Here is a 55,323-nt window from a genome sequence, read left to right as displayed (position 1 = left end):
GGCGCGGGTCTCTTTGCCAAAGCCGCGCAGATGCGCGATCAGGGCATGGAGCGGGCCGCCTTTGGCCGCAGGGGTGGGGGTCATTGCATCCATCTCGCTTACCTCGGTTCTTGCACGTAGGCAGTGGTTGCGATCATCGCGGCCTGTCCGCCGTCTTGGGTGGCCAGATCCTTGCCCAGACCCGAAAGCGGGAAGACGGGGTCGAATTTGACACAGGCGCGCAGGACCATTGTGGTGTTGGCACCGCCAGCGCGGAAGTTACGCACGGGCGAGACCTCTTCGGCCTTGTCGGTGCAATCGGTATCTCCGGGCATGGCGGAATAGTTGCGCATATCCACCGGCAGCATCTCAAGCTTGAGGTTGGTCATGCAGTCGGGGATGAAGCCCGCATAGGTGCATACGCTCTCTTTGAGGTCGCCATGCGAGGGGGCAAAGGTCGGCCCGATCCGCAGGTCACGCACCGCCATGTCCAACCCGCGCTCCAGCAAAGAGTGGCGGAAGTTGATCATGCCGATCTCGACACCGGAGAGGAGCATGAAGACGAACATTGGAAACATGATTGCGAATTCCAGCGTCGCGGTCCCGTCCTCTTGCCGGCGCAGGCGCCGAAGGGATTTTTTGACGATACGGATCATTGTGTCAGTCTCAACTGGTTAATCTGGCGGGCGATCGATTTGAACGCTTCTTCGATCTCGATGCCTTCCACACGGAAGAAGTGGCTCGGCGAGGAGGCGCAGTTTTCCATCACGTCGGCGCCATTGTTGCTGACTTCGAAGCCGATGGACCAGATCACGATGCCTTTGGCCTTGGCGGCGTCACAGATATTGTCGAGCAGCGCATCGCCTTGGGATTTGACGTATTTGGTGTAATACCAGCTGCTCGAATTGCGCACACGGGCGGCCTGCAGGTAGTAGTTAAAGTTGTAACGGTCCCAGTGCACATAGTCGCTGTCGCTGTCATAGGCCCAATTGGCGATCCGTTGGGTCGAAGAGTTTTCCCCGTCGGTCATCAAGATGATGGTTTTGAGGGTCTCGACATCCGAATAGGATTTCGGGCGGCCCGAGAATATGGGGTCGGCTTTGCCCGCAGAGGCAAGGCTCGACACGATGCCCTGTGTCGAAGGGTCAAGCAAGGCAACGCCCCATTTCATCCCTTGGTAGATCGCGGTGCCGGAAATCGGGCGCAGGGAGTCGATCTTGTTCTTGAGCGCGGCATTGTCCTGGCTGAACGCGGTCACGGTGTTTTGCGGACGCGGGCTGAGATCTTGGACGTGGCGGCTGTCTTGGCTCAGCGGGCAAACCGCATCTTGCAGATCCTGATCGCGGCCACCGTAGTAGTTCCACTCGAAATGCTGCATCTGGTCATAGCGATAAGAGCTGCTGATCGTGGTGGTGCTGAAATCGCTGTCGCGCATTTCGACGCAATGGCTGAAATCATGGCGGTGGTTGGTGTTCGGCAGACGGTCAAAGATCTCCTCGCCCAAGTTCACATGCTCCGAATAGGGCACGATGCTGAGCGAGATACGGTCCTCGTTCTCTTCGCGGATCACCGTATCGACAAAGGTTTTGGCCGCTTCGCGCAGGTTCTGGATACGGCTGTTTTCCTTCATGGAGCCGGAGATATCGAGCACCATCGAGATTTCCACATGGCCGATCTTTTCCTCGGCCTCGCCGTAAGCGGGGGCTTCAAAGGTATCGACGCCGATCATGTGGATGAATTGGGTTTTTACGCGGGCTGTGGCGTGGGCGGACACCGTGCGGTAATTGATCCCCTGATCGACATTGATATTGGTCAGGAATTGCTCCATCCCCGATTTACGGAAGTAATCGGTGACCACATCGGCCGGTTCAAGCTCTTGATCAAGGTCCGCCGCGGCCAGAACAGCGCGGTCAAGCGTGTGCTGCAAACGGGTGCGGTTCATCTCGAAGGCCATCAGGTCGACCCCGATGCCCCCGACGATCATCATCGCCAGAAAGATATAAACTGCCAAAGCCACCATTGTGCCGTCTTCTTCGCGCACAAAGTGTTTCAGGAAAGCCTTGTCGTCGATGCGGTCTGCGTCACCCAACGCGCGCCGTTTCTTGATTGCCCCGAAAGCTGTCAGTTTCATTTCAATGCCCTTTACTCGTTTCGCGCCGCTCTGGGATTCTCCCTCAAAAGACGCTTTTCGCACCCTCAACTTATGCTCAACCACTATGGCAAGAATGGGGCGCGCGCGTGCCCAAACCGAGGGGTTTATAAGCAATTGCAGTGACATTGCGCGGCGCGGGGCGGCGATTGTTTCGGCGGGCGAAACGATGGGCGGCGCGGGGCGGCTTGGGGGCGTGATCTGCCTCAAATCGGCCCTAGGGTCAGCCGCCATAAGGTGATTCGTGTTCAAAAAGACAGGTAAGGATGAATCAAAGGTTAATGCGGGCGGGGGTATCGCGCGAAAGATGGCCCGCGCCTTTTGCCCCGATCGGGCGCTGGGCGGGCCTGCGCGTTTGTGCGGGGCTGCGGGGTTGACCTGCGGGGCGGGGCGTTTGCGGGTCTGCGCGGTCTGCGCGACGCTTTCTTGCAGTGGTTAACCTTACAGTGACCAGTTTGCGCCTTAAGTGATGCAATGCGCCACCATACCCCGTGCGGGGGGATGCGGGCGCGGTCCGGCGTGGTCCGGCCTTAAGAGGAGAACGGCGATGAGCCAAACAGTCGAGACCCAAAACAGCGCGGCCAGCGAGCCGAGTTTTCGCGAGAGCGTGGATTTGATGTTCAACCGCGCCGTGGCGCTGATGGACCTGCCGCCAGGTCTGGAGGAGAAAATCCGCGTCTGCAACGCCACCTATACGGTGCGTTTCGGCGTGCGCCTGCGCGGCAAGATCCAGACCTTTACCGGCTATCGCTCGGTGCATTCCGATCACATGGAGCCGGTCAAGGGCGGCATTCGCTATGCGCTCAGCGTGCATCAGGACGAGGTCGAGGCGCTGGCGGCGCTGATGACCTATAAATGCGCCTTGGTCGAGGCGCCCTTTGGCGGCTCCAAAGGCGGGCTGTGCATCGATCCGCGCGAATATGACGAGCACGAGCTTGAACAGGTCACGCGCCGCTTTGCCTATGAGCTGGCCAAACGCGACCTGATCCATCCGTCGCAAAACGTGCCCGCCCCCGATATGGGCACGGGCGAGCGCGAGATGGCGTGGATCGCCGATCAATATGCGCGCATGAACACCACAGATATCAACGCCAAGGCCTGCGTCACCGGCAAGCCGCTCAATGCGGGCGGCATCGCGGGGCGGGTCGAGGCCACGGGGCGCGGGGTGCAATATGCGTTGCGCGAATTCTTCCGCCACCCCGAAGACATCGCCGCCGCGCATCTGTCCGGCACGCTGGGCGATCAGCGCATCATCGTGCAGGGTCTTGGCAATGTGGGCTATCACGCGGCCAAATTCCTCTCCGAAGAGGACGGGGCCAAGATCATCGGCATCATCGAACATGACGGCGCCTTGCATGACCCCGAGGGGATCAATGTCGAGGCGGTGCGCGACTGGATCGTCACACATGGCGGCGTGGCCGGATATCCCCATGCCGCCCATGCCAAACAAAGCGCCGAGGTTCTGGAGGAGGCCTGCGATATCCTCATCCCTGCCGCGCTCGAAGCGGTGATCAACCTCGGCAATGCCGAGCGCATCAAGGCCAAGCTGATCATCGAGGCCGCCAACGGGCCGGTGACCGCAGGGGCCGATGACATCCTGCGCAAAAAGGGCGTGGTGATCATTCCCGATATGTATGCCAATGCGGGCGGGGTGACGGTTTCCTATTTCGAATGGGTCAAGAACCTGTCGCATATCCGCTTTGGCCGCATGCAGCGGCGCCAAGAAGAGGCGCGCCACCAATTGGTGATCGACGAGCTCGAGCAGCTCTCCGAGGCCATGGGCGGCAAATGGTCGGTCTCGGACGGGTTTCGCGAGAAATACCTGCGCGGCGCGGATGAGCTGGAGCTGGTGCGCTCGGGTCTCGATGACACGATGCGCATCGCCTATCAGGCCATGCGCAAGGTCTGGCACGAGCGCGAGGATGTCGAGGACCTGCGCACGGCGGCCTATCTGGTGGCGATCGAAAAGGTTGCGGCCTCTTACCGCGCCAAAGGGCTTTGAGCATCGCCGCGCGCGCCGCGCGGTTATCCACAAGAACCTGCCCGCCCGCGTGCCGCTTAGGGCGCGCGGGCGGCGCTGGGCTCTAGACTCTGGGCGCGGGCGGGCCAATATAGGGCCATGAGCCTACCACCGGGATTCTTGGACGAGTTGCGCAGCCGAACCTCGCTTAGTCAGGTTGTCGGGCGCAAAGTCATGTGGGATGCGCGCAAATCCAATCAGGGCAAGGGCGACATGTGGGCGCCATGCCCCTTCCACCAAGAAAAATCCGCCTCTTTCCACGTCGATGACCGCAAGGGCTACTATTACTGCTTTGGCTGTCACGCCAAGGGCGATGCGATCTCCTTTGTGCGCGAGACCGAGAATGTCGATTTCATGGAGGCGGTGAAAATCCTCGCGCAGGAATGCGGCCTGCCGATGCCCGCGCGCGATCCGCAGGCCCAGCAAAAGGCCGACCGCAATGCGCAACTGGCCGAGGTGATGGAAATGGCGGTGCAATATTTCCGCCTGCAACTGCGCACCGGCGCGGCGGGGCCTGCGCGTGACTATCTTGTGCGGCGCGGTCTGGATGAGGCGGCGCAAGAGCGCTTTGGCATCGGGTTTGCGCCGGAGGGCTGGCAAAACCTGTGGGACCATCTGCGGGCGAAAAACGTGCCCGAAGAGTTGATCCTCGGGGCCGGATTGGCCAAGGCCAGCACCAAGGGCAAAAAGCCCTATGACACTTTCCGCAACCGCATCATGTTCCCGATCCGCGACGGGCGCGGGCGCGCCATTGCCTTTGGCGGGCGGGCGATGGACCCCAATGACAACGCCAAATATCTCAACTCGCCTGAGACGGCGCTGTTTGACAAGGGCCGCTCGCTTTACAACCAAGGCCCCGCGCGCGAGGCGGCGGGCAAGGGGCAGGCGCTGGTCGTGGCCGAGGGCTATATGGATGTGATTGCCCTGTCCGAGGCGGGGTTCGGCGCGGCGGTGGCGCCTTTGGGCACGGCGGTGACCGAGCATCAACTGGCGCTGTTGTGGCGCATCTCGCCCGAGCCGGTGATCGCGCTCGACGGCGATGCCGCCGGTTTGCGCGCCGCGATGCGGGTGATCGATCTGGCGCTGCCTTTGCTGGAGGCGGGCAAATCCTTGCGCTTTGCGATCATGCCCGAGGGCAAGGACCCCGATGATGTGATCCGCTCCAATGGTGCGGCGGCGATGGGGGAGTTGATCGACGGGGCGGTGCCGATGGTCGATCTGTTGTGGCAGCGCGAGACCGAGGGCAAGAATTTCGACAGTCCCGAGCGCAAGGCGGGGCTCGACAAGGCGCTGCGCGAGAAGATCAAACTGATCCGCGATCCGTCGATCCGCAAACATTACGGCGAGGCGATCAAGGAATTGCGCTGGGCGCTGTTCCGGCCCAATCGCGGGCAGGGCGGCGGCGCGGGGGCGGGCAGCGCCAAACAGGGCGGCGGCACATGGACGCCGCGGCGCGCGGGCGGCGCAGGGCGCGGCAAATGGCAGGCCCCGCCGCAGCCGCCGACCCAAGGCGCAAAGGCCTCGGCCCTCGTGGGGGCCGATCCGAAGGCGCAGGATCATTTGCGTGTCGGGGTGATCTTGGCCAGCCTCATCGCCACGCCGCAGGTGGTCGAGAGCTTCCGCCGCCGCATCGCGCGGATGCAATGCACGGGCGCCGAGCACGGCCCGCTGCGCGATCTGGTGCTGCGCCATGCCGAGGCGGCCTTGCTTGAGGCCGCGCAAGATGAGGTGCATGATGAGGCCGCGCCGCAGGAGGGCCGCCTTGACGGCGCGCGCGAAGACGCAATCGAGGACGCGCCGCCCGTGGTCGTCCCCCCCGCGCCGCAGGCACAGACCCCGCCGCAGGCGCAGATGCCACCGCCGCAGGACGGGTTCGCACCCGACTATGACGCCGCTTTCGGCCCTGCGCCCGATGCGGAAGGCTTTGCCGATGAGGGCGCGCCGATGGAGGAGATGCCCTTTGAGGCAATCCCCGAGGACGCCTATGCGATGGAAGCCGCGATGGATCATCTGGCCCCCGAGGAGCGCGGCGAGGAGGCCGCCGCCGAGAGATTTGCCGCCAGCTTTGAGAGCTATGCTGGCGCCGATGTCGCCGCCAGCGCCGCGCAGGGGGCAGGGCCGCAGAGCGGTGATGTACGGGGCGGTGATGATGGGGGCGGCGCTCACGCGGGCGGCGCTTGGCTGCCGCCGGTTCTGGCCGCCGCGCCGCGCAACCGCGCCGCCGAAATCCTATGCGCAAAGATTTCCCAAGAAATCGGGCGCGGCGCTCTTGAACGGCTGATGGCGCAGCCCCATGTGCGCATCTGCCCGCCGGTGCGCCGTCCGGGCGATCTGGAACGCGCGGAAATGACCTTGGCCGAAGAGCTTGCCAAGCTGGAGGCGCGGCGCGGGTTGGCGGCGGAGGTGCGCGAGGCGGAGGAAGATTTTATCCATGTCGAGGACGAGACGCTGACATGGCGTTTGGCGCAGGCCGCCGAGGCCCATGATCGCGCCGCGCGCAGCCAGCAAGAGGACAAGGCCGAATATGACATGGGCGAGAACGGCGCCCCGATCAACCGCGACGAGCGCAGCGCGCTGGATGCGTTGATGCAAACGATCCGCTTCGAGAAGAAACGCCGCTGAGCGCGGGCCGAGCGCTGCGGGGGCGGGGATGTGGAAGCAAACCGGCAAGAGGCGCCGCTGCCTGCGGCGCGCAAGACAGGCGCCGGTTTTGGGGCTTTTGTGCCTCGCCGCCGGTAAAAAGCGCCCTATTTACCACGGGGCGGGACGATGATGACGATTCGGTAAACAAATCGGGCTAATGGGGACGTGCGAATCACCCTGATCCACGTTATTGATTCGGGTTAAGCGAATCGAATCACCCGCCCGCCAAAGCGCTAGCGCAGGAGCACCCTATGGCCGCCAAAGACAACGACGACGCCAAGACCGACGATCAGGACGCCGAAGGCTCGCTCGATATGAGCCAAGCCGCCGTCAAGAAGATGATCGCGGAGGCGCGCGAAAAAGGCTATATCACTTACGACCAGCTCAATCAGGTTCTGCCCCCCGATCAGGTGAGTTCGGAGCAGATCGAAGATGTGATGTCGATGCTGTCGGAGATGGGCATCAACATCATCGAGGACGAGGACGCCGAGGAAGAAGAGAGCAAATCGACCGCCGTGGTCGATGCCAGTTCGAATCGCGATGTCACCCTGTCCTCGGGCACCTCGGAAAAGCTCGACCGCACGGATGATCCGGTGCGCATGTATCTGCGCGAAATGGGCTCGGTCGAGCTTTTGTCGCGCGAGGGCGAGATCGCGATTGCCAAACGCATCGAGGCGGGCCGCAATACGATGATCCTCGGGCTGTGCGAAAGCCCGCTGACCTTCCAAGCGATCACCATCTGGCGCGACGAACTTTTGTCCGAGGATATCTTGCTGCGCGATGTGATCGATCTGGAGACCACCTTTGGCGACCAGATGGGCGAAGACGACGACGAGGCCCCCGTTGTGGCCAATGTCGGCGCAGCGCCTGCGGCCTCGGAGGGCGAGGAGACCAAGCAAGAGCTGGACGCCGACGGCAATCCGATTGCCGTTGATGACGATGACGACGAGGACGAACAGGCCAATATGAGCCTTGCGGCGATGGAAGCCGCGTTGAAGCCGTCGGTTCTCGAAACGCTCGACCGCATCGCCGAGGACTACATCCACCTGTCCGAAATGCAGGACAGCCGGATTTCCGCGACGCTCAACGAGGACGACAGCTTTAACGACAAGGACGAAGCGACCTATCAAAAGCTGCGCTCCGAGATCGTCGAACTGGTCAACGGGCTGCACCTGCATAACAACCGCATCGAGGCCCTGATCGACCAGCTTTACGGCATCAACCGCCGGATCATGCAGATCGACAGCGCCATGGTGAAATTGGCCGACCAAGCGCGGATCAACCGCCGCGAGTTTGTGGACGAGTATCGCGGCCGCGAGCTTGACCCCACATGGCTTGAGGAAATGGGCGAGAAATCCGGTCGCGGCTGGCAGATGTTCTTTGAACGCTCCTCCGACAAGGTCGAGGAATTGCGCGCCGATATGGCGCAGGTCGGCCAGTATATCGGTTTGGATATCTCCGAATTCCGCCGCATCGTGCAGCAGGTCCAGAAGGGCGAGAAAGAGGCCCGTCAGGCCAAGAAGGAAATGGTCGAGGCCAACCTGCGCCTCGTGATCTCCATCGCCAAGAAATACACCAACCGCGGTTTGCAATTCCTTGATCTCATTCAGGAAGGCAATATCGGCCTGATGAAGGCCGTGGATAAATTCGAATACCGGCGCGGGTATAAATTCTCGACCTATGCGACATGGTGGATCCGTCAGGCGATCACCCGCTCGATCGCCGATCAGGCGCGCACCATCCGTATTCCGGTGCATATGATCGAGACGATCAACAAACTGGTGCGCACCGGCCGCCAGATGCTCCACGAGATCGGCCGCGAACCGACGCCCGAGGAATTGGCCGAAAAGCTGCAAATGCCGCTCGAAAAGGTCCGCAAGGTGATGAAAATCGCCAAGGAGCCGATTTCGCTCGAAACGCCGATTGGCGACGAGGAAGACAGCCAGCTTGGCGATTTCATCGAAGACAAGAACGCGGTTCTGCCGCTGGACAGCGCCATTCAGGAAAACCTCAAGGAAACCACGACGCGGGTCCTGTCCTCGCTCACCCCGCGCGAGGAACGTGTGCTGCGGATGCGCTTCGGCATCGGGATGAACACCGACCACACGCTCGAAGAGGTCGGCCAACAGTTCAGCGTGACGCGCGAGCGGATCCGGCAGATCGAAGCCAAGGCACTTCGCAAGCTCAAACACCCGTCGCGGTCGCGCAAATTGCGCAGTTTCCTCGATCAATAAGCAAAAGCGCCCTGCGGGGCGCTTTTTGTTTTCGGCGGCGCGGCGCGAGGATTGGGGCGCATCGGCGGCGCGCCATATGGTCCATGCGGGCGATGCTGGCTATGCTCTTGCCATAGCGCCCAGATTTGCGCCACACTGTGCCCATGATCCCCCATGCCCCATCGCCTGCGCTCAGCTTGATCGACCGTCTCGGGCAGACCGATTTGGGCCAGCGCGCCGTGATCGTGCATGCCTCCGAGACATGGTTCGCGGCGCTGCGCGAGGACCGGTTCGATTTTTTCACCAAGCTGGCCGCCAAGGCGCGCGCCGAGGGGCATAAGGCGTTTTTGATCCGCGCAGAGCGCAAGGCCTCGCAGCGCCTGCTGGAGCAGCCGCATCTGCATATCCTCATCGGTCCGCACAGCCCGCAAGCCCCGCATATCCTGCACGCGCATCCGCATTACATCTGGGGCTTTTGGATGCTCGACCCGATGGGGGTGCATGGCCGCGCGGCGCAGGCGGGGCGCGTTTTTGACCCCGATGTGATCGACCACCATGCGGCGCGGTATTTTTTCAACGGGGTCAGCGGCTATATGCGGCGCGAGAATGTCAGCAAACTGGCCCAGCCCGCGCCCTCCGCCGCGCCGCTCGATCCGGCCTATGCGGCGATTTTTGCCCAAGATATCGACCATTTCAAACAGCCGCAGCACTATATGTCCGCCGCCGAGATGATCAGCGCAGTGGCCGAGGCCGCCAAGGGGCGCCGCGTCTATCTCAAATTGCATCCGGCGGGGGATGCGGGGCGGGGCGCCGATCTGGCGGCCCATGCGGCGCGCTGCGGCGTGACGCCCAGCACGGCTTCGGTGCATGATCTGATCGCCGCCAGCGACCGCATCGTGACCCAGACCAGCGCCGTGGGGTTCGAGGCCTTGATGCATGAAAAACCGGTGATCCTGTGCGGGCGCACCGATTACCATCACGCCGCTTGGGTGGCCGAGGATCCGGTCGATCTGCCCCGCGCGGTCGAGGCGGCGCCGGTGGCTTTGGCCAGCTTCCCCTATGCCGATTATTTCTACTGGGCTTTGGCGATGCACGGGTTTGAACCGGCCAAGCCGGAGTTCGAGGCGCGGGTCTGGGCGCTGTGCAAGGCGCATATGCCGCGCCTGTGACATTCGGGGCGATGGACCTGCGCGCCGCGGCGGCGTAGAGTTGCACCACGTCTGTATTGCGAGGATGTGCCATGACGCTTTCCCATCTCTCTTCTCGCGCGGTGCGCTTTGCCTTGGCTTGCCTCGTTGCTGTCCCCCCGTTGGCCGCGGCGGCGGGAGATCTTTACCGCGCCCAGAACGGGCTAGACATCACCGCCACGGGCGCGGGTGCCTTTGCCGTAGAGCGCAGCGGCGGCGCAGGCCCGCGCGAGACATGGTGCGCGGCCTCCGACTATGCGGCGCGGCGGCTCGGGGCGCGCGGCGCGGCGCGGCTCTATCTGGCCGAGGGCGCAGGGGCGCGCGGTCCGGTGCATTTTACCCTCACCGCCCCTGCGGATGGCGGCACGCGGTTGGGGCAGGGCGGCAATTATTCGGTGCGCCTCGATCTGGCGGGTTTTCACATGTCGCAAATCCATGCCGAGGCCCTGTGCCGTCTGCGCGAGGATGATCCGCCGTGGATCTTGTGATCTGCTGATCCGGTGATTTTGTGATGCGGCTTGCCCAAAGGGCAGTTTGCGGCGTAATCTGCATTAATTTCGAAGGGCAGAGCATTGTTACAGAACGTATTTTCCATCCAAACTCACGGTCAGGGCCTTTATGAATTCACCCGCGATGTGGCGCGCTGGATCGCCTGCGGCACGCTCAGCGACGGGCTGTTGACGCTTTTTGTGCGCCATACCTCTTGCTCGTTGCTCATTCAGGAGAACGCCGATCCCGAGGTGCAAAGCGATCTGCGCGCCTATTTCGCCCGCCTCGTGCCGCCGACCAGCGATCCGTCGATGTCCTATCTCACCCACACCTATGAGGGTCCCGACGACATGCCCGCCCATATCAAGGCCGCGATGATGCCCGTGTCGGTGTCGATCCCCGTGGCCGACGGGCGGATGCGCCTTGGCACATGGCAGGGGATTTATTTGTTCGAGCATCGCGATGCGCCCCATACCCGCCAGATTGCAGCGCATCTTGCGGGCTGACTTTTGCTCTACCCAAAGGGTGGTGGCTGTCCTATAGTGGCGGTGGACAGGCGGTGGGGCGCCGCTATATCCGCGCGCCCGCACCCCATGATTGCACAGAAGTGACAAGAGGACCCGGCCAATGCGTTGCCCGTTTTGTGGAAATATTGATACCCAAGTCAAAGACAGCCGTCCGGCCGAAGACCATGTTTCGATCCGTCGCCGCCGGTTTTGCCCCGCATGTGGCGGCCGTTTCACGACCTATGAGCGTGTGCAGCTGCGCGATCTGGTGGTTCTCAAAACCAACGGGCGGCGCGAGGATTTCGACCGTGACAAGCTGGAGCGTTCGATCCGCATCGCCTTGCAAAAACGTCCCATCGAACAAGAGCGCATGGACCAGATGATTTCGGGCATCGTGCGCCGTCTGGAAAGCATGGGCGAGACGGATATCCCGTCCAAACTCATCGGCGAGATCGTGATGGAGGCTTTGGCCCGTATCGATACCGTGGCCTATGTGCGCTTTGCCAGCGTCTATAAAAACTTCCAAGCGGCGGATGATTTCGATAAATTCGTCTCGGAATTGCGGCCGAACGTCGAACCCGAAGCGTGAGCCAAACCGATCACCGCTACATGGCGCTTGCCCTTTCTTTGGGGCGGCGCGGGCAGGGGGCGACATGGCCCAATCCTGCGGTCGGCTGTGTGATCGTCAACGCGGGCCGGATCGTCGGGCGCGGCTGGACCGCGGCGGGCGGGCGGCCCCATGCCGAACCTGCCGCCTTGGCCCAAGCAGGTGCGGCAGCGCGCGGCGCGACGGCCTATGTCACGCTGGAGCCTTGCGCCCATACCGGACAAACCCGGCCCTGCGCGCAGGCCCTGATCGATGCGGGCGTGGCGCGGGTTGTGGCGCCGCTCGAAGACGTGGATGCGCGCGTGTCGGGGCAGGGGTTTGCGATGCTGCGCGCGGCGGGCATCGAGGTCACCACTGGCATATTGACCGCCGAGGCCGCCCGCGATCACGCCGGATTTTTCATGACACGCGAGCAAGGCCGCCCCTTGGTCACGCTCAAACTGGCGTCCAGCTTTGACGGGCGCATTGCCACGGCCTCGGGCGAGAGCCAATGGATCACGGGGCCGCAGGCGCGCCGTTTGGTGCATTTGCAACGCGCCAGCCATGATGCGGTTATGGTCGGCGGCGGCACGGCGCGGGCCGATGATCCGACGCTGACGGTGCGCGATCTGGGCGTCGCGCGCCAACCTGTGCGTGTGGTGGTTTCGCGGCGATTGGATATGCCACTGCTGAGCAATCTGGCGCGCACGGCGGGCGAGGTGCCGTTGTGGCTGGTGCATGGGGCCGATGCCGATCCGGCGCTGCGCCAAGCGTGGGAGGGCATGGGCGCAAGGCTCATCGAAGTGCGCGGGGCGGGCCGGATGCTGGATGCGGGCGATATTTTGGCCAAGCTGGGCGCGGCGGGTTTGACGCGGGTGTTTTGCGAGGGCGGCGGCGCTTTGGCCGCCTCGCTCTTGGGGGCCGATCTGGTGGATCAACTGATCGGCTTTACCGCCGGTCTGGCCTTGGGGGCCGAGGGGCGCCCGAGCCTGAGCGCCATGGGCGTCGAGCGTCTTGGCGATGCGCCGCGCTTTAAACTGTGCGAGACGCGGGCCGTGGGCAATGATGTGTTGCACATCTGGCGGCGCGCCGAGCTTTAGCGCCCTAGCGCCACCAATGCGCGCGGCTGGCCATCAGCCCTTGCAGTTTCGACAGCACTCTGAGCGCGGGCCCTGCGGCGCCGGTTTGCCCAGCGGCGAGGCGCTCGGCCACCACTTCGGGCGGGCAGGGGCGGCGCGTGATCGGATCGACATAGCGCGGATAATCGATCAGCGCCGCATGGACCAGCGCCGCAAGGCTCACGGGATTTTGCGCGGGGCTGCGCGCGCGGCGCACCGGCACGGGGCCAAGGTCTGTCGTCAGCCCCCATCCGGCATAAAACGGCGCACCAAGGCAGGTGACCGGCACCGAGCGCATCAAGGCCTCAAACCCCAGCCCAGACGTCATGGTCCAGACCTCATCGACCTGTCCCAACAGGGCGGCGGGATCGCTTTGAGGCAGGGGATGCGCGCCAAGGCGGGCCAGCGCCGCCTCGGGCACCGCACCTTGGCGCAGGCCCGCCTCCACATCGGGGTGGGGTTTATAGAGCAGCACCGCATCGGGGCGGGCGGCGCGCACCGCCTCCAGCAGCGCCAGATTGGTCGCCACATCGCGGGTGCCAAGCCGGATCGAGGCGTCATCCTCGACCTGCCCCGGCACCAGAATGCGCGGGCCCTCGGGCACTCCGTCCAGATCGGGCGCGCGGCGCGTCAGGTTGTATTTGCTCAGCCCCGCTTTGGTGATCTGCGCCATCAAACGTTCGGCGCGCAGGGCCTGATCGGGGCGTAACCTGTCGGCGCGCGCGTGGATCATCCGCTCCAGACGGCTCTCGCGGGTGGGATCGTAATAAAGCCCGAGATCGTCCAAGACCAAAGACAGCGGCGCGGTGAGCGCCGCGCCCAATCCTTTGGAGCGCAAAAAACCGTCCTCAAGATGCCATGCCCCCTCGGGCGCATCTTGCGGCGCGCCCCAGACCATATGCGGGCGGTCCTCATCAAGGGGGGTATCGGTGAAGCGCAGGGGCTTTTGCGCGCCGAAAAACCCTTGCAAGGCGCGCCGTTTCCACAGGCGCATTCCCGATGCGGTCCATCCTTTGCCATCCTCGCGGTGGGCGCGGGTCTCGGCCTCCAGCGCGGCGATGACCTCTTCGATCTGGCAGGCTTTGCCGCGGTAAGGGTCGAACCAATGCGGGTAAAGCATCATCACGGCGGCAAACATCTGCACCCGCGTCAGGCTGCGCGTGCGGCGGGTGAGCGGGTTGGGGTGGCGCTCGTCGCTCAGGCCCCAGCCGCTGTAGAAGGGCTGGCCGAAGACTTGCGGGCGGTGACCGGCCACAATGGCCTCGAACCCCATTTGCGAAGTGACGGTATAGACCGCAATCGCCCCCTCAAGCAGGGCATGAGGGCTGTGGTTTTCGGTGAGGAGCGTGACGCGGCCTTTTGGGTCTTGGGCGTCTTGGGGGCCGAAATATCCGGCGCGGTGGCCTGCGGCGGTTTCGGGGTGGGTCTTGATCACGATGCGCGCGGCGGGGTGATCCTCCATGGCGTAATAGAGCATCTCGCGAAAGCTGTTGGCATCGGCCCCGCCAAGGCGCACCGAGGCATCGCCGCGGGTCTGGTCGATGACCAGAACATAGCCCGCCTCGGGCGCGGGCAGGGCGGGGTCGTTGGCGCTGTATTTGCTCAGATGCGCCTCGCGGATGCGTGCCATGGCGCCGCGCGCCCGCGACAATAGCGCCGCATCATCAAGCGGATCGGTCATCAAAAGATGTTCCAGATCAGAAGGTTGCGCCGCATCAAACATTACGCCGCGGGTGTCGATGGTCAGGCCCAAGGGCGGCTCGCCGCTGCGCCCGGGACGCAAGGAGCGCAAGGGCGCATCCTCGATGCGCACAATCGGCAGGCCGGTTTTTTGTGCCATTGCCTCGCCGCGTTTGGCATAGGGGCTATGGCCCCAAACGCCGATCACATCGCCTTCGCGCGGGCGGGCGGTATAGCCGAAAACCGGCCGGTAACCGGCGCTGCGCAAAATCGCGCGGATGCGCGGGCTGCGGATAAATCCGAGGGTGTAATAAAGCAGCCGCCGGTTGGAGAGACCGGCGGCTGTGTTTTGCGGAGCATCCATCATTTGGGACGACCCACGAGGTTTAGTTGCCCGCGAGCGAGTTGATCGAATTGATCGGGGTAAGCGAGCCGGTGATCGCGCCAATGGTTTTGTTCCACTGGGTGAAGGGCGCTTCGGTCACATAGAGCGTATCGCCGTCGCGGATCACGAAATCGCGGGCCATGAACATGCCGTTGGGTTTGGTCAGGTCCAGCACATAGACAAGGCGCTGCGCCCCGATCAGATCGCTGCGGCCCATCAATTGATTGGCGATCTCCGCAGGCTCGTTGCGCAGAACGAACACGCCGGTGGGATCGGCCGCCGTGGGGACCAAACCGCCGACTTGGGCGATGGCTTCGAGCGCGCTGAGCGTTTGGGTCTCGAAGGTCACGCGGGCCTGACCCGATGTGGCGCCAAGCGCGGTAAAGGCGCGGGTGTCGGCCTCGATCAAGATGCGATCCCCGCCGCGCAGGGCGATGTCGTTTTGCGGATGTTTGTAGAGGTCCTGAAACCAGATCTCGCCGCGTTCCTTGCCGCGGATCACGGTGATCTGTGCGGTTTCGGGCTCAATGGTAATGCCGCCCGCGCGGGCCAGCATTGCCGAAAGCGTGCGGGTGGGGCGCTCGATCGCATAGACGCCTTGGCCGCCGATGGCGCCGACGAGGCTGACGGTCGAACCGTCACCGGCAAGGCGGCGGACCTGCACTTGCGGGCTGGGGGTCTGGCCTTCGAGCTTGGTGGAAATGATCCGGCGGATGGCTTCGGGGGTGTTGCCCGCCGCGCGGATGCGGCCCGCGTAGGGGACGAAAATGAAACCGGCGCCATCGACTTGCACCTCTTCGAGCACCGCCGAGTTTTGCCCTTCGCCGACCAAAAGCCCGTCATCGACGTTTTCCCAAATGGTCAGGCCCAGCGTGTCACCGGGGCGGATGGTGTCCGATCCGATCTGGCCTGCGTTCAAGAAGGCGTTGGAAAAGCCGAGCGCGGGGGTGAACGCGGTGGCGCGGGTCACGCGGTCATTGACCGCCACGACAAAGGCATCGCCTTCCTTTTGCACGGAACCTGCGAAAATCTCGCGTTTATTGGGGCCTACACGCGGCAAACCGCAAGAGGATACGACGGCCAGAGCGGCCACAAGCGCGATGCCACGCGCCCATTTTGTGGAATGGGTTTTCACTGCTCGGGTCTCCTCGACCTGATATTTCTGCCTCATTGCGCCTCGTTTTTCGGGCACTTTGGAGCAAGGCTAGCCCAGCCGATTGCAAAAATCCAGCATTTGCGCGGGGTTGGAGGGCAAAGCTGCGCCAATGTGTGGCCTTAGGGCCGCGCGGGGGGGGCGGACCGCAAGGTGTTGTGGGCGGCGATATGCGCGCCGCTAGATTTGGAAAGGGATCCGGCGCGATTTGGGTGCAGATGGGGCAGGCACAGGTTTGCGGCCCCTATTAAGGCGCGCGCCGCCCGCGGACGGTTCGGCCCTAATTGACCACCCGCAGCGATTGGCGCGGCGCGGCAGAGCCCGACGCCAGCGCGTCATAGGGATCTTCGGCAGAGAGCATCATATCGACCACTTGGCGCATCAATTGCCGCCGCCCGCGCGCCGAATAAAACCCGCCCGCGATCTGGCTGGTTTCCAACAAATAGCGCCGGTAATCGGTATAGGCGCGCCGGTCGGGGCGGCCCGCGCCTGCGAAGAACTCGGGCAGGGGCTGGGTCGAGACAAACTCGGGCTTGGCATAGACCGCATCGCCAAAGGTCTTGAGCGGGATGCCGCGCCACAGGACCTGCTGCGCGGCGGTGGAATTGACGGTGACGGCGGTGCGCGCATCGTTCAAGAGCTGCGCCAGCTTGCCGCCGCGCACCCAATGCACACGGCCCTTGAGACCGTAAGCCTTGGCCAGCCGCTTGACCTCGCGGCGCAGCGGCACGCGGCCATCTTCGAGCGGGTGGGATTTGAACACCAGATGGTGATGGCTCGGCGCGCCTTCGGCAAACCCGCGGATCACCACGTCGAGAAAATCGGTCATGGTGGCAAAGGGCGAATGCATCTGGAACGAGCTGTCATGCTCGAGCTGCAAGAGCGCGAGGTGATAGGGAAAGCCGCCGTTGCGAATGCGGAAGGTGGCGATCATCCGGTCCACGGCCTGCGCAGGCATGAGCAGCAAGCGTTTGATATAAAGCTGGAATTCCTTGCCCACCCCAAGCGCGCGGTGGGGGCGGAAATTGCGGTAATCGCCGTTTCGGAACATCACGAACCAATGATAGAGCGCGCCGTAGAACACATGCTGGCGCATATCGCCCCAGCGCGCGGGCGGCACCGGCGTGTCCATATCGGAGTTTTCGAGCACGCGGCGCATGTCCTCGACGCTCATCTCCATCAGGCGCGAATGCCCGTTCGATCCGCCGCGCTCATAGGTGACCCAATAGGGCCGCATATAGCCCTCTTCGAACACATGCACCGTCAGCCCTGCGGCGCGGGCGCGGGTGACGGCCTGCGCGTGGATCTGCCGTGTGTCGCCGTAAAGCACGATATCGGTGATGCCCTTGTCGGTGCACAGCGCGTCAAAGGTCGCGGGCCATTCCTCTTGGGTGCCGCGAAAGGGGATGTAGGAGGCCGGATGGAACCAAAAGGCGCGATCACCCGCGTTAAAGCCGACGCGCCAGACTTCGGCCCCCGCAAGGCGCAACATCTTGCCCAGCTTGTGGAAAAACGGCCCGTGCGGCCCTTGCAAAAACAGGAATTTGCGCGGCGCCGAGGGGTCGGTCGGCGCGGCGGTGCTGTGCGGTGGATGGTGGCGGCTCTTGCTCATGCCTTGCTCTTATCCCACGGGTCCTTTCGACCTTCTTAGCGGGAAGTTTCGGCAAAATTAAGGCGTCTGTTCCCCCAACGTGCCCTTGGCTTGTAATTACGTTGCGCCCGCGCTACCTCAAAGGCGCAATCGAGGGCGCAGCGCCGAGGAGAAAACCGATGTTCACAGGTATCATCACCGATATCGGCCGTGTGGCCCAATTGGAGCAACGCGGCGATCTGCGCGCGCGGATCGAGACGGGGTATGACACCAAGGGCATCGCGCTTGGGGCCTCGATCGCCTCGGATGGGGTGTGCTTGACGGTGATCGAAACCGGCAAGGATTGGTATGATGCCGAGATCAGCGCCGAAACCGTCGCCAAAACCAATCTGGCCGATTGGACCGTTGGGCGGCGCGTGAACCTCGAACGGGCGCTCAAAGTGGGCGACGAATTGGGCGGGCATATCGTGTCGGGCCATGTGGACGGCGTGGCCGAGATCGTGGGAATGCAAGACGAAGGCGACAGCACCCGCGTCACCTTGCGCGCGCCCGAGCATCTGGCGCGCTTTATCGCGCCCAAAGGCTCGGTGGCGCTCAACGGCACGTCTTTGACGGTCAATGAGGTCGATGGATGCGATTTCGGCATCAACTTCATTCCCCATACCAAAGAGGCGACCACTTGGGGCGATGCCAAAGCGGGGGATCGGATCAACCTCGAAATCGACACGCTCGCCCGCTATGTCGCGCGGCTGCAAGAGTTTTCCTAAGACCGCCAGTCACGGCGCCGTTCTGCAGATTGCGGATGCCTCCGGCGGGGATATTTGAGGAACCGGTAAGTCAAAGCGGCGGCGCTTTGCAGGTTCTGAAAATATCCTCGCCGAAGGCATGAGGTTCTTTTGCGCGGCAAATCGCAAACATATTCATAAATTGTATTGCGTTGCCCTGCGGGCGCTCTATCTTGGGCGGCAACAGGGAGAGAGATCATGGCATTTGGCACACCGAACCGGCGCACACTTTTGAAACTGGCGGCAGCTTTGCCGGCTTTTGCGATGGGGGCGGGGCCGATGCGGGCGGCGGTCTTGGGCGCGCCGCAGGGCGGCAATGCGGGGTATTTCCGCTTCGGTTTGGGCGAGATGAAGTTGACGGTCCTGTCGGACGGGTATTTTGCCTTGCCGACCTCGGGGCTTGGGGTGAATGCGCCGCGCGAGGCGGTGGCCGATTTTTTGGCCCAGCATTACCTTGATCTTGAGCAGGGCTATTCGCATACCAACCATCTGTTTATCGACACGGGCGCGGCGCGGATTTTGGTCGATGTCGGCTCGGGCAGCCGCTGGTTCGGCACCGCGGGGCGGCTTTTGGCGAATATGCAGGCGGCGGGGATCGATCCGGCCAGCATCACCCATGTGGTGATCACCCATGCCCATCCCGATCACATCTGGGGCATTCGCGACGATTTCGACGAGGCGATTTTTCCGGATGCCGAATATATCATGGGTGCGGCCGAGCATGCCTATTGGATGCAGGACGGTTTGGCCAATCGCGTCGCCCCCGAAGCGCAGCAATTCGTCGTCGGGGCGGTCAATTCGATCAATTGCGACGGGGTGGATTGGGTGTTGGCCGAAGAGGGCCATGAGATCGTCTCGGGCGTGCGGATGATCGCGACACCGGGCCATACGCCGGGGCATATGTCCTTGCATGTCGAGAGCGGCGGGCAGCAGTTGATCGCGCTTGGCGATTGTATGACCCATGCGCATCTCAACTTCGCCCATCCCGAATGGTTCAACGGCACCGACAGCGACGGCGATCAAACCGTCGCCACGCGCCGTCGGCTTTTGGATCGCGCGGCGGCGGACCGGATTGCGGTTCTGGGCTATCACTTCCCCTTTCCGGGGGTGGGGCATGTGCGCGCCGAGGCGGGGGCCTATCGCTTCCTGCCTGCGCTATGGCAATTCGACTGATCGCAGCGGCGGCTTTACCCTGACCTTTTGCGGCTCTAGTCTTTGGCGGCGTGCTGCGCTATTTGCCATGCAAGCGCAAAAGAGGGAGCTCCCATGCCCGATACCGTCCCATTCGAAACCCCAGGTCCTGTCGAGGAAAACTGGCGCGATGCGATCTCGCCGATCGAGGAGATCATCGAGGATGCGCGCAACGGGCGCATGTTCATTCTGGTCGATCACGAGGACCGCGAGAACGAAGGCGATCTGGTGATCCCTGCGCAGATGGCGACGCCCGAGGCGATCAATTTCATGGCGACCCACGGGCGCGGGTTGATTTGCCTGACCCTGACCTCAGAGCGGATCGAGGCTTTGGGTCTCGAGCTTATGTCGACCAATAATTCCTCGCGTCACGAGACGGCCTTTACGATTTCCATCGAGGCGCGCGAAGGCGTGTCCACCGGCATTTCCGCCCATGACCGCGCCCGCACCGTGGCGGTGGCGATTGATGCGGGCAAAGGGCCGCAAGACATCGCCACGCCTGGTCATGTGTTTCCTTTGCGGGCCCGCGATGGCGGCGTTTTGGTGCGCGCGGGCCATACCGAGGCGGCCGTCGATGTCAGCCGTTTGGCGGGGCTGAACCCCTCGGGGGTGATTTGCGAGATCATGAATGACGATGGCACCATGTCGCGCCTGCCCGATCTGGTGGGATTTGCGCAAAAACACGGGCTGAAGATCGGCACGATTTCCGATCTGATTGCCTACCGTCGCCGCCACGACAACCTTGTGAAACTGATGCGCGAAGAGCAGGTCACGTCGGAATTCGGCGGGGCGTGGAGCATGCGCGTTTACCGCGATGTCACCCAAGGCACCGAACATGTGGCGATGGTCAAAGGCGATCTGTCGGGCGATGCGCCGGTTCTGGTGCGGATGCATGCGATGGACCCGATGAAGGATATGCTGGGCCTTGAGGGCGCGGGGCGGGCGGGCGAATTTGCCGGTGCGATGCGCGCCGTGGCCAAGGAAGGGCGCGGCGTTGTGGTTTTGTTGCGCGATATGCTGGCCAAGCTCGACGCGGGCGCCGATGCCCATCCGCAGACCCTGCGCCAATACGGGCTGGGCGCGCAAATCCTGTCGCAACTGGGGCTGTCAAAGCTGGAGCTTTTGACCAATTCGCCCAAGCCCAATGTCGTCGGGCTTGACGCTTACGGGCTGGAAATCACCGGCACCCGCAAAATCGAGGAGGCTTAAAATATGGCTGGTGCAGAGCAACATTACATCCTGCCGCGTCCCGCATTCGACAAGCCCGTGAAGCTGTTGATCGTGGTGTCGCCCTATTACAAGGACATCGCCGACAATATGATCGCGGGGGCCAAGGCGGAGATCGAGGCCTGCGGCGCGACCTATGATATCGTCGAAGTGCCGGGCGCCTTGGAAATCCCCACCGCCGTGGGCATCGCCGAACGGATGAGCAATTTCGACGGCTATGTGGCGCTTGGCTGCGTTATTCGCGGCGAGACCACCCATTACGATACCGTCTGCAACGACAGCAGCCGCGCGCTGCAACTTTTGGGGCTTCAGGGGCTGTGCATCGGCAATGGCATCCTGACCGTCGAGACCCGCAAACAGGCCGAAGTGCGCGCCGATCCGGCGGATCAAAATAAGGGCGGCGGCGCGGCCGCTGCGGCCTTGCATCTTGTCGCGCTGGCCCGTAAATGGGGCGCTTCGCGCAAGGGGGTCGGTTTTGTCCCCGCGCAAGATGAATACCAGATCGCAGCCACCAGCAAGGGCAACCCCACCGCATGAGCACCGACGACCCTCTCCAGCCCTCCGCCCATACGGATCGCGGCAGCAACCTGTCCGGCAATGCCAAGCGCAAGATGAGATCCGCCGCGCGGCTCTATGCGGTGCAGGCCCTGTTTCAAATGGAAAGCTCCGGCCAGACGGTCGAACGGGTGATGGTCGAATTCGAAGACCACCGTTTTGGCGCGGTCTATGACGGCGATGAAATGCAAGAGGGCGATCCGCGCCATTTTCGCACCGTGATGCAAGATGCGGTGAATTATCAGGCGGCGATTGACCAATTGACCGACCGCGCCTTGGTGGCCAAATGGCCGATCGCACGGATCGATCCGACCCTGCGGGCGCTGTTTCGCGCGGCGGGGGCGGAATTGACCCAAACGGATACGCCGCCTAAAGTGGTGATCACCGAATATGTCGATGTGGCGCGGGCGTTTTTCCCCGAGGGCAAAGAGAGCAAATTCGTCAACGCGGTGCTCGATCATATGGCGCGCGAGGCCAAGCCCGAGGCCTTCTGACCCGCGAGATCTGGGCGCTATACGCCGCTAAGCGGCGCGAAAACGGGCAGTTTCTCGCCCGTTTTGCTGTTTTGGCGCGGTCAAAGCGCAGGGCGGGCACGGCGGGGCTTGTTATATGCCAATTGCCATATATCATGATCGGGCAGGGCTGTGATGTCCTTGCGATCTGATGTGTCGGAGCACTGCCATGCCCAAGCTTATCCGCCTTTATATCATCCAATGCGCCATCGGTTTCGCCATCGCGGCGGCTTTTGTGGCGATGCTGTTGTGGTTTAATATCGCCAATTTGTGGCATCTCGTCTCGACCAGCCCTTCGGGGCTTTTGGCCGTGGTGATCCTTTGGGTCGCGAACGGGATTGTTTTTGCCGCTGTGCAATTCGCCATTGCGGTGATGCGCCTAACGGAGGACGAGTGCCCGCCGCGCGGCGGAAAACGCCAAAGGGTGGCCGCGCTGCGCCCCGCTTTGGTGCGTGCGCAGGCCCCTTCGCCGCAAGAGCGCCGTGGTCATCACCGCCGCTAAGGCGCTTATATCACACAGATTTTTGAAAAGTGGCGGGCCCGCAAACGCAACCGTCCGGATATCTCATTCCCGAGGACCTGTATGTACAGGTGGGTGCCAGATAAAGAGGCCAGGGCCAAAACAGAGCCAGCTCCCTCGGAATTGCTTAAGGCCACCGGAATGCATCCAATAACGAGAAGGGCAGAACCCGCCGCCTCTTGATGTAGTCCTCAAAGGGGCGTCCGGCAAGGGGCGCCTGCGGTCGGTGCGAAAAAAGCGACAGATTGCAGGGCTTGCATTGGTTCGCGCTTTGTCCAAAATGGATTCCATGAGCGAATTTCTACAACCAGGACAGCTTTTGGCACGTGGCGTTTGTCGCCATCTGCTTAGCTATGACTTTGTTTCTGTGGAAGAATTCGTGCCCGAACGGGGCCGCCGCGTGGATGTGATGGCCGTCGGGCCGAAGGGCGAGATTTGGGTGGTGGAGTGCAAATCCTCGCTGGCCGATTATCAGGCGGATTCGAAGTGGGAGGGCTATTTGCCGTGGTGCGACCGGTTTTTCTGGGCGGTGGATGCGGAGTTTCCGGTCGAAGTTTTGCCCGAAGGCAGCGGATTGATCATCGCCGATGCCTACGGCGCAGAGATCATTCGCATGGGGGCAGAGGACAAATTGCCGCCCGCGCGGCGCAAATCTCTCTCGCTCAAATTCGCCCGCGATGCGGCGCGGCGCTTGCACCGGTTGCGCGATCCGCGCCCCTAAAGCGCGCGATTGCTATTTGATATTGCGCGCGGTGCCTGCGGCGGCGCGGATTTCCTCGGCGATTTCCTCGGCCTCGTCTGGCGTGAAATCCATAGGGATTTCAACGCCTTGCGATTCGACGTAAATCCGGACCATGCCTTGATCGGTCGGCCCGATTTGCAAATTTGCCTCGATATCGACTTCGCTGTTGATCCCCATGGGCGCTCTCCTTTTGCACTGTCTTGGGCTACTCCGACCCAGCGGTTTTTGCAAGGCTTTGGCGCGTCTTGGCGATTTGGGCGGGCGGGCAAAATTAGCCGCAAGGATCGGGCAGATTTCGCGCAGATCAGTCTTGCATTTGCCCGTCGCAGTCGATAAATCCGCCCCAGTGCCGCCTTAGCTCAGTTGGTTAGAGCGCTTGATTGTGGATCAAGAGGTCCCTGGTTCGAGACCAGGAGGTGGTACCATTTCCCCCCATCCGTTCGGTCATGCGCGCCCCATTGGGGGCGGGGTTTTTGGCTGTCTGTAACGCGTCGGTATTTTGTCGGTATTGCGACGGTGCGGTTTGCGGCGCGCCAAAGCGGCGCGAAACCCCGCAAGAGCCTCGGGCGCGCGGCACAAAGCGACCTTAGGGTTTGGCGATCTCGACGGTTTGGCGCAATTGGCCGGTCTTGCTGTCATAGATCAGAATGCGGTCATCATTGCTGACCACCGCGACCCATCCTTTGCCGCGGGTGAAGGCTTCGGCCTCGACGCCGTCCGGCAAAAGCAGTTTTTCCGGCAGCGGCAGGGAATCGGCCGAGAAACGGATGACAATCAGCGCGATGATGACTAGAAGGCCCGCTATCATCGTGCCGGTCAGAACCGTGACCAAGAGGCGCAGAAACCGTAAATTGACCGGATCGACCTCCGGCTGAGGATTGTCACTCATGGGCTCCACGCGCCTTTCTGTTCGTATCAGCGCGGATCCCGCGCCCCGCCTTGATAAGGCGCTTTCGCGCGATGTGCCAGTGGAGGCGTCGTTGTCGCGCACGCGGCTGGCCAAGTTGATCGAAGCGGGGGAGGTGACGCTCAACGGGGCGGTGACCACCGACCCCAAGGCGCGGGTCGAGGAGGGCGATATCGTCGAGATCACCGTGCCCGTGGCCGAAGAGAGCCATATCGGCCCCGAGGAGATTCCGCTTGAGGTGGTTTATGAGGATGTTGATCTGATTGTGATCAACAAACCGGCGGGCATGGTGGTCCATCCCGCCCCGGGCACGCCGACGGGGACATTGGTCAATGCGCTTTTGCATCATTGCGGCGCGGACCTGTCGGGCGTGGGGGGCGAAAAACGCCCCGGGATTGTCCACCGCATCGACAAGGAAACCAGCGGGCTTTTGGTGGTCGCCAAATCCGACCGCGCCCATCACGGGTTGGCCAAGCAATTCGAAAAACACACCGTCGAGCGCTATTACCTCGCGGTGGTTTACGGCACGCCCGATGCCAATGATCCGCGGTTGCGCGGGGTGCGCGGCGTCAGCTTCGAGAGCGGCAATATCATGCGGATCACCACGCAATTGGCGCGCCACAAACATGACCGTCAAAAACAGGCGGTCTATTTCACCGGCGGGCGCCATGCGGTGACCCGCGCGCGCATTGTCGAAACCTTTGGCGCGCCGGTGGTGGCGACCTTGGTGGAATGCTGGCTCGAGACGGGGCGCACCCATCAGATTCGCGTGCATATGGCCCATGCGGGGCATAGTTTGATCGGCGATCCGACCTATGGCAACAAGCGCAAATTGCCCAAGGGCGCTCTGTCGCAGGCGGGGGTCGATGCGATTTCGGGCTTTGCGCGCCAAGCCTTGCATGCGGCGGTTTTGGGGTTCGAACATCCGGTCAGCGGCGAGATGATGCGGTTTGAAGCGGCGCTGCCGCAGGATATGGCCGAATTGATGGATGATCTGCGCCTTCCCTCGAAGTGACGCATTTCCAATGGCTTAGGCGGATTTGTCGCTGTTTCATCCGCGCACGAATGCGTGAAAATGCATGAAATGCCGCGCGGCAGCGACGGAGCCGCGTTATAGTTTCGTTAAACAATCACATCTAAGCGCCTTGAAACCGCGCTTTGTAATACCTAACTCGATGTTACGCCCTTTAACATAAGGGCCCCGACCTTACAGGGGGATATGAACTTGAGTAACTATGCAAATCTGCCGGCCCCGACGCCGGAAGGCGGCTTGAACCGCTATATGCAGGAAATCCGCAAATTCCCGCTCCTTGAGCCGGAAGAGGAATATATGCTGGCCAAGCGTTGGGTCGAAGAGCAAGACACCGAAGCCGCGCATAAGATGGTCACATCGCACCTGCGTCTGGCGGCGAAAATCGCCATGGGCTATCGCGGCTATGGATTGCCGCAGGCCGAGGTGATTTCGGAGGCCAATGTCGGGTTGATGCAGGCGGTCAAACGCTTTGACCCCGAAAAGGGCTTTCGCCTGTCGACCTATGCGATGTGGTGGATCCGCGCCAGCATTCAGGAATTTATCCTGCGTTCGTGGAGCCTTGTGAAAATGGGCACCACCTCGGGGCAGAAGAAGCTGTTCTTCAATCTGCGCAAGGCCAAGGCCAAGATCGGCGCCTTTGAAGAGGGCGATCTGCACCCCGACAATGTGACAAAAATCGCCACCGATCTGGGCGTGACCGAGACCGAGGTGATCTCGATGAACCGGCGGATGTCGGGCGGGGATGCCTCGCTCAACGCGACCGTCGGCTCCGAAGGCGAGGGCACGATGCAATGGCAGGACTGGCTTGAGGATGAGGATGCCGATCAGGCGGGCGATTACGCCGAAAAGGACGAAATGGACACCCGCCGCGAACTTCTGGCCCAAGCGATGGATGTGCTCAACGCGCGCGAGCAGGACATCCTGACCAAGCGCCGCCTTGAGGACAATCCGATGACGCTTGAAGACCTCAGCGGCGTCTATGATGTCAGCCGCGAACGCATCCGCCAGATCGAGGTGCGCGCCTTTGAAAAGCTGCAACTGCGCATGCGCGAATTGGCGAGCGAGAAAGGCCTGATGGAAAGCGCCTGACCTCGGGGCAGGACAAGGGTTGAATAGATCGGCATCGGGGGGCAATGTGGTCCCCGATGCCTTTTTGTTTTGGGGGACGGGCGATGACGGATGATGAAAAACTCGAAGGCCGCATGCACGGCGAACAGATTGAACCCGAGGCGCCCGAGGGGATGCTGATGCGGATCGTCTATGTGATCCTCATCGCCTTCATGATGAGCGTGTCGCAAACGATTTTGGGCGTGGTGACGATCATACAAATCGTGATCATGGCGCTCAACAAGGGCGAGCCGAACGAGAACCTTGCCAGTTTCGGCACCGATCTGGGCGTGTGGATGGCCAAGGCCGTGCGCTATATGACCGCCGACAGCCAAGTGAAGCCTTGGCCTTGGACGGAAATAGACTGAGTGAGATTTGCCGATCTGCTGAGCCGATCAAGGCACTGTTTTTAAATTACAAAGGGCGCTCTTGATGCAAGAGCGCCCTTTGCCGTTATATGGTGGATCACTGCAACCTTGCGCGGATCACGCGTTGCATATTGCCGCCCATGACTTTGCCGATCTGCGCGGGCGTCAATCCGGCCTCAAGCAGCGCATGGGTCAGAGCAGGCAATTCGGAAGTGTCAAAGGCCGTCTCCACCGATCCATCGTAATCCGAGCCGAGCGAGACCCCGTCCTCGCCCACCGCCGCCACCGCCGCGACGATCATCTTGGCGATGCCCGCAGGGGTAATCTCGTCGCAGGCGACCTCGGCCCAATAGCCCATGCCGATCACCCCGCCGCGCGCCGCCACCTCGCGCAGCAGCGCATCGGGCAGGTTGCGTTTGACCTCGCAATGCGAATGCAGCCCCGTATGCGAGACCACCAGCGGAATATCGGTGCGCGCCAGAACATCCTCGATCACATGCTGGCTCGAATGGGCCAGATCAAGGATCAACCCGCGCCGCACCACCTCATCGACCACCTCGCGGCCGAAATCGGTCAGGCCTGCGTTGGATGTGCCATGCAGCGATCCGCCCAATTCGTTGTCAAAGAAATGTTGTAGCCCGATCAGGCGATAACCGGCGGCCTCGAGCCGCGCGAGGTTCTCGATCTTGCCCTCCAAAGGATGCGCGCCCTCGACGCCCAAAAGCGCGCCGACCACCTCTGGGTTGGCGGCGCGGGCGGCGATCAACGCGTCCAGATCGGCCTTGGACCTGATGATCTTGATACGCTCGGGATCGGCATCGCGGAACTCATGCAGGCGCATGGCCTGATCCTCGGCGCGGGCCAGAAGCGAGGTCCATGTTTTGACGGGGCGTAATTGTCCAAAGGACAAAAGTGTAATGTTGTCAAAGGCCTCGGCGGAGTTTTCCTCATAGTTGAGGCCCGCGGGGCTTTTGGTGACGGCGGTGAACACCTGCAGCGCGACGCCGCCTTGGCGCAGGCGCGGAAAATCGACCTGCCCGTATCCGACCTCATTGAGATCGCGCTCCCACAAGAGGCTATCGGCATGCCAGTCGCCGACAAAGAGCGTATCGTGCAGGGCGCGGGCCTCGTCCGAGACGGGGTAGGGGTCATGGGCGATGACATTGTTGGATTTCGCGCCGACATAATCGGCCAGAAAGCCGAAAAAACCGATGGCGCCGACGATGACCAGCGCCAAAACCGCAAGCCCGAGCCGTTTGAGCCATTTCATTTGGGTGTCCTCCCTCTCAAGGTGCAAGGCGAGTAGATGGCAAAACGGGGCCGATGGCCATAGGGCACATCAGCGGTGTTTGATCCGCGCCCAAAGCGGTTTGAGGTCAAGCGCGGCAATAGCGACGCCCAAAGGCAGCATCCAAAACCCCAGAACGGGCAAAAACCCCAATATTCCGCCGATGATCAGCACGATCCCGAGCACCAGCCGCAGCCCCGCAGGGACCGAGCGCCGCACCCGCACCAAGATGCGTGCCAATCGGGCGCGCAGCCCGTGCCCCGCCCCCGATGCGCGGCGCGCTTTACTCTTCCATCGCTTCCAATTCATCAATGAACCCTTCGATCATCGCCAAGCCTTTGTTCCAAAAGGCCGGATCGGAGGCATCAAGGCCGAAGGGGGCAAGCAATTCCTTGTGATGTTTCGACCCGCCCGCTTTGAGCATGTCGAAATATTTTTCTTCGAATCCCTCGGGGCTGTCTTGATAGACGGCATAGAGCGCATTCACCAACCCGTCGCCAAAGGCATAGGCATAGACATAGAAGGGCGAGTGGATGAAATGCGGGATATAGGCCCAAAAGGTCTCGTATCCGTCCATGAAATCAAACACGGGACCGAGGCTTTCGGCCTGCACCGACATCCACAGGGCGTTGATGTCGTCGGGGGTCAATTCGCCCTCGCGCCGCGCCGCGTGCAGCTTGCATTCGAAATCGTAAAAGGCGATCTGGCGCACCACGGTGTTGATCATATCCTCGACCTTACCGGCAAGCATCACCTTGCGCTCGGCAGGGGTTTTGGCCCCGTCGAGCATTTTGCGAAAGGTCAGCATCTCGCCAAAGACCGAAGCCGTTTCGGCCAGTGTCAGCGGGGTGGAGGAGAGCATTTCGCCCTGCTCGGCGGCCAGAACCTGATGCACGCCGTGGCCAAGCTCATGCGCCAAGGTCATGACATCGCGCGGTTTTCCAAGATAGTTGAGCATCACGTAGGGGTGCACATCGGTCACCGTCGGATGGGCAAAGGCCCCCGGCGCCTTGCCCGGTTTCACGCCCGCATCGATCCAGCCTTTCGAGAAGAACGGCGCGGCCAATTCGGCCATGCGCGGATCAAAGGCGCCGTAAGCCTCCATGACGATTTTCTCGGCGGCGGGCCAATCGACGATGCGCGTGTCCTCGACGGGCAGGGGCGCGTTGCGATCCCAAACCTGCATCCGCTCCAGCCCGAGCCATTTCGCCTTGAGCGCATAATAGCGGTGCGACAGGCGCGGATAGGCCTCGACCACCGCATTGCGCAGGGCCTCGACGACCTCGGGTTCGACATCGTTGGACAGGTGGCGCGAGAATTGCGCCGTGGGCATTTTGCGCCAACGGTCGTAGATTTCCTTTTCCTTGGCTTGGGTGTTGTGCACGCGGGCAAAGGTTTTGATATTCTCGCCGAACACGCGGGCCAATTCGCGGCTGGCGGCTTCGCGGCGGTTGCGGTCCGGATCGGTCAGAAGGTTGAGCGTGCCCTCGATATTGAGCGTCTCTTCCTCGCCCTCGACATGGAATTCGAGGCCCGCGATGGTTTCGTCAAACAGCTTTTCCCACGCGTCCCCGACCACGCCCAGATCGTGCAAGAACCGCTCCATTTCGTCGGACAACTGATAGGGGCGCATGGCGCGGCGGCGGTCCAACACGGGGCGATAGCGGCGCAGGCCCTCGCTCGCCGTCATCCATGCCTCATAGGTTTCGGCGCTGATTTCGTTGACCTCAAGCCAGAAGAACACCAAGGCCGAGGAGGCGTTGATGATGCGCTCTTGCATGTCGGACATGAATTTGGCGCGGCCCGCATCGACGGTGTTTTGATAATAGCGCAGCCCCGCAAAGGACATGATCCGCCCCGCGATCGCGTCCATCTTCTCGGACCTCAGGATCGATCCGAGAAAGCCCTCGGCGTCCAGCGCGGCGAGCTTGCCTTCGTAATCGGCGGCAAATGTCGCGGCTTCCTCCTCGAACCACGCCAGATCGCGGGTCAGTTCGGGCGCATCCTCGCCGCTGTAAAGATCGCTCAGATCCCATTCGGGCAATTTGCCAAGCCCGCCCGCGCCGCCGGAGGCATGGGCGTCAAAAATCGGGCGGGGCAAGGTGAGGGGCAGCTGAAACATCGGGTCGTCCTTTTCTTGGTTGGCACAGACATACGCGCTCGGCGGGGCGCTCTCAAGAGGCAGGTGACGCGAGGGCGCGTCGCACCGCGCGCATCGGCCTTGCGGGGGCGGGCCGGATCGGCAAAACATATGCGACACCAAAGAGGAGAGCAGCGATGCGGTTTGTGCGATATGGGGAGAAGGGCGCGGAAAAGCCCGCGGTTTTGGATGCGCAGGGGCGTTTGCGCGATTTGTCGGGGGTGATCGGCGATCTGTCGGGCGCGGTTTTGGGCGATTTGCCGCAGGTCGATCCGCAAAGCCTGCCGCTGGTGGCGGGCAACCCGCGCCTTGGCGTGCCGGTGGCCGGCATCGGAAAGATCATCTGCATCGGGCTGAATTATTCGGATCACGCGGCAGAGGCGGGGATGGCCGAACCGGACGAGCCGATTGTGTTCATGAAGGCCACCTCGGCGCTTTCGGGGCCTTATGATACGGTGCTCTTGCCGCGCGGGTCGCAAAAATCCGATTGGGAGGTCGAATTGGGCGTCGTGATCGGGCGAGAGGCGAAATATGTCAGCAAAGACAATGCGTTGGACTATGTCGCGGGCTATACGATCGTCAATGACCTTTCCGAGCGCGCGTTTCAAATCGAGCGCGGCGGGCAATGGACCAAAGGAAAGAGCTGCGACACCTTCGGCCCTGTCGGCCCGTGGCTGGTGACGCCGGACGAGGCGGGTGATCCGCAAAATCTGGCGATGGAGCTGGATCTCAACGGCGCGGCGGCGCAGCGCGGCAATTCGGCCTCGATGATTTTCACCGTGGCCGAGATCATCGCGCATCTGAGCGAGATGATGCGCCTTGAGCCAGGCGATGTGATCGCCACCGGCACACCGCCGGGTGTGGGGATGGGGATGAAGCCGCCGCGGTTCTTGCGCGAGGGCGACGAGATGGTGTTGCGGATCGAGGGATTGGGCGAGCAGCGCCAGAGCGTGGCGCGCGACGGGTGAGGCCGCAAATTGGCTAAAACCGTAAAGAGAACAGGCGGTTAGACCGCCTGCTTCACCTCGCCGAGCTGCGCATCAAACAGGGCCGTCACCCCGTCGAAAAACGCGGCGCGGGTTTGGGGCACTTCCATCATGATCTCATGTTCGGCCTGCTCGATCATGACCAATTCGCCGCTGTCCCAATCGCCCATCCGCGCGGCGACGCGGTCCTTGTCCACGATGCGCTCGTCCGTGCCCAAATAGGTCACGCAGGGCAGATCAGGCGCGGGTTTCTGGATCAGCCGCGCGCATTCGATCAGCGCCTCATAGAGCCATTTGAGAGACGGCCCGCCAAGGCCGAAGCGTTCGACGGCCTCTGTCTGGCGCACCATATAGTCAAACATATCAGGGTCTTTGGTCAATTTGTTGCCCTCGAAAGGCTCGGCCAAGACATAGCTTTCGGGCTTGGTTCCAGGCGCGAAAAGATGCCCCATGCCCAAAAGCGCGCCGCTCCACGACAGGCTCCATGCGACGGGACGCAGAAAGCCATTGAGACCAATGCCCCACATCGGCGCAGAGAAGGCGGCGGCCTTGACCGGCAGGCCCTCGTAAAGCGCGCGCAGCCCGATGCAGCCGCCCATCGAATGACCGATCAAGAAGAACGGTTCGGGCAAATGCAGCGCGCGGGCGGCGGCGAGGGCGGCCTTCACGTCCTTTTGATAATCGGCAAAATCGCCGACATGGCCGGTCATCGGATTGTCGGTGACGCGGTCGGCCAACCCTTGGCCGCGCCAGTCCACCGCCAAAGTCGCATAGCCGCGCGCGGCAAGATCGCCCGCCGCGCGCCCGTATTTTTCGGCGTATTCCGTGCGCCCCGGAAACAGCAGGACCGTGCCCTTTGCCGCCGCATCGGGCCAGACCGCGATACGGATACGCACCCCGTCGGATGCACGCGCCCAATAGGCCGCGCCGCCCGATGGCCCTTCGGCCAGTTCATCATAAAAGGGTGCGTTTTCCATGTCTTACCTTGCGCTTTCGCCGAAGTTTAGCCGAGGACCGAGCCCAAAGCCATGGCCTTGGACATATCGCCATCGACGCTCAGCTTACCGCTCATAAAGGCGCTGGTGGGGTTGAGATTGCCCGCCATCATGTCTTGGAACGTGTCGGCATCGGCGGTCAATGTGACGTCGGCCTCTTCATCCGATGCGCGTGCGCCCGAGGCGTCGACGACGACCGAACCTTCGCCTTCAATGACGAATTTGGCCGAGCCGTCGAAATCGGCTCCGCTCATTTTCTCGGAGAGTGCGGCCACGGCCGCGGTGATAACATCGCTCATATTTGCGCCTTTCTGTTTGCTTCTTGCCATAGCGGGGCTGACAATCCCTACGCGCTGGCGATAGACTAAAGTTATGGGCGCGGATCGATTCAATTTCAAACCTATCGTGGCGACAATTGTCGCCATAGTCATGATTTCCTTACCTAGCGGCCCCGCGCGGGCGCAGGATGGCGGAAGTTTGCCCAATCCGGCCGCGCCTTCGGGCAGCGAAGAGCGGGCCACGCGGCTCTTGGGCGAGTTGAAGTCGGCCGAGGGCGGCGAGGCCGAGCGGATCGCGCGCGAGCTTTCGCTCGAATGGTCGAAATCGGGATCGCCGGTGATGGATCTTTTGCTCAAACGCGGGCGCGATGCGCTGGAGCGGGGCGATTTTCCCTTGGCATACGAGCATCTTACCGCTTTGACCGATCACGCGCCGCAATTTGCCGAAGGCTGGCATATGCGCGCCATGGTGCTGTATCGGCAGGACCGGTTTGGCATGGCGCTCCATGATCTGGGCCGCGCCTTGAGCCTTGAGCCGCGCCATTATGAGGCGATGATCGGATTGGGCGCGATTTTCGAGCAATTAGAGCGCCCCGCGCAGGCGTTGCAAGCCTATCAGCTTGCCGCCGCGCTCTATCCCGCGCATGAACAGGTGGTCGAAGCCTTGGCGCGGCTGGAGCGGCACGGGGGCGAGACGCTCTGAGCTTCGCCCTTTGACCCTTCGATCCGCCCGCCGACCGACCTCGCCGACCCGACCCCCTCCAAGAAAGAGCCAGACGTGACATCCTACAGCAGCGCGCAACGCGGGATGGACCGGCGGGTGATCGCCGTTCTCGGCCCCACCAATACCGGCAAGACCCATTACGCGATTGAACGGATGCTGGGATATAACAGCGGCATCATCGGCCTGCCGCTGCGGCTTTTGGCGCGCGAGGTCTATGACAAGATCGTCGCCCTGCGCGGCCCCTCGGTGGTGGCTTTGGTGACGGGCGAGGAGCGGATCGTGCCGCCGCGCACGAAATATTGGGTCTGCACCGTCGAGGCGATGCCGCCCGCCATGGGCACGGATTTTCTTGCCGTGGACGAGATACAGCTATGCGCCGATCCCGAGCGCGGCCATGTGTTTACCGAGCGGCTTTTGCAGGCGCGCGGCACCCATGAGACGCTGTTTATGGGCTCGGATACGATGCGCGGGGCGATTGCCGAACTGGTCCCCGAGGCGGAATTCGTGCAGCGCCAGAGGATGAGCGAATTATCCTATGGAGGTTCGAAAAAGATAAGCCGCATGCCCGCTCGCAGCGCGATCGTCGGTTTTTCGGTTGATAATATCTATGCGATTGCCGAATTGCTCAAACGGCAAAAGGGCGGCGCGGCGGTGGTTATGGGCGCGCTCAGCCCGCGCACCCGCAACGCGCAGGTGGAATTATACCAAAACGGCGATGTGGATTTTCTGGTGGCGACGGATGCCATCGGAATGGGGCTCAATCTCGACATCAACCATGTGGCCTTTTCGGCCACGACGAAATTTGACGGGCGGCGGATGCGCCCCTTGGCGCCCAATGAATTGGCGCAGATCGCCGGACGCGCGGGGCGCGGCATGTCGCATGGCACGTTTGGCGTCACCGGCGAGGCGCGCCCGCTGGACGAGGGCACGGCGCAGGCGATCATGGATCACCGCTTTACCCCGATCAAAAAGCTCAACTGGCGCAACACCGATCTGCAATTTGGCACGCCGGAGGCTTTGATCGCCGCGCTGGAGGTGGCGCCGCAAGACGAATGGCTGGTCAAGGCGCGCGAGGCGGACGACCTTATGGCCTTGAAAACGCTCAGCAATGATGCCGAAACCCGCGCGCGGGCCTCGGACGGACCATCGGTGCGATTGCTCTGGGATGTGTGCCGCATCCCCGATTTTCGCGGCATCTCCCACGCCGAACACAGCAGCCTTCTGGAGGCGATCTACGGCTTCTTGCACGAGAAGGGCCGCATTCCCGACGATTGGCTGGCGCGGCAGATCAAGCGAATCGACCGTATGGATGGCGATATCGACACAGTTTCAAAAAGATTGGCCTTTATTCGCACATGGACCTATGTCGCGCAGCGCAAGGGATGGGTAAATGACGAAAGCCATTGGCGCGGGGCGACGCGCGCTGTAGAAGACGCTTTGTCGGATGCGCTGCACGAGCGTTTGACCCAAAGATTTGTGGACCGGCGCACAAGCGTGCTCCTGCGCCGGCTCAAACAGAAGGAGGCCATGTTGGCCGAAGTAAGCAAAGAAGGTGAAGTGACGGTCGAAGGACAATTCGTTGGCCGTCTTGAAGGGTTCCGCTTTTCGCAGGACAAAACCGCGACTGCCGAGGAAGCAAAAACCTTGGGGCAGGCGGCGATGGCCGCCTTGGCGCCGGAGTTCCACCTGCGGGCGGACCGGTTCTATAACGCGCCCGATACCGAGATCGATTTTACCGAGCAAGGCGGCCTGATGTGGGGCAACAGCGCGGTGGGCAAATTGGTCGCGGGCTCCGATCCGCTCAAGCCGCAGGTCAAAGCCTTTGTCGACGAAGAGGCGGGCGAGGACGTGGCCCAGAAGGTCGCGCGCCGTTTGCAGCATTTCATCGACCGCAAGGTGGCGACGCTGTTTGAACCCTTGCTCAATATGTCGCGCGACGAGGCCCTGTCGGGGCTGGCGCGGGGCTTTGCCTTCCAACTGGTCGAAGGCTTTGGCCTGTTGCCGCGCGCCCAAGTGGCCGAAGAGGTCAAGGCATTGGACCAAGACGCGCGGGGCGCTTTGCGCAAACATGGCGTGCGTTTCGGGCAGTTCACCATTTTCATGCCGCTGCTTTTGAAACCCGCGCCGACGCGGCTGCGTTTGGTTTTGTGGTCGCTATTCAAAGGCTTGGAAGAGTTCCCCGAAGCGCCGCCCCCTGGTTTGGTGACGGTGCCGTCCGGAGATGGCGCGCCCGAGGGCTATCATTTGATGGCGGGCTATCGTGCCTCCGGCGCGCGGGCGATCCGCATTGATATGCTGGAGCGTCTGGCCGATATGCTGCGCGCCGAGGACAGCCGCGGCGGGTTTGAGGCCAAGGCGGATATGCTCTCGATCACCGGCATGACGCTGGAGCAATTTGCCGATTTGATGCAAGGGCTTGGCTATCGCGCCGAGAAGGGCGAGCGGGTGAAGGTCAAAGCCGCGCCTGCAGCCGCGGCCGCGCCGCAAGAGACGGCGCAGGACGCCGCGCCCGCGCAAAACCCCGAGTCGCAGGAGGCCGAGACAGCCGAGCCGGCCGAAGCGGTTCCCGCCGATGGCGCCCCTGCTGCGCCTGTGACCGAGGCGGCCGATGTGCCCTCCGAGGAGATTGCACCGCAAGCCGATGCAGCCCAAGCCGCAGATGCGCAGGTGAAAAGCGCCGATGAAGCCCCTGAAATGGAAGTGTTTTATACATTTGCATGGGGCCGCGCACGCGGCGGTGAGCGCGGCGGAGCACGTGGCGGAGAGCGCGGCGGCGAGTCGCGCGGTCGCGGCAAACCCCAAGGCAAGGGGCGTCCGCAAGGCAAGGGCAAACCGCGCGGCAAGGGCGGCCCGAAATCGGGCGGCGACAAGGGCGGCCAGAGCTTTGAGGCGCGCCCGCCCAAGAAGGATAAAATCGATCCTGATAATCCTTTTGCGGCGGCGCTCATGGGGCTGACCAAGAAATAGCTTTGGCCCCAAACAGATGAGCTTTGCGCGCTAGGTGACAGAAAACGCAGGTAAAATACGGGTCGATAAATGGCTCTGGCAGGCGCGGTTTTTCAAAACCCGCTCCTTGTCAGCCAAGACCGTGTCGGGCGGGCATCTGCGGCTGAACGGTCAAAAGGTGCTCAAACCTGCGCAATCTGTCACCTTGGGCGATGTGCTCTTGTTCGCGCAGGGGCGCGATCTGCGCGAGGTCAAGGTCTTGGCGCTTGGCTCGCGGCGCGGACCGGCCCCCGAGGCGCGGCTTTTGTATGAGGACCTCGCCCCGCCCGAGGCGCGCGCGCAGGAGGTTGTTCCATCCGCTCCGCGATATGAGGGAGGCGGGCGCCCGACCAAGCGTGATCGCAGGCAATTTGATCTCAACAAGCCCTAAAGCGACGCGTTTCGCTTGAATGATTGCTGCACCTGCACTAGCTAGGGCGGGCGTTCAAAAGATGGAAGACGAAGATGACCTATGTCGTGATCGACAACTGCATTGCCTGCAAATACACCGACTGCGTCGAAGTATGTCCGGTGGATTGCTTCTATGAGGGTGAAAACATGTTGGTGATCCATCCCGACGAATGCATCGATTGCGGCGTTTGCGAACCCGAATGCCCCGCCGATGCGATCCGTCCGGACACCGAGCCGGATATGGAAAAATGGGTCGAGTTCAACCGCAAATACTCCGAAGCATGGCCGGTTATCATTTCCAAGAAAGACCAGTTGCCCGAAGCCGAGGAGCGCGATGGCGAGACCGGCAAGCTGGAGAAATACTTTAGCGAAGCGCCGGGCGAGGGCGGCTGATTCGCCTCTGCGCCCGATGGGCGGGGCGTTTTACGCCCGCTGGCGGCGCGGATGGTGCCAAATCCCTATGAAATAGGCCGTTTCGGAGGATTTTCGCGCGCCGCGCGCGCGGGTGCTTTCGAAGAGGCGAATTTTGTGATACACTGTTGTTACAAATGATGAACTCTGCCTGCTTTCCCGCCGCATGGTCTGCTCTGCGATGCGGGATCACATCGAGATAAATAATCGTCTGGACGCGGTCATGCCTTTGACCTCGCCCAGCTTTTTGTCGCCTGTGACAGGTGGATTAAAAGGGAAGACCGCATGACCAAATCCAAGAAAAACGAATTCCGTCCCAATGACTTTGTCGTTTATCCCGCGCATGGGGTCGGCCAGATCATGTCGATCGAAGAGCAGGATATCGCCGGAATGACGATGGAGCTTTTCGTGATTTCCTTTGAAAAGGATAAAATGACCCTGCGCGTGCCGACCAATAAGGCGACCGCCATCGGGATGCGCCAATTGTCGAGCCCCGATGTGATCTCGCGCGCGATGACCACGCTCAAGGGCAAGGCCAAGGTCAAACGCGCGATGTGGTCGCGCCGTGCGCAAGAATACGAGCAAAAGATCAACTCGGGCGATTTGATTGCCATCGCCGAAGTGGTGCGCGATTTGCACCGCAACGATGACCAGCGCGAGCAAAGCTATTCCGAGCGCCAGCTTTATGAGGCCGCATTGGAGCGGTTGACCCGCGAAGTGGCGGCGGTGAGCGGCGGCGACGAAGTGGCGGCGGCCAAGCAGGTCGACGAGGTTCTGGTCTCGCGCGCGGCCTAAGGCCTGCGCCCTGTCGGCCCCAAAGGAAGGGTGCCCCATGAAAGGCGCCGCATAAGACATTGCGATAAAATCAAAAAGCCGCGCGGCCCGAGGGGGCGGCGCGGCTTTTCCTTGGCGGGTGTGCCTATGCTATAGCGCCGCGCAAAGGGTGAAGAGCATCGCGATTTCGCCGATCTGCTGCACTGCGCCAAGGGTGTCGCCGGTATGGCCGTTGATCTTGGCGCGGGCGATTTGCATCACCATGAGCGCGGCAAGCGCCGCCACCAGCGCCGCGCCCAATGCCCCGCACAGCAGCGCGGCGGCGAGGCCGATCGCGCCCGCCACTGCGGCGCGCTCGCCGCGCGCGCGGCCCTGCGCATGCGATAGCCCGTCGCGGCGCGCATGGGGCAAAAACGCCATCATCGCGGGCATGGCGGCGCGCGACACCATCGCCGCCGCGATCAGCGGCGCAAAGACCGCGCCTGCGCCGAAAAGCGCCGTCAGCGCCGCCCATCTGGCCGCCAGCGAGAGCACCAAAGCGATCACCCCATAGGTCCCGATATGGCTGTCGCGCATGATCTCGAGGCGGCGCGCCACCTCCCATCCGCCCCAAAACCCGTCCGCCGTATCGGCCAGACCGTCCTCATGCATGGCCCCCGTGGTGACGACAAGCGCCGCCAGCGCCGCCAAAGCCGCCAAAGGCGCGGGCAGGCCGAGCGCCAAGGCCAAAGAGGCCAGCCCCCCCGCGATCAGCGCCGCCGCAAGTCCGGCCAAAGGATAGGCCCAGACCGCCGCCGCGCCGCGCTCGAAATCGGCGCGCCGCGCTACAAAGGGCAGCCGCGTGAGCAGCGCCAGAGCCGTGGCCGCCTCGGTGAGCAGGCGGGCGGCGGGCGGGGCGTCGGGTTTTGGCTCCATTGGGGCGGATTCCTTTCTTGCTCTTGGCGGCGCGTGCGGTAAACACGCGGGCACGCCATTTGTCTACTACGGGGAAGAACATGAGCCTAGAATTCAATTCGCTAGAGGAATTTGCCGCCGCGCTTGCAGCGGCCCCCGCACCGGACGCCTCGGCGCGCAAAGAGGCCGAGGCGCGCAACGGGCAACTCACCAAACCGCCGGGCGCTTTGGGGCGATTGGAGGATCTGGCGATCTGGTATGGCGCATGGCGCGGCACCGGACGCCCCGAGATTGCAAAGCCTCAAGTTATTGTTTTCGCAGGTAATCACGGGGTTGCGGCGCGCGGTGTCTCGGCCTTTCCGCCCGAGGTAACGGTGCAAATGGTCGCCAATTTCGAACAGGGCGGCGCGGCGGTGAACCAGCTGTCCAAGGTCTTTGGCGCGCGGATGGATGTGCATGCGATTGATCTGGACCGGCCCACGGCGGATTTCACCCAAGCGCCAGCGATGAGCGAGGCGGAGACCGTCGCGGCGCTGCGCAGGGGATCGGAGGCCGTCGACGCGCAGAGCGATCTTTTGGTCACCGGCGAGATGGGCATCGGCAATACCACATCGGCGGCGGCGATTGCTTTGGCGCTTTATGGCGGGGCGGCGGGCGATTGGACGGGGCGCGGCACCGGCGTTGATGATGCGGGGCTGGACCTCAAGACGCGGGTGGCCGCCGAGGGCGCGGCGCGCCATGCGGGGGTGCGCGGTCTGGAGGCGCTGCGCTGTCTGGGCGGGCGCGAGATTGCCGCCATGGCGGGGGCGATTGCGCGGGCGCGGGCGCTGCGTATTCCGGTGATTTTGGACGGGTTTATCTGCACCGCGGCGGCGGCCTGCCTTGCGGATGCGGCCCAAGGGGCGCTCGATCACTGCGTCGCGGGCCATGTCAGCGCCGAGGCCGCCCATGGCAAGCTGTTGCAAAAGCTGGGCAAAGAGCCGCTCTTGTCGCTGGGCATGCGGTTGGGCGAAGGCTCTGGCGCGGCCTTGGCCATCGGGGTGATGCAGGGCGCGGTGGCCTGCCATTCGGGCATGGCGACCTTTGCCGAAGCGGGCGTTTCCGAAGGCTAGGCGCGCCGTTTTCGGGCGGGCGCGCCGCGCGGCTTAGGCCGCGTCGGATCCGCCTTCGCGCGCGGCGTAAATCTGCGTCATCAAAGCGGTTTCCAGCTCTTTTTCCAATTCCTTCGCTCGCGCGATATAGGCGGTGTTTTCGCCCGCTGGGATGTTGGGATCATAGAGTTTGGCCAATTCGCGCACCGTCATCCGGTCATGGTGGAAGAAGGTTTTTTCCGCCTCCGAGGCTTCGTAATCGCTCAGCCCGACATTTTCGAGCACATAGCGCCCCGCGCGCAGGCTGCTGTCGAAGGTTTCGCGCACGATGTCATTGGCCCCCGCCTGATAGAGGCGGTAGACGTGGTTGCGGTCGCGCGCCCGCGCGATGATGTGCAAATCGGGGCATTCGCGGCGCGCATAGGTGACCAATTTGGTCACCGCCTCGGGGTTGTCCATCGCCGCGACCAGAACGCGCGCCTCCGACAGCCCCGCCGCATGGAGCAGTTCGGGCCGCGTCGGATCGCCAAAAAAGCCTTTGAAACCAAAGCGGCGCATCAATTCGATGGTCTTCATATCATTGTCGATGACCACGGTTTTGAAACCGCTCGATTGCACCAGACGGTTGACGATTTGCCCGAAACGCCCGATGCCCGCGATGATCACGGGGCCTTGTTCGTTGATCTCGTCCTCATCCTCGGCATGGGCGCTGTCTTGCATCCGGCGGGCCAGAACGTCGTGCAAGATAAACATCAAGGGCGTGGCCAGCATGGACAAGGCAATCACCAGCAAAAGCGGCTCTGCAATCGCGTCGGGCAGCACATTGGTTTGCGTCGAAAAGGAGATCAGCACAAAGCCGAATTCACCCGCCTGCGCGAGGCCCAGCGTAAAGAGCCACAGGTTGCGCCCGCGCAGCTTAAAGGCGCGTCCGAGCGGATAAAGCACCGCGCCCTTGAGCGCGATCAACGCGGCGGTCAGGCCAAAGATCGTCAGCGGATCGCCAAAAAGCACTTTGAAATCAATGCTCGATCCGACGGTGATAAAGAAGAGGCCGAGCAAAAGCCCCTTGAACGGTTCGATATCGCTCTCCAGCTCGTGGCGAAACTCGCTGTTGGCGAGAACCACACCGGCAAGGAAGGTGCCAAGCGCGGGCGACAGGCCCACGGCGGACATCAAAAACGCGATGCCCACAACGATCAAGAGCGCCAAGGCGGTATACATCTCGCGCAGATGTGCGGCGTGGATGAACCGGAACACCGGCCGCGTCAGATAGACCCCCGCAAGCACCACCACGGCCACCGCGCCCAGGGTGACCAAGGTCACCTGCCATCCGGGCAGGCCCTCGACAAAGGAAATCGAATGATGGGCCTCCTCAAGGGTGCGGTGGTTGATCGACCCGTCGGGGTTGATCGTGGCGCTGCGAGGCAAGGCGAGCAGCGGCAAAAGCGCCAGCATCGGGATCACTGCGATATCTTGGGTCAGCAGCACCGAAAAGATCGACCGCCCGCCAGCGGTTTGCATCAACCCCTTTTCCGACAGGGTTTGCAGCACGATCGCCGTCGAGGAGAGCGAGAAAATCATCCCGATCGCCAAGGCGATGCTCAGCGGTTGGCCAAGCGCCATCGCCGCCCCCGTGATCAGCGCCATGGTCGCAAGGATTTGCAAACCGCCCAGCCCCAAAAGCCGGTGGCGCATATCCCAAAGCGCGCGCGGCTCCAGTTCCAGCCCGATGATAAACAGCATCATCACCACGCCGAATTCGGCAAAATGCTGCAGGTCCTGACTTTCGGTGGAGACAAAGCCAAACACCGGCCCGATCAAGATCCCCGCTGCCAGATAGCCCAGCACAGAGCCAAGCCCGAGCCGCGCGGCGATGGGCACCGCGATGACGGCGGCGGCAAGGTAGATCGAGGCTTGGAGCAAGAACCCTTCCATCGCCGGTTACCCGTGCAACATCATGGCGCGCAGCAGCTGCGCGCGGCGGGGCAAAAACGGGCGAGGGGCGGGAGAGCTTGGGCGGGTCATTTGGGTCTTTTCTTGCTTTGTCTGTAGGTAGGGCGCGCGCGCCCCTGTTTCGAGAGAGATGTGGCAGAAAACAATGCCAATTGCGCGACTTTATTTGCCGGGGCGCGTAAATTTATCCGCGAGGCCGCGCCGCGCCTAGCCTTTGGGCATTTGCAGCACCACGTTGCGCCCGCCCTTGGAGTAGCGCAATTCGCGCTCGCCGATGGCCAGCACCCTGCCGCCGTCGATGCGGTCGCCGACCTTGACCTTTTTGATCGACCCGTTGGACAGGCGCACCAAAGCGTTGCGCGCCGAGGGTTTGCCGGAAATCCCGATCAGGTTGATTTTGCGCAGGTTCAGCGCGCCGCGCACCGTGGCCTGTTTGGCAACAGAGGCCGAGGAGGGGATCGCGGGGGCCACCGTGCGCGGCGCGGCGACGGCGGCGGTTTGCACGCGCGCGCCCGTCTGGGCCGCGGCAGGGGCGGCGCGGGCGACGATTTTGGCGATATCCTTGGGGCGCTCTTCGGGACGTTTGGAGATCAGCACAGCCTGTTCGGTGGGCGTATCGCTGCGCTCTTCGTCCTGCTTTTGCTGCGGCAACTCGGGGCGGGCCTTGGGGCGCAAAGCGGCCAGTTCAAGGCGGCTGCGCCCGCCAAGCTGGCTGCGCTCGCTTTGCTCGACCAGATCGTCAGGGCGCGGGCGCGGGCGAAAGGCGGCCAGCCGCGCCAAAGAGGCGGTTTCGGCTTCGGTCGGGGCGGGGGCCTCGGTCAGGCGGCGCGGCAATTGCGGGGGCACGGCGGCGGGTTTGCCGGCGCGCACCAAAACGCCTTCGGCGGTGATGGCCCCTTGCGGCGTGGCGCGCACGAGGCCGCGCGCGTCGAGCGCAAACCGCGTGCCCGCCGCCGCCGGAGAGGCGCGGTTTCCGGGCAAGACATCGCTGAGCGCGGCATCGGGGTCGGGCAGGGCGAGCGCGTCAAACACCGGCACTTTGGGGTCGATGGAGGTGTGGTAAAGCTCGTCGACGCTGTCTGTGGGCGGGGCGCTGATGGGGGCGGGGGGGCGTTGCCAGATGCCGCTGGCGTCATAGGCAGTTTGCGCCTCGGCCTCGCTCATGACGGGGGGCGGCGCGGCGGACGCTTCGGGCGCGGCGGCGGCGGGGGCATCGCTTTGGGTTTGCGGCGCGATCATTTGCGGCGCATCGCGCGGTGCCATCGGCTGGTCGGCAGGCGGCAGGCGCGCCTCGCGCAGCGCCGCTTCGGCCTCGGCCTCCATATCGGTCAGATCGCTTTGCGGGGCCTGCGGCAGGCCCCCCGCCTCGGCGGCCTGTTCTGCGCCGCTTTGGCCGCCGACCAATCCGGCCACGTCTTCGTCAAGAAACAAGGCCGCCCAAGCCGCAATCGCCGCCAAAAACAGCACCAGCGCGCCGGTCAAGATGAGGGCCAGATGTTTGGGCTTGCCGCGGGTGGCGGCGGCGGCGGGCGCGGGGGATGCGGCCGTCTCGCCCAGAGCCGCGCCGCCCAGCCCGATGCTCAACCGGCGCGGGGCGTTTATGGCAATATCGGCCGAAGGGGTGACGGCCAAGGGGCGCGGGGCGGCGCTGCGGCGGGTGGCAAAACGCGCTTCGCTGGTCTCTTGGTCCGGATCAGGGGCGGCGGGGGCTGCGGGCGCCGCTGCGGCGGGGGCTGCGACGGGCGGCGCGGCTGCGGCGGTCTCGGATTGGGGCTGTGCGCTGGCCGATTGCGGCACATCAAGGTGCAAAGGCCCGCGCGCGGCGCGCGGCGTGTCGGTTTGCGAGGCGGGGATCGGAATCGAGGCCGCCGTGGGCCCGACTTGGGCGCGCGAGACGCCCGACAGGCGCGGCGCGGCCGAAAGGCTGTCGCGCGGGGGGGCGTCGCCGCGCGGCTGGCGCACCGAAGAAAAGCTCGGCGCGGGCGGCTCTTTGGCGGCCCGCTCGGCGCCATCGGGGATATCGCCCGAAGAGACGGGGGGCGCTGCGGCGGCAGGGGCGTCTTGGGGGGCGTTACCTTGGGCCTCTTGCGCGGGCATGCCCGCCGGATCGGCGCCTGCCTCGGTGCTGAGGTCGGTGTCTAGGCCGGTAGGCGTGTCGATTTGCGCGTCGGGCTGGCTGTCGGGCTGCGCATCGGGCAGTACCTCGGGCGCTGTATCGGGCTGCGCATCAGGCTGCGGGTCGGATTGGACCTCTGCCGGTGCGGTCTCTTGCGGCTCGGCGCGTGGCTGCGGCTCTGGCTGCGGTTCTGGCTGCGGCTTTGGCGCGGGGGGCGGGGCATTGCCGATGACGCGGATCGGCGAAGTGTCGCGCACAATCGCATCGCCATCCTCAAGCAAGGCCGCCGCCGCGGAGGAGGTGCCGAAAAACGGCTCGCCCAAAAACGCACCTGCGGGGGCGATGGCGACAAAGCTGAGCGCATCGAACCCGTGCATCTGCGCAAAGCTCTCGGCCTCGGCCAAGGTCTCGCGCGCCACGGCGGCGATATGGGCGACCTCGCCCTGCGCCGACCAGTCAAAGGCCAGATCGGCCACCGGATAGGGGGTTTGCCCGTCCAAGGCGGCGCGGGCCAGATCGGCGCGCCGGAACCCTGGCACATCGCCGGTCTCGACGCTCAGATAGCGGATTTGATCGTTGGGAATGACCAGCTTGCAGGTCAGCCGCGCGGCGTCCTCAAAGGCCGGATCAGTGGCCCCGCCTGCGGCCCCGCCTGTGGTCGAGGCCCCATCCGCAGCGAGCGCCAGACCCTGCGCGCGCAAATCGCCAAGCGCCGCGGCCAGATCGGGCACATCCAGCGCCACGGTTTGCCCCACGCGCACCCATCCGGGGAAACTGCGCATCAGCAGTCCGATCCCGTCAAAAGACAGCGTAAGGGCAAAATCGGGTTTCATCGCAGCGGTTCTATCATCCCCATGCCGCCCACGGAAAACAATTGGCGGCTTGTGCGCGATTTTACAGCAGCTTCCCGCCGAGGGGAAGGAAAACACGCCGCCCCCCATGCGGGAAGCGGCGTGAAGAGCGGGCGCTAAGCCCGTATTATGCCGAGGCTTTTGCCAAGGCCTGTTCGAGATCGGCAATCAAATCCTTGGCATCCTCGATGCCGATAGAGATGCGCACCACATCGGGGCCTGCGCCTGCGGCGACCTGTTGCTCGGTCGACAATTGCCGATGGGTGGTCGAGGCCGGATGGATGACAAGGCTGCGCGTATCGCCAAGATTGGCCACATGGGAGAAAATCTCCAAGGCCTCGACGAATTTGACGCAAGCGTCATACCCGCCCTTGAGCGCGATGGTAAACAGCCCGCCGGTGCCCTTGGGAAATAGGGCTTTGGCGCGGTTGTGATAGGGCGAGGAGGGCAGGCCTGCATAGGTGACCTTGGCCACGGCGCCTTGGCCTTCGAGCCATTTGGCCACGGTTTGCGCATTGGTGCAGTGACGCTCCATGCGCAAGGAGAGGGTTTCGATCCCCATCAAGGTGTAATGCGCTGCTTGCGGGTTGAGCGTCATGCCCAGATCGCGCAGGCCAATGGCAATGCCATGGAAGGTAAAGGCCAGCGGGCCGAAGGTTTCATGGAATTTGAGACCGTGATAGGCAGGCTCCGGCTCGCTGAGCGAGGGGAATTTGCCCGAGGCGGACCAATCGAAATTGCCGCTGTCGACCACAACGCCGCCGGTGACGGTGCCATTGCCGGTGAGGTATTTGGTCATCGAATGCACCACAAGCGTGGCGCCCATGGCGATGGGATTGCACAGGTAGGGCGTCGCCGATGTGTTGTCCACGATCAGCGGCAGGCCCGCCGCATCGGCGATTTTCGCCAGCGCGGGGATGTCGCTCACGTAGCCGCCGGGGTTGGCGATGCTTTCGCAAAATACCGCGCGGGTGTCGTCGTCAATCGCCGCTTTGACCGCATCGAGATCTTCGGTATCGACGAATTTGGCGGACCATCCGAAACGGGTGATGGTTTGGGTGAATTGCGTGATCGAGCCGCCGTAGAGCCGTGTCGAGACCACCACATTGCGTCCCGGCGCCATGAGCGGAAACAGCGCCATGATCTGCGCCGCATGGCCCGAGGAACAGCACACCGCGCCGACCCCGCCCTCCAGCGTGGCAATGCGCTCTTGCAAGACGGCGACCGTGGGGTTGGTCAGGCGCGAATAGATATATCCCACCTCTTGCAGGTTGAACAAAGCGGCGGCGTGATCGGCATCGCGAAACACATAGGCCGTGGTCTGGTAAATCGGGGTTTGCCGCGCGCCGGTGGCCGGATCGGGGCGTGCGCCCGCGTGGATTTGCAACGTGTCAAAGCCGTGGGTCATATGTTAGTCCTCCCTATGCCGCGATTTTGCGGTCTTGCGTGTCAGTGGCCATTTGTTTGATGGTCGGGGGGACTGTCGCCAATAAAAGCGAGATTGCCAAGGTGCCAAGCGCGAAACTTACCCCCTTCCACCTTGCGGTGAATGTTGACGACCTTGACGCCGCGCGCGCATTCTACGGCGCGCTGTTGGGCGCAAACGAGGGGCGCAGCACCGAAACTTGGGTGGATTTTGATTTTTTCGGCCATCAGCTAAGCCTGCATCTGGGGCCGGTGATGGCCTCGGCGCCCACGGGGCATGTGGGCGAACACCTTGTGCCGATGCCCCATTACGGCGTGGTTTTGCCGCTGGAGGCATGGCGCGCCTTGGCCGATCGATTGACGGCGGCGGGGGTGGATTTCATCCTCGCCCCCTCGGTGCGTTTCGAAGGCGAGCCAGGCGAGCAATGGACGATGTTTTTCACCGATCCGGCGGGCAACCCGATTGAAATCAAAGGCTTTCCCGATGCGTCAGGGATTTTCGCGCATTAGCGCATCCAAAAACCGGCGCGTTTGATCTGGTTGCGCAGGGCCTGTTCACGCCGCGGCAGATCATTCTGGTCGAACATGGCGCGCACCTTTTGCCCGCGCCCTTGATAAATCAGCCGCTTGTAAGGCTCGTAGTTCTTGAGCACTTTTTTGAGCTTGTTGGGCTGGCTGATCTCTTCGAGCACCTCGATCACGCGGTCATCCTCGCGCGCATAAAGCAGGGGCAGGACGCGGTAATGGCAGGTCACCGACCCGTCGAGCAATCCTTCGGGCAAGGTATCGCGCCCGCCGCCCAGAGCGTGGATCACCAGCGGCAAGGCGATCTGGTCAAGCCACGGGTCAAAGACCTGACAGCAAAGCTCTTCGGGCGGGTTGTCGCGGATTTCCAGCGCATAGCGCAAGAACAGATCGCCAAAGACGCGCGGGCATTTGTAAAAGAAATACCCAGCGTTGAAATAGAGGTAGCGCTTCCAATATTCGTCCGGCTGGCTCAGGTCGAGCGAGCTTTCGAAATCGAGATCAAAGCGGTCATAGAGCGATTTCCACAGACCCGTATAACCGGGGCCGTAAAGCTCGGGTTTGGGCCATGTGCCCTCGCGGCGCATCGAGGCCATGGGGCGGTCGAAATCAAACGGCACCTGCGTCAGATCTCCGGTGACCAATGTGTCAGTGTCGAAAAACACAAACGGCTCGCCCTCGGGCAGGGCGGCGAGGGCCTCGATTTTATTGCCATAAGGGTAGGGCGCGCCGAAATGGCGGCTCTCGAAGGGCAGGATTTGCGCGCCAAGTTCGCCAAGCGCCGCCAGAACCTCGTCATTGCGGATGCTCGGATCGTGATCGCCCCAAAGCGGTCCGGCTTGCGGGGTGGCGACGAACAGCTGTCCGGCGAAATCGGGGCTGTTGGCGCGCAGGGAGGCGGCGAACAGCAAGGCTTCATACATCAGGCGGCCTTGCTGCCCGATGATGAGAATATTGAACGGTTGATCTGTGCCGCTGTGCTCTGCCATGCTCGCCCTCAGTGTTTGTCGAGGTTTTGCGGCAGTATAGAGGAGGAAGCGCAGGGCGCGAAAGGGGCGAATGGCGGGCATTTCCCCCTTGGGACCATTTCGCGGGGCGTTTCGATTTTAGCAAAAGGATTTTATCATGAAATACAATCCATTGAACGGTGCGCTTGCCTTAGTGGTGGCGGGTTGGGGCGCGGCGATTGCGGCGCAAGAGGCGCTTCAGGCCGAGGACCAAACGCCGACGGGCAAATTCACCACCGCCGCCGAGGTCAAACCGATCCTTGAGGCCACCCGCGCCAATTGGGTCGCGCTGCGCGATTATAACGGGCAGGATTTGCTTTATGTGACGCATCTTTGGGCGTGGCGCTGCGGGCTCAAACAGATGAAAGTGTCGCTCAATGGCGGGGCCTTCGAGGTCTGGCCGCTGCCGCCATGCCATGCGCAAACCGCCGCGCCCAATGCGATCACCGAGGCCGACGGGCTGCCTTACCGCGGCTTTGCCTCGGGCAGCGTCGCCACCGTGGTGGTGGAGGTGACCTATGACGATCTGAGCAAGGGCAGCGGCCAATGGGGGCGGGGCGAGATTTTGATGCCTTAGGGCGCGCGCATTGGGGCGGGCCATCGATGCATGATGCGCGCGTCATCGGGGCGATGCACCAAAGGGGCCGCAAAGGGATGCGGAAACGGGACGCCGCAGCGGCGCGCGTCGGGTCTCACACATATGCTTGAGGAGTAAGTGGTGGGCGACCCTGGAATCGAACCAGGCGTGCGTCTCCGCGAGGGAGTTACAGTCCCCTGCCACACCTTGCGGCCTGTCGCCCACTTACCGATCAACGGCAGCGCCGCGTTTCGAGTAGGGGGTGATTACTAGCGCGACTTTGGGTCGTCAACAGGAAAATCTCATGCTAAGGCCCGTGGGACATGAGAATTTTACGGGCCTGCAGGGCGGGCCGCGCGCATAGGGGCATTGCACCATGAAAAAACCCAAATGGGTCGTCGAAAAAGAGCAAGCAAAACGGGCCGCTGCGGCGGAAACGGTCTGGCTCTTTGGACTGCATGCGGTGCGCGATGCTTTGGAGAATCCGGCGCGGGTGAAACTGCAATTGATGGTCACGCCGAATGCGCAGGCCAAACTCGAAGAGGCGATTGCCGCGTCGGGCATGGAGCCGCAGGTCGTCGATCCGCGCAAATTCAAACCGCCGCTTGATCCGCAATCGGTGCATCAGGGCGCGGTTTTGGAGGTCAAACCGCTCGATTGGGGGCCGGTGGCCGAATGCTGCATGGGCCGCGAAGGCGTGGTGCCACGGGTGGTTTTGCTCGACCGTGTGACCGACCCGCATAACGTCGGCGCGATCTTGCGCTCGGCCGAGGTCTTTGGCGCCAGCGCCGTCATCGGCATGCGCCATCACAGCGCCCCCGAAACCGGCGCCTTGGCAAAAACCGCCAGCGGCGCTTTGGAGCGCCAGCCCTATTTGCGGGTGCGCAATCTGGCCGATACGATCAAGGAATTGCAAAATATGGGCTATCTGGTTTTGGGGCTTGATGGCGAGGCCGAGATCACGATCGAGGCGGCGTTGGAGGGCAAGCGCGATCGCCCCGTTGCCTTGGTTCTGGGGGCCGAGGGGCCAGGATTGCGGCAAAAAACCAAAGAGGCCTGTGATGCTTTGGTGAAGATCGATTTTGCGGCGGGCTTTGGCTCGCTCAATGTCTCCAATGCGGCGGCTGTGGCGCTTTATGCGGCCAAGCCCTAGGCGCGCGGCGGGGCAGGGCGACGGGCAGTTTGGGCAAAAAATTGCCGGTGCGAGTTAACGCTTCGTTCACAGATATATTACATCCTCTTTTTATCGTCGGCGCCATGCCTAGATGATGTCCCGAGGGCGCAAGATGGAACCCTGCGCCTTTCTTCACTGTCCCTCGTTCCGCAACTGAATGCCCAAGGCTTCGTGCCTTGGGCTTTTTTCTGACCCGCGCCACTTTGCGCTTGCGATGCGGGGGCGGGGATTTACGGTGAAGCCATGAGCCAGACCTATAGCGACGACTATCTCAAATCCATCCTGACCCGCGTCAAACGGATCGCCGTTGTGGGCGTGTCGATGAACCCTGTGCGCCCCTCCTATTACGTGGCGCGCTATCTGTCGCTCAAAGGGTTCACGGTCCTTCCCGTCAATCCCGGACATGCGGGGAAAATGCTGTTTGGTCAGACGGTTGTGAGCAGTCTTTCAGACATCGAAGGCGGGGTGGATATGGTCGATATCTTCCGCCGCCCCGAACATGTGCCGCCCATTGTCGAAGAGGCTTTGGCGCGGTTTGCAGACCTCAAGGCCATCTGGATGCAAATCGGCGTGGTCCATGAGGGGGCCGCCGAAATGGCGCGCGCGCGCGGCGTCGATGTAGTGATGGATCGTTGCCCCAAGATCGAATATCAGCGGCTCTTCGGAGAATTGCGCATGGGCGGGTTCAACACCGGCGTGATCTCGTCCAAGCTCTAGCCTAGCGCGCGGCCTTTTCGGCAAGGCCCGATTGGCTTTGGCGGCGAGCCAGCTCGTCCATCACATCGGCCAAGGCCACATCGCGCGATTTGAGCATGACCAGCAGGTGGAACAGCACATCCGCCGCCTCCGACGTCAGTTTTGCGCGGTCGTTTTTCACCGCTTCGATGATCGCCTCGACGGCCTCCTCGCCAAATTTTTCGGCGCATTTTTCGGGGCCTTTGGCGAGCAGCTTCGCGGTCCAGCTTTCTGCGGCAGAGGCCGAGGCGCGTGCTTCAATAACGGCTTCCAAGTCTTTCAAAGTAAATGACATTGCTTGATCCTCAGGCCTCGATCCGCATCGGGATGCCGGCGGCGGCCATATGGGCTTTGGCCTCGCCGATGGTGAATTCACCAAAATGGAAAATCGAGGCGGCCAGAACGGCGGATGCGCCGCCCTTGGTGACGCCTTCGACCAGATGGTCCAGCGTGCCAACCCCGCCCGAGGCGATCACCGGAATATCGACGGCATCGGAAATCGCGCGGGTGAGCGGCAAGTTGAAGCCCGATTTCGTCCCGTCACGGTCCATGGAGGTGAGCAAAATCTCGCCCGCGCCCTTGGCGGCGACGGTGCGGGCAAATTCCACCGCGTCGATGCCCGTGGGTTTGCGCCCGCCATGGGTGAAAATCTCCCAACGGCCCTCTTCGACGGTCTTGGCGTCGATGGCGCAGACAATGCATTGGCTGCCGAATTGATCAGCCGAGGCGGCAATCACATCGGGATCGGCCACGGCGGCGGAATTGAACGACACCTTATCGGCCCCCGCCAGCAAAAGCGCGCGCACATCGGCAGGGGTGCGCACCCCGCCGCCCACGGTCAGCGGGATATAGCATTGCTCGGCAGTGCGGGAGACCACATCGAACATGGTGCCGCGGTTTTCATGGGTGGCGTGAATGTCCAAAAAGCATAATTCATCCGCCCCCGCCGCATCATAGGCGCGCGCCGCATCCACCGGATCACCCGCATCGCGCAGCCCCACGAAATTCACGCCTTTGACCACACGGCCATCGGCCACATCAAGGCAGGGGATGATACGGGTTTTCAACATGGGGCTTTATCGCTTGTGTTGGAGGCCATGAAAAGGGGGATCAGGTTTTCAGCGCGCCGAGCGCCTCTTTGAGATCCAATGCCCCGTCATAAAGCGCGCGGCCCGAGATGGCGCCGTTGAGCGATGCGCCGCAGTCGCGCAGGGCGATGAGATCGGCCAAGGACGACACGCCGCCCGAGGCAATCACGGGGATCGACACGGCGCGGGCCAGATCGGCGGTGGCCTCGACATTGGGGCCTTTCATCGCGCCGTCGCGCATGATGTCTGTATAGATGATCGCCGCCACGCCCGCGTCTTCAAAGGATTTGGCCAGATCGGTGACCATGACATCGGTCTCTTCGGCCCAGCCCTTGGTCGCCACGCGCCCGTTGCGTGCGTCGATGCCCACGGCGACATGCCCTGGAAAAGCACGGGCGGCCTCGCGCACCAGATCGGGGTTTTCCACGGCAATCGTGCCGAGGATCACGCGCTGCAACCCTTTGTCGAGCCAGCGTTCGATGGTCGCCATATCGCGGATGCCGCCGCCCAGTTGCGCGGGCACTTTGCACTGTTTGAGGATGTCCTCGACCGGCGCGGCATTGACCGGCTCGCCCGCAAAGGCGCCGTTGAGGTCGACCAGATGCAGCCATTCGCAACCCGCCTTGACGAATTCCATCGCCTGCGCGGCGGGGTTTTCGTTGAACACCGTTTCTTGGTCCATATCGCCATGGACAAGACGCACGGCATTGCCGTCTTTGAGGTCGATTGCGGGGTAGAGGATCATGTTAAGGGCCTTTCGCATCTTGCTGCGCTGCTTTTGCACGACATCGGGGCAAATGCAAATAGCAAGCCATGGAACCTTTTCGCGCGCATGGCGTTAACTTTTTGTCCGCGCCGCTATGTTGCCCATGGCGGCCTCCAGACGCTCATTCAATTTAACAAAGGATTGATGCGATGGAACGCTCACTCATTCACCCTATTCTCGAACATCCGGCGACGGCTGTATTTGCACGAATTCTTGCCACCTTTATGTATTGGTATGCCGGGATCGGATTTTTGCTTAATTTTTCCGGCGCGATCCAGACGATGGAGGCGCAGGGCTTCACGCAATCGCCCGCTTTGATCGCTGCATTGACCTTGACGGTGCAACTTGTCGGATCTGCTATTGTGATCTCGGGGCGCCATGTGTGGTTCGGGGTTGGCATTTTATCGGTCTTTACCCTTGCCACCATTCCCTTGGTGCATGATTTTTGGAACATGACCGGCGCCGCCGCGATACAGGCACAGTTGGAAACCGAAGAGCATATGACCGTGATCGGCGGGTTGCTGGCGGTGGCGATCTTGTCGCATGTGCTGCGCATGCGCGCCCGCCTAGCCCCTGCGCAGTAGCATTGCCTTCACGTTATACTTGCCTCGACGCATCTTTCACCGTCAGGATATAAGTCAGCATGAGGGAGGATATCATGAAGAAATTTGCACTTGGTCTGGCGCTGAGCCTTTTTGCAGGGGCGGCGATGGCCGATCCGGTCGAAGGCATCTGGAAAACCGAAACCGATGACGGGGCCTATGCCCATGTGAAAATCGCCCCCTGCGGTGCGGCGCTTTGCGGCCATATCGCGCGCACCTTCAATGCGGGCGGCGAGTATAAATCGGCCAATATCGGCAAGAAACTGGTTTGGGATATGCAGGCCAAAGGCGGCGGGTCCTATGCGGGCGGAAAAATCTGGCAGCCGTCGTCGAACAAGGTCTATAAGTCCAAAATGTCGATGAGCGGCAATGCGCTGAACGTCTCCGGCTGCGTCGGTCCGATCTGCAAGAAACAGGTTTGGACGCGGGTCAAATAAGCCGCCTTCGGCGCAGGATTGTTTGACAGCTTACGAGCAAGGACAGGGCGCGCGATGCGCCCTGTTTTTCTTTGTACTCAGGGCGTCCAGCCGAGGAAATTGGCGATCAAGCGCAGGCCGGTCTTTTGGCTTTTCTCGGGGTGGAATTGCATGCCCACCATATTGTCACGCCCGATCATGGCGGTGATGTCGCCCGCGTAATCCACATGGGCGAGCCGTTCGGCGCTCTCCTGCACATGCATATGATAAGAATGGACAAAATAGGCGTGATCGCCGGTTTTGATGCCGTCGAAAATCGGGTGAGGGTGGTCGATGACCAGATCGTTCCAGCCCATATGCGGCACTTTGAGCGACGCGTCGCTTGGCGTGATTTTCTCGACCGTGCCGTGGATCCAATCGAAACCTGCGGTTTCGCGGTATTCCAGCCCGCGGGTCGCCATCATTTGCATGCCGATACAGATGCCAAGGAAGGGTTTGCCGCCCTTGATCACCGCCTCTTCAATGGCTTCGAACAGGCCCGAATGGTCGAACAATTGATCGCGGCAGGCCGGAAAGGCCCCGTCGCCAGGCAAGACAATACGGTCTGCGGCGCGCACGGCGTCGGGGTCGGAGGTGACGATCACATCGCCATGCCCGCCCTCGCGCGCCATACGTTCAAACGCCTTTTGCGCCGAGTGCAGGTTGCCGCTCTCGTAATCCACAATGGCTGTGGTGGTCATGGGGTGTCTCCGGTCTGCGGCTCAGAGCGCGCCTTTGGTCGAGGGAATGGCGTCCGCCTTGCGCGGATCGGTTTCCAGCGCATCGCGCAGCGCCCGCGCCACGGCTTTGAAGGCGGCTTCGGCGATGTGATGGCTGTTGATCCCGTGCAATTGGTCGATGTGCAAGGTGATGCCGCCATGGGTCGAGAAGGCTTGGAAAAACTCGCGCACCAATTCGGTGTCGAATGTGCCGATTTTGGCGGTGGGCATCTCGACGTTCCAGATCAGGAAGGGCCGCGCCGAAAGGTCCAAAGCGGCGCGCAGCAAGGCGTCATCCATCGGCAAAAGGCAGGCGCCATAGCGCACAATGCCCTTTTTGTCGCCAAGCGCCTTGGTCAAGGCCTGCCCCAAGGCGATGCCGGTGTCTTCGACGGTGTGGTGGTCGTCGATATGGGTGTCGCCCTTGGCGCGAATGGTCATATCCATCAACGAATGACGCGCCAGTTGGTCGAGCATATGGTCAAAGAACCCGACGCCGGTCTGGTTGTCGTAGAGGCCGGTGCCGTCCAGATTGATCTCGACGGTGATATCGGTCTCGGCGGTGGTCCGCGTGATTTTTGCCTGACGCATGAAAGCCTCCTGACGGCGGGTGTTCGGCGCTCTTATAGGCAGGGTGCGGGCGCGGGCCAAGGGGCAGGGGCGCGGCGGCGGCCAAATGGCGCGGGGACGTTGCGCAAATACACTTGGCGGGCCAGAGCGGGCGGCGCGCGCGAAGTGGCGGATGCAGCGGCGGGTTTGTCGCCGCTATTCGGCAGGCTGGAAGCCGGTGATCAATTGCCTCAGCCCCAAGGCCGCCCCCGCAAAGATCGCCGCAAAGGTGATCGGCGCGGAAAAGGCCAGAACCGAAAAGGCCGAAAGCCCTTGGCCCACGGTGCAGCCCATGGCGAGCACCGCGCCCACGCCCATCAAGGTCGCGCCGATCACTTGGCGGCGCAATTCGCGCGGATCGTCGCAAGCCTCCCAGCGAAAATGCCCCTTGATCAGCGATCCGATGAAGGCACCAAGCGCCACGCCGACCACCGATCCCACGGCAAAGGAGGGCGCGCGGGCGCTGCCGGTCATGACATAGAGCAAGGTTTCGCCGACAGGGGCGGAGAAGCTATGCGAGACCACGGGCAGATCGGTGAAACCGGTGGTGGCGATGTGATAGCTGCCCGCCCAACCCGATGTGATGGCGAGGGCGACAACGAGCGACCAGAATATCCCCTTGGCATCGCGCAAGAACCCGCGATCCGCCAAGGCCGCGGCGCAAATCGCCAGCCCGATGAGCAGCCCGATGGTGGCAGGCGCCAGCCCCGTGGCGCCGGACAGCAGATGTGCAAAGCTGGGCGGCATGTCGGTGGTGACATCGGTTTGGGCAAAGAGCTTGGCGCGGATTACGGCGAGCGGGCCCATCAAGGTCCAATAGGCCGACACGCCGATCACCAGAACGATGACAAAGGCGCGCATATCGCCCCCGCCCAGCCGCGCGATACAGCCGTAGCCGCAATTGCCCGCCAGCGCCATGCCATAGCCGAACATCAACCCACCCAAGGCGGCGGCCACAGGCATGAAGCGGATCGACAGATAATAGGAATAGCTCGGCTCGAACAGACCAAGGGCTTGCAGCGCAAAGCTGCCGCTGATGCCCCCGCCGATGGCGAGAATATACATCCGCATGCGCCGGTCCGAGCCGCCATAAAGCAG

Annotated in this window: 54 protein-coding genes, 2 tRNA genes and 1 pseudogene (2 of these 57 cut by a window edge); 32 read left to right on the top strand and 25 right to left on the bottom strand. The window is 62.7% G+C overall.

The features are described 5' to 3' along the window. The 3 genes in view from ABWV64_RS03490 to ABWV64_RS03480 are tightly spaced (at most 14 nt apart) and all read right to left on the bottom strand, a layout consistent with a single transcriptional unit that may run on beyond the window. Positions 1-84, bottom strand: partial view of a TadE/TadG family type IV pilus assembly protein gene (locus ABWV64_RS03490; protein WP_353342892.1) — the 5' portion only. 492 nt of this gene lie to the left of the window's left edge; the window shows 84 of its 576 coding nt (coding positions 1-84); its start codon is at positions 82-84; its stop codon lies off the left edge, out of view. 14 nt (positions 85-98) lie between these two features. After that, positions 99-635 carry a TadE/TadG family type IV pilus assembly protein gene (locus ABWV64_RS03485; protein WP_353342891.1) on the bottom strand — a complete coding sequence of 179 codons (537 nt, stop codon included), beginning with the start codon at positions 633-635 and terminating at the stop codon, positions 99-101. Further along, positions 632-2,110, bottom strand: coding sequence for a pilus assembly protein TadG-related protein (locus ABWV64_RS03480; protein WP_353342890.1), 1,479 nt, complete (start codon positions 2,108-2,110; stop codon positions 632-634). The genes ABWV64_RS03485 and ABWV64_RS03480 overlap by 4 nt, the downstream gene beginning before the upstream one ends. 565 nt (positions 2,111-2,675) lie before the next feature. Between ABWV64_RS03480 and ABWV64_RS03475 the strand changes: the two genes are divergently transcribed. The 8 genes and pseudogenes from ABWV64_RS03475 (at position 2,676) to ribD (ending at position 12,872) form a co-directional block, all read left to right on the top strand. Further along, the gene (locus ABWV64_RS03475) at positions 2,676-4,130 is read left to right on the top strand and encodes a Glu/Leu/Phe/Val family dehydrogenase (RefSeq protein ID WP_353342889.1); all 1,455 of its coding nucleotides are present in this window, start codon (positions 2,676-2,678) and stop codon (positions 4,128-4,130) included. 117 nt (positions 4,131-4,247) lie between these two features. Then, a pseudogene (dnaG, locus tag ABWV64_RS15970) lies at positions 4,248-5,843 on the top strand (DNA primase); the annotation flags it as partial. Positions 5,844-7,042: 1,199 nt separating this feature from the next. Then, on the top strand, positions 7,043-9,025 hold the full coding sequence (gene rpoD, locus ABWV64_RS03465) for an RNA polymerase sigma factor RpoD (protein ID WP_353342887.1): 1,983 nt from the start codon (positions 7,043-7,045) through the stop codon (positions 9,023-9,025). A gap of 143 nt (positions 9,026-9,168) precedes the next feature. Continuing rightward, complete coding sequence (locus ABWV64_RS03460; protein ID WP_353344488.1) at positions 9,169-10,173, top strand: capsular polysaccharide export protein, LipB/KpsS family; 1,005 nt, start codon at positions 9,169-9,171, stop codon at positions 10,171-10,173. 71 nt (positions 10,174-10,244) lie between these two features. Continuing rightward, positions 10,245-10,679, top strand: coding sequence for a hypothetical protein (locus ABWV64_RS03455; protein WP_353342886.1), 435 nt, complete (start codon positions 10,245-10,247; stop codon positions 10,677-10,679). 84 nt (positions 10,680-10,763) lie between these two features. Further along, positions 10,764-11,186 (top strand): secondary thiamine-phosphate synthase enzyme YjbQ, encoded by a 423-nt coding sequence (locus ABWV64_RS03450; RefSeq protein ID WP_353342885.1) that lies wholly within the window; start codon positions 10,764-10,766, stop codon positions 11,184-11,186. Positions 11,187-11,307: 121 nt separating this feature from the next. Beyond that, positions 11,308-11,775 carry a transcriptional regulator NrdR gene (gene nrdR / locus ABWV64_RS03445; protein WP_353342884.1) on the top strand — a complete coding sequence of 156 codons (468 nt, stop codon included), beginning with the start codon at positions 11,308-11,310 and terminating at the stop codon, positions 11,773-11,775. Continuing rightward, positions 11,772-12,872, top strand: a complete 1,101-nt coding sequence (gene ribD, locus ABWV64_RS03440) for a bifunctional diaminohydroxyphosphoribosylaminopyrimidine deaminase/5-amino-6-(5-phosphoribosylamino)uracil reductase RibD (RefSeq protein ID WP_353342883.1) — start codon at positions 11,772-11,774, stop codon at positions 12,870-12,872. The genes nrdR and ribD overlap by 4 nt, the downstream gene beginning before the upstream one ends. Positions 12,873-12,876: 4 nt before the next feature. Here ribD and ABWV64_RS03435 read toward each other — a convergent pair whose 3' ends face one another. From ABWV64_RS03435 to ABWV64_RS03425, 3 genes are all read right to left on the bottom strand, one after another. Beyond that, positions 12,877-14,937 carry a capsule polysaccharide biogenesis protein gene (locus ABWV64_RS03435; protein WP_502902603.1) on the bottom strand — a complete coding sequence of 687 codons (2,061 nt, stop codon included), beginning with the start codon at positions 14,935-14,937 and terminating at the stop codon, positions 12,877-12,879. 19 nt (positions 14,938-14,956) lie between these two features. Next, positions 14,957-16,126 carry a polysaccharide biosynthesis/export family protein gene (locus ABWV64_RS03430; RefSeq protein WP_353342882.1) on the bottom strand — a complete coding sequence of 390 codons (1,170 nt, stop codon included), beginning with the start codon at positions 16,124-16,126 and terminating at the stop codon, positions 14,957-14,959. A gap of 262 nt (positions 16,127-16,388) precedes the next feature. Beyond that, on the bottom strand, positions 16,389-17,720 hold the full coding sequence (locus tag ABWV64_RS03425) for a capsule polysaccharide biogenesis protein (protein WP_353342881.1): 1,332 nt from the start codon (positions 17,718-17,720) through the stop codon (positions 16,389-16,391). A 158-nt stretch (positions 17,721-17,878) separates the two neighbouring features. On the opposite strand from ABWV64_RS03425, the gene ABWV64_RS03420 reads away from it, so the two are divergent. From ABWV64_RS03420 to ABWV64_RS03390, 7 genes are all read left to right on the top strand, one after another. Beyond that, positions 17,879-18,466 (top strand): riboflavin synthase, encoded by a 588-nt coding sequence (locus ABWV64_RS03420; RefSeq protein WP_353342880.1) that lies wholly within the window; start codon positions 17,879-17,881, stop codon positions 18,464-18,466. A gap of 216 nt (positions 18,467-18,682) precedes the next feature. Beyond that, positions 18,683-19,657, top strand: a complete 975-nt coding sequence (locus ABWV64_RS03415) for an MBL fold metallo-hydrolase (RefSeq protein WP_353342879.1) — start codon at positions 18,683-18,685, stop codon at positions 19,655-19,657. 93 nt (positions 19,658-19,750) lie between these two features. Next, the gene (gene ribB, locus ABWV64_RS03410) at positions 19,751-20,884 is read left to right on the top strand and encodes a 3,4-dihydroxy-2-butanone-4-phosphate synthase (RefSeq protein WP_353342878.1); all 1,134 of its coding nucleotides are present in this window, start codon (positions 19,751-19,753) and stop codon (positions 20,882-20,884) included. Between the two features lie 3 nt (positions 20,885-20,887). Continuing rightward, on the top strand, positions 20,888-21,439 hold the full coding sequence (locus tag ABWV64_RS03405) for a 6,7-dimethyl-8-ribityllumazine synthase (RefSeq protein WP_353342877.1): 552 nt from the start codon (positions 20,888-20,890) through the stop codon (positions 21,437-21,439). Next, on the top strand, positions 21,436-21,951 hold the full coding sequence (gene nusB / locus ABWV64_RS03400; protein ID WP_353342876.1) for a transcription antitermination factor NusB: 516 nt from the start codon (positions 21,436-21,438) through the stop codon (positions 21,949-21,951). The genes ABWV64_RS03405 and nusB overlap by 4 nt, the downstream gene beginning before the upstream one ends. Before the next feature lie 187 nt (positions 21,952-22,138). Next, positions 22,139-22,471 carry a hypothetical protein gene (locus ABWV64_RS03395; RefSeq protein WP_353342875.1) on the top strand — a complete coding sequence of 111 codons (333 nt, stop codon included), beginning with the start codon at positions 22,139-22,141 and terminating at the stop codon, positions 22,469-22,471. 307 nt (positions 22,472-22,778) lie between these two features. Beyond that, positions 22,779-23,210, top strand: a complete 432-nt coding sequence (locus ABWV64_RS03390; RefSeq protein ID WP_353342874.1) for an MmcB family DNA repair protein — start codon at positions 22,779-22,781, stop codon at positions 23,208-23,210. A 12-nt stretch (positions 23,211-23,222) separates the two neighbouring features. On the opposite strand, the gene ABWV64_RS03385 is transcribed toward ABWV64_RS03390, so the two are convergent. Beyond that, positions 23,223-23,408 (bottom strand): DUF6324 family protein, encoded by a 186-nt coding sequence (locus tag ABWV64_RS03385; protein ID WP_353342873.1) that lies wholly within the window; start codon positions 23,406-23,408, stop codon positions 23,223-23,225. Positions 23,409-23,579: 171 nt separating this feature from the next. Here ABWV64_RS03385 and ABWV64_RS03380 point away from each other — a divergent pair. Next, positions 23,580-23,656: transfer RNA gene (locus ABWV64_RS03380), tRNA-His, on the top strand. Between the two features lie 161 nt (positions 23,657-23,817). On the opposite strand, the gene ABWV64_RS03375 is transcribed toward ABWV64_RS03380, so the two are convergent. Beyond that, the gene (locus ABWV64_RS03375; RefSeq protein ID WP_353342872.1) at positions 23,818-24,120 is read right to left on the bottom strand and encodes a DUF6476 family protein; all 303 of its coding nucleotides are present in this window, start codon (positions 24,118-24,120) and stop codon (positions 23,818-23,820) included. Between ABWV64_RS03375 and ABWV64_RS03370 the strand changes: the two genes are divergently transcribed. The 3 genes from ABWV64_RS03370 (at position 24,119) to ABWV64_RS03360 (ending at position 26,646) form a co-directional block, all read left to right on the top strand. Then, positions 24,119-25,153: an RluA family pseudouridine synthase gene (locus ABWV64_RS03370; RefSeq protein WP_353342871.1), complete on the top strand. Its 1,035-nt coding sequence runs from the start codon at positions 24,119-24,121 to the stop codon at positions 25,151-25,153. The genes ABWV64_RS03375 and ABWV64_RS03370 overlap by 2 nt on opposite strands. Positions 25,154-25,363: 210 nt before the next feature. Further along, the gene (gene rpoH / locus ABWV64_RS03365; RefSeq protein WP_353342870.1) at positions 25,364-26,260 is read left to right on the top strand and encodes an RNA polymerase sigma factor RpoH; all 897 of its coding nucleotides are present in this window, start codon (positions 25,364-25,366) and stop codon (positions 26,258-26,260) included. A gap of 83 nt (positions 26,261-26,343) precedes the next feature. Further along, a complete protein-coding gene (locus tag ABWV64_RS03360) occupies positions 26,344-26,646 on the top strand; it encodes a DUF4389 domain-containing protein (RefSeq protein ID WP_353342869.1) in 303 nt (100 codons plus the stop codon). Between the two features lie 97 nt (positions 26,647-26,743). Here ABWV64_RS03360 and ABWV64_RS03355 read toward each other — a convergent pair whose 3' ends face one another. The 3 genes from ABWV64_RS03355 to ABWV64_RS03345 form a co-directional block, all read right to left on the bottom strand. Then, positions 26,744-27,916, bottom strand: coding sequence for a dipeptidase (locus ABWV64_RS03355; protein ID WP_353342868.1), 1,173 nt, complete (start codon positions 27,914-27,916; stop codon positions 26,744-26,746). Between the two features lie 69 nt (positions 27,917-27,985). Then, positions 27,986-28,243 (bottom strand): hypothetical protein, encoded by a 258-nt coding sequence (locus ABWV64_RS03350; protein WP_353342867.1) that lies wholly within the window; start codon positions 28,241-28,243, stop codon positions 27,986-27,988. Then, entirely contained in the window at positions 28,218-30,056 is a 1,839-nt protein-coding gene (locus ABWV64_RS03345) for a M3 family oligoendopeptidase (protein ID WP_353342866.1), read from the bottom strand. The genes ABWV64_RS03350 and ABWV64_RS03345 overlap by 26 nt, the downstream gene beginning before the upstream one ends. Positions 30,057-30,211: 155 nt before the next feature. Here ABWV64_RS03345 and ABWV64_RS03340 point away from each other — a divergent pair, with 155 nt between their 5' ends. After that, complete coding sequence (locus ABWV64_RS03340; RefSeq protein WP_353342865.1) at positions 30,212-31,042, top strand: fumarylacetoacetate hydrolase family protein; 831 nt, start codon at positions 30,212-30,214, stop codon at positions 31,040-31,042. 38 nt (positions 31,043-31,080) lie between these two features. Here the strand turns inward: ABWV64_RS03340 and ABWV64_RS03335 are convergent, their stop codons facing one another. Further along, a complete protein-coding gene (locus tag ABWV64_RS03335) occupies positions 31,081-32,037 on the bottom strand; it encodes an alpha/beta fold hydrolase (protein ID WP_353342864.1) in 957 nt (318 codons plus the stop codon). 26 nt (positions 32,038-32,063) lie between these two features. Next, positions 32,064-32,354 (bottom strand): SCP2 sterol-binding domain-containing protein, encoded by a 291-nt coding sequence (locus ABWV64_RS03330; protein WP_353342863.1) that lies wholly within the window; start codon positions 32,352-32,354, stop codon positions 32,064-32,066. Between the two features lie 178 nt (positions 32,355-32,532). Here ABWV64_RS03330 and ABWV64_RS03325 point away from each other — a divergent pair, with 178 nt between their 5' ends. The 5 genes from ABWV64_RS03325 to ABWV64_RS03305 all read left to right on the top strand — a co-directional run bounded on the left by ABWV64_RS03325 (position 32,533) and on the right by ABWV64_RS03305 (position 37,659). Next, positions 32,533-33,036, top strand: a complete 504-nt coding sequence (locus ABWV64_RS03325) for a tetratricopeptide repeat protein (protein WP_353342862.1) — start codon at positions 32,533-32,535, stop codon at positions 33,034-33,036. Between the two features lie 105 nt (positions 33,037-33,141). Further along, entirely contained in the window at positions 33,142-36,024 is a 2,883-nt protein-coding gene (locus tag ABWV64_RS03320; RefSeq protein WP_353344484.1) for a helicase-related protein, read from the top strand. Between the two features lie 34 nt (positions 36,025-36,058). Then, complete coding sequence (locus tag ABWV64_RS03315; protein WP_353342861.1) at positions 36,059-36,433, top strand: RNA-binding S4 domain-containing protein; 375 nt, start codon at positions 36,059-36,061, stop codon at positions 36,431-36,433. A 74-nt stretch (positions 36,434-36,507) separates the two neighbouring features. Then, positions 36,508-36,846, top strand: coding sequence for a ferredoxin FdxA (gene fdxA, locus ABWV64_RS03310; RefSeq protein WP_353342860.1), 339 nt, complete (start codon positions 36,508-36,510; stop codon positions 36,844-36,846). Between the two features lie 303 nt (positions 36,847-37,149). Further along, on the top strand, positions 37,150-37,659 hold the full coding sequence (locus ABWV64_RS03305; RefSeq protein ID WP_353342859.1) for a CarD family transcriptional regulator: 510 nt from the start codon (positions 37,150-37,152) through the stop codon (positions 37,657-37,659). 129 nt (positions 37,660-37,788) lie between these two features. On the opposite strand, the gene cobS is transcribed toward ABWV64_RS03305, so the two are convergent. Further along, positions 37,789-38,553, bottom strand: a complete 765-nt coding sequence (cobS, locus tag ABWV64_RS03300) for an adenosylcobinamide-GDP ribazoletransferase (protein ID WP_353342858.1) — start codon at positions 38,551-38,553, stop codon at positions 37,789-37,791. Between the two features lie 80 nt (positions 38,554-38,633). Here cobS and cobT point away from each other — a divergent pair, with 80 nt between their 5' ends. Next, complete coding sequence (cobT, locus tag ABWV64_RS03295; RefSeq protein ID WP_353342857.1) at positions 38,634-39,644, top strand: nicotinate-nucleotide--dimethylbenzimidazole phosphoribosyltransferase; 1,011 nt, start codon at positions 38,634-38,636, stop codon at positions 39,642-39,644. A gap of 33 nt (positions 39,645-39,677) precedes the next feature. On the opposite strand, the gene ABWV64_RS03290 is transcribed toward cobT, so the two are convergent. The 3 genes from ABWV64_RS03290 to ABWV64_RS03280 all read right to left on the bottom strand — a co-directional run bounded on the left by ABWV64_RS03290 (position 39,678) and on the right by ABWV64_RS03280 (position 45,951). Next, on the bottom strand, positions 39,678-41,558 hold the full coding sequence (locus ABWV64_RS03290; protein ID WP_353342856.1) for a monovalent cation:proton antiporter-2 (CPA2) family protein: 1,881 nt from the start codon (positions 41,556-41,558) through the stop codon (positions 39,678-39,680). A gap of 225 nt (positions 41,559-41,783) precedes the next feature. Beyond that, on the bottom strand, positions 41,784-44,525 hold the full coding sequence (locus ABWV64_RS03285; protein WP_353342855.1) for a hypothetical protein: 2,742 nt from the start codon (positions 44,523-44,525) through the stop codon (positions 41,784-41,786). 145 nt (positions 44,526-44,670) lie between these two features. Then, positions 44,671-45,951, bottom strand: a complete 1,281-nt coding sequence (locus ABWV64_RS03280) for an O-acetylhomoserine aminocarboxypropyltransferase/cysteine synthase family protein (RefSeq protein WP_353342854.1) — start codon at positions 45,949-45,951, stop codon at positions 44,671-44,673. A gap of 59 nt (positions 45,952-46,010) precedes the next feature. On the opposite strand from ABWV64_RS03280, the gene ABWV64_RS03275 reads away from it, so the two are divergent. Continuing rightward, a complete protein-coding gene (locus tag ABWV64_RS03275; RefSeq protein ID WP_353342853.1) occupies positions 46,011-46,478 on the top strand; it encodes a VOC family protein in 468 nt (155 codons plus the stop codon). Here ABWV64_RS03275 and ABWV64_RS03270 read toward each other — a convergent pair. Continuing rightward, positions 46,475-47,482 (bottom strand): GT-B fold glycosyltransferase domain-containing protein, encoded by a 1,008-nt coding sequence (locus ABWV64_RS03270; protein WP_353342852.1) that lies wholly within the window; start codon positions 47,480-47,482, stop codon positions 46,475-46,477. The two genes, ABWV64_RS03275 and ABWV64_RS03270, sit on opposite strands and share 4 nt — an antisense overlap. Positions 47,483-47,618: 136 nt before the next feature. Here ABWV64_RS03270 and ABWV64_RS03265 point away from each other — a divergent pair, with 136 nt between their 5' ends. Next, the gene (locus tag ABWV64_RS03265; RefSeq protein ID WP_353342851.1) at positions 47,619-48,077 is read left to right on the top strand and encodes a hypothetical protein; all 459 of its coding nucleotides are present in this window, start codon (positions 47,619-47,621) and stop codon (positions 48,075-48,077) included. A 139-nt stretch (positions 48,078-48,216) separates the two neighbouring features. On the opposite strand, the gene ABWV64_RS03260 is transcribed toward ABWV64_RS03265, so the two are convergent. Then, positions 48,217-48,300 (bottom strand) — tRNA-Tyr (locus tag ABWV64_RS03260). Positions 48,301-48,453: 153 nt separating this feature from the next. On the opposite strand from ABWV64_RS03260, the gene rlmB reads away from it, so the two are divergent. Both rlmB and ABWV64_RS03250 read left to right on the top strand, forming a co-directional pair. After that, a complete protein-coding gene (rlmB, locus tag ABWV64_RS03255) occupies positions 48,454-49,230 on the top strand; it encodes a 23S rRNA (guanosine(2251)-2'-O)-methyltransferase RlmB (protein WP_353342850.1) in 777 nt (258 codons plus the stop codon). Between the two features lie 264 nt (positions 49,231-49,494). Continuing rightward, complete coding sequence (locus ABWV64_RS03250) at positions 49,495-49,968, top strand: CoA-binding protein (protein WP_353342849.1); 474 nt, start codon at positions 49,495-49,497, stop codon at positions 49,966-49,968. A 1-nt stretch (position 49,969) separates the two neighbouring features. Here ABWV64_RS03250 and ABWV64_RS03245 read toward each other — a convergent pair whose 3' ends face one another. The 3 genes from ABWV64_RS03245 to hisA are packed head-to-tail and all read right to left on the bottom strand — an operon-like array spanning position 49,970 to position 51,819. Then, complete coding sequence (locus tag ABWV64_RS03245; protein ID WP_353342848.1) at positions 49,970-50,281, bottom strand: phosphoribosyl-ATP diphosphatase; 312 nt, start codon at positions 50,279-50,281, stop codon at positions 49,970-49,972. Between the two features lie 10 nt (positions 50,282-50,291). Then, a complete protein-coding gene (gene hisF, locus ABWV64_RS03240) occupies positions 50,292-51,056 on the bottom strand; it encodes an imidazole glycerol phosphate synthase subunit HisF (RefSeq protein WP_353342847.1) in 765 nt (254 codons plus the stop codon). A gap of 40 nt (positions 51,057-51,096) precedes the next feature. Beyond that, entirely contained in the window at positions 51,097-51,819 is a 723-nt protein-coding gene (gene hisA, locus ABWV64_RS03235) for a 1-(5-phosphoribosyl)-5-[(5-phosphoribosylamino)methylideneamino]imidazole-4-carboxamide isomerase (RefSeq protein WP_353342846.1), read from the bottom strand. A 170-nt stretch (positions 51,820-51,989) separates the two neighbouring features. Here hisA and ABWV64_RS03230 point away from each other — a divergent pair, with 170 nt between their 5' ends. Together ABWV64_RS03230 and ABWV64_RS03225 are read left to right on the top strand one after the other, a co-directional pair. Beyond that, entirely contained in the window at positions 51,990-52,424 is a 435-nt protein-coding gene (locus ABWV64_RS03230) for a DoxX family protein (RefSeq protein WP_353342845.1), read from the top strand. Between the two features lie 74 nt (positions 52,425-52,498). Next, on the top strand, positions 52,499-52,879 hold the full coding sequence (locus tag ABWV64_RS03225; protein WP_353342844.1) for a DUF2147 domain-containing protein: 381 nt from the start codon (positions 52,499-52,501) through the stop codon (positions 52,877-52,879). Positions 52,880-52,956: 77 nt separating this feature from the next. Here the strand turns inward: ABWV64_RS03225 and hisH are convergent, their stop codons facing one another. The 3 genes from hisH to ABWV64_RS03210 form a co-directional block, all read right to left on the bottom strand. Then, positions 52,957-53,598, bottom strand: coding sequence for an imidazole glycerol phosphate synthase subunit HisH (gene hisH, locus ABWV64_RS03220; protein ID WP_353342843.1), 642 nt, complete (start codon positions 53,596-53,598; stop codon positions 52,957-52,959). Positions 53,599-53,619: 21 nt separating this feature from the next. Next, positions 53,620-54,207, bottom strand: a complete 588-nt coding sequence (gene hisB, locus ABWV64_RS03215; RefSeq protein ID WP_353342842.1) for an imidazoleglycerol-phosphate dehydratase HisB — start codon at positions 54,205-54,207, stop codon at positions 53,620-53,622. A 174-nt stretch (positions 54,208-54,381) separates the two neighbouring features. Next, a protein-coding gene (locus ABWV64_RS03210) for a YeeE/YedE family protein (protein ID WP_353342841.1) crosses the window boundary here: on the bottom strand, positions 54,382-55,323 show its 3' portion. It continues 117 nt past the right edge of the window; the window shows 942 of its 1,059 coding nt (coding positions 118-1,059); the start codon falls outside the window, past its right edge; it ends in the stop codon at positions 54,382-54,384.

The organism is Litorivita sp. NS0012-18 (genome assembly GCF_040371945.1).
Taxonomy (GTDB): Bacteria; Pseudomonadota; Alphaproteobacteria; order Rhodobacterales; family Rhodobacteraceae; genus Litorivita.
Note: the sequence above shows the minus strand (reverse complement) of the source record. Positions and strands in the feature narration are given on the sequence as shown.

Coding starts and splice junctions, on each gene's coding strand:
- ABWV64_RS03485 (WP_353342891.1), bottom strand. CDS start 635: ATGATCCGTATCGTCAAAAAATCCCTTCGGCGCCTGCGCCGGCAAGAG.
- ABWV64_RS03480 (WP_353342890.1), bottom strand. CDS start 2,110: ATGAAACTGACAGCTTTCGGGGCAATCAAGAAACGGCGCGCGTTGGGT.
- ABWV64_RS03475 (WP_353342889.1), top strand. CDS start 2,676: ATGAGCCAAACAGTCGAGACCCAAAACAGCGCGGCCAGCGAGCCGAGT.
- rpoD (WP_353342887.1), top strand. CDS start 7,043: ATGGCCGCCAAAGACAACGACGACGCCAAGACCGACGATCAGGACGCC.
- ABWV64_RS03460 (WP_353344488.1), top strand. CDS start 9,169: ATGATCCCCCATGCCCCATCGCCTGCGCTCAGCTTGATCGACCGTCTC.
- ABWV64_RS03455 (WP_353342886.1), top strand. CDS start 10,245: ATGACGCTTTCCCATCTCTCTTCTCGCGCGGTGCGCTTTGCCTTGGCT.
- nrdR (WP_353342884.1), top strand. CDS start 11,308: ATGCGTTGCCCGTTTTGTGGAAATATTGATACCCAAGTCAAAGACAGC.
- ABWV64_RS03435 (WP_502902603.1), bottom strand. CDS start 14,937: ATGATGGATGCTCCGCAAAACACAGCCGCCGGTCTCTCCAACCGGCGG.
- ABWV64_RS03430 (WP_353342882.1), bottom strand. CDS start 16,126: ATGAGGCAGAAATATCAGGTCGAGGAGACCCGAGCAGTGAAAACCCAT.
- ABWV64_RS03425 (WP_353342881.1), bottom strand. CDS start 17,720: ATGAGCAAGAGCCGCCACCATCCACCGCACAGCACCGCCGCGCCGACC.
- ABWV64_RS03420 (WP_353342880.1), top strand. CDS start 17,879: ATGTTCACAGGTATCATCACCGATATCGGCCGTGTGGCCCAATTGGAG.
- ABWV64_RS03415 (WP_353342879.1), top strand. CDS start 18,683: ATGGCATTTGGCACACCGAACCGGCGCACACTTTTGAAACTGGCGGCA.
- ribB (WP_353342878.1), top strand. CDS start 19,751: ATGCCCGATACCGTCCCATTCGAAACCCCAGGTCCTGTCGAGGAAAAC.
- ABWV64_RS03405 (WP_353342877.1), top strand. CDS start 20,888: ATGGCTGGTGCAGAGCAACATTACATCCTGCCGCGTCCCGCATTCGAC.
- nusB (WP_353342876.1), top strand. CDS start 21,436: ATGAGCACCGACGACCCTCTCCAGCCCTCCGCCCATACGGATCGCGGC.
- ABWV64_RS03395 (WP_353342875.1), top strand. CDS start 22,139: ATGCCCAAGCTTATCCGCCTTTATATCATCCAATGCGCCATCGGTTTC.
- ABWV64_RS03390 (WP_353342874.1), top strand. CDS start 22,779: ATGAGCGAATTTCTACAACCAGGACAGCTTTTGGCACGTGGCGTTTGT.
- ABWV64_RS03385 (WP_353342873.1), bottom strand. CDS start 23,408: ATGGGGATCAACAGCGAAGTCGATATCGAGGCAAATTTGCAAATCGGG.
- ABWV64_RS03370 (WP_353342871.1), top strand. CDS start 24,119: ATGGGCTCCACGCGCCTTTCTGTTCGTATCAGCGCGGATCCCGCGCCC.
- ABWV64_RS03375 (WP_353342872.1), bottom strand. CDS start 24,120: ATGAGTGACAATCCTCAGCCGGAGGTCGATCCGGTCAATTTACGGTTT.
- ABWV64_RS03360 (WP_353342869.1), top strand. CDS start 26,344: ATGACGGATGATGAAAAACTCGAAGGCCGCATGCACGGCGAACAGATT.
- ABWV64_RS03355 (WP_353342868.1), bottom strand. CDS start 27,916: ATGAAATGGCTCAAACGGCTCGGGCTTGCGGTTTTGGCGCTGGTCATC.
- ABWV64_RS03350 (WP_353342867.1), bottom strand. CDS start 28,243: ATGAATTGGAAGCGATGGAAGAGTAAAGCGCGCCGCGCATCGGGGGCG.
- ABWV64_RS03345 (WP_353342866.1), bottom strand. CDS start 30,056: ATGTTTCAGCTGCCCCTCACCTTGCCCCGCCCGATTTTTGACGCCCAT.
- ABWV64_RS03340 (WP_353342865.1), top strand. CDS start 30,212: ATGCGGTTTGTGCGATATGGGGAGAAGGGCGCGGAAAAGCCCGCGGTT.
- ABWV64_RS03335 (WP_353342864.1), bottom strand. CDS start 32,037: ATGGAAAACGCACCCTTTTATGATGAACTGGCCGAAGGGCCATCGGGC.
- ABWV64_RS03330 (WP_353342863.1), bottom strand. CDS start 32,354: ATGAGCGATGTTATCACCGCGGCCGTGGCCGCACTCTCCGAGAAAATG.
- ABWV64_RS03320 (WP_353344484.1), top strand. CDS start 33,142: ATGGACCGGCGGGTGATCGCCGTTCTCGGCCCCACCAATACCGGCAAG.
- fdxA (WP_353342860.1), top strand. CDS start 36,508: ATGACCTATGTCGTGATCGACAACTGCATTGCCTGCAAATACACCGAC.
- ABWV64_RS03305 (WP_353342859.1), top strand. CDS start 37,150: ATGACCAAATCCAAGAAAAACGAATTCCGTCCCAATGACTTTGTCGTT.
- cobS (WP_353342858.1), bottom strand. CDS start 38,553: ATGGAGCCAAAACCCGACGCCCCGCCCGCCGCCCGCCTGCTCACCGAG.
- cobT (WP_353342857.1), top strand. CDS start 38,634: ATGAGCCTAGAATTCAATTCGCTAGAGGAATTTGCCGCCGCGCTTGCA.
- ABWV64_RS03290 (WP_353342856.1), bottom strand. CDS start 41,558: ATGGAAGGGTTCTTGCTCCAAGCCTCGATCTACCTTGCCGCCGCCGTC.
- ABWV64_RS03285 (WP_353342855.1), bottom strand. CDS start 44,525: ATGAAACCCGATTTTGCCCTTACGCTGTCTTTTGACGGGATCGGACTG.
- ABWV64_RS03280 (WP_353342854.1), bottom strand. CDS start 45,951: ATGACCCACGGCTTTGACACGTTGCAAATCCACGCGGGCGCACGCCCC.
- ABWV64_RS03275 (WP_353342853.1), top strand. CDS start 46,011: ATGGTCGGGGGGACTGTCGCCAATAAAAGCGAGATTGCCAAGGTGCCA.
- ABWV64_RS03270 (WP_353342852.1), bottom strand. CDS start 47,482: ATGGCAGAGCACAGCGGCACAGATCAACCGTTCAATATTCTCATCATC.
- ABWV64_RS03265 (WP_353342851.1), top strand. CDS start 47,619: ATGAAATACAATCCATTGAACGGTGCGCTTGCCTTAGTGGTGGCGGGT.
- rlmB (WP_353342850.1), top strand. CDS start 48,454: ATGAAAAAACCCAAATGGGTCGTCGAAAAAGAGCAAGCAAAACGGGCC.
- ABWV64_RS03250 (WP_353342849.1), top strand. CDS start 49,495: ATGAGCCAGACCTATAGCGACGACTATCTCAAATCCATCCTGACCCGC.
- ABWV64_RS03245 (WP_353342848.1), bottom strand. CDS start 50,281: ATGTCATTTACTTTGAAAGACTTGGAAGCCGTTATTGAAGCACGCGCC.
- hisF (WP_353342847.1), bottom strand. CDS start 51,056: ATGTTGAAAACCCGTATCATCCCCTGCCTTGATGTGGCCGATGGCCGT.
- hisA (WP_353342846.1), bottom strand. CDS start 51,819: ATGATCCTCTACCCCGCAATCGACCTCAAAGACGGCAATGCCGTGCGT.
- ABWV64_RS03230 (WP_353342845.1), top strand. CDS start 51,990: ATGGAACGCTCACTCATTCACCCTATTCTCGAACATCCGGCGACGGCT.
- ABWV64_RS03225 (WP_353342844.1), top strand. CDS start 52,499: ATGAAGAAATTTGCACTTGGTCTGGCGCTGAGCCTTTTTGCAGGGGCG.
- hisH (WP_353342843.1), bottom strand. CDS start 53,598: ATGACCACCACAGCCATTGTGGATTACGAGAGCGGCAACCTGCACTCG.
- hisB (WP_353342842.1), bottom strand. CDS start 54,207: ATGCGTCAGGCAAAAATCACGCGGACCACCGCCGAGACCGATATCACC.